This is a genomic window from Rhodococcus sp. WWJCD1 (assembly GCF_002258735.1).
GTDB lineage: Bacteria > Actinomycetota > Actinomycetes > Mycobacteriales > Mycobacteriaceae > Rhodococcoides.
In genome coordinates, this window is sequence record NZ_NOXY01000020.1 from 225,303 (window position 1) to 282,973 (window position 57,671).

56 protein-coding genes (2 of these 56 cut by a window edge) are annotated in these 57,671 nt (G+C 64.5%); 29 read left to right on the forward strand and 27 right to left on the reverse strand.

What is annotated here, in order from left to right; translation table 11 throughout:
- The 3 genes in view from sodC to CH286_RS13360 are tightly spaced (at most 38 nt apart) and all read left to right on the forward strand, a layout consistent with a single transcriptional unit that may run on beyond the window.
- Positions 1–712 carry the 3' portion of a superoxide dismutase[Cu-Zn] gene (gene sodC, locus CH286_RS13350; protein ID WP_037171999.1) on the forward strand. The gene continues 5 nt to the left of window position 1, outside the view, so 712 of the gene's 717 nt are visible here — the last part of the coding sequence; its start codon lies beyond the left edge, outside the window; its stop codon occupies positions 710–712.
- 1 nt (position 713) lies between these two features.
- A complete protein-coding gene (locus CH286_RS13355) occupies positions 714–1,844 on the forward strand; it encodes a glutamate--cysteine ligase (protein WP_230592342.1) in 1,131 nt (376 codons plus the stop codon).
- A gap of 38 nt (positions 1,845–1,882) precedes the next feature.
- Positions 1,883–3,172 (forward strand): phosphatase PAP2 family protein, encoded by a 1,290-nt coding sequence (locus tag CH286_RS13360; RefSeq protein ID WP_094609446.1) that lies wholly within the window; start codon positions 1,883–1,885, stop codon positions 3,170–3,172.
- On the opposite strand, the gene mnhG is transcribed toward CH286_RS13360, so the two are convergent.
- From mnhG to CH286_RS13390, 6 genes are read right to left on the reverse strand one after another with little or no spacing between them, the layout of a single operon-like run.
- A complete protein-coding gene (gene mnhG / locus CH286_RS13365; protein ID WP_032380261.1) occupies positions 3,138–3,479 on the reverse strand; it encodes a monovalent cation/H(+) antiporter subunit G in 342 nt (113 codons plus the stop codon). The two genes, CH286_RS13360 and mnhG, sit on opposite strands and share 35 nt — an antisense overlap.
- Complete coding sequence (locus CH286_RS13370; protein ID WP_032380262.1) at positions 3,476–3,733, reverse strand: monovalent cation/H+ antiporter complex subunit F; 258 nt, start codon at positions 3,731–3,733, stop codon at positions 3,476–3,478. Before CH286_RS13370 ends, mnhG begins: the two co-directional genes overlap by 4 nt.
- A complete protein-coding gene (locus CH286_RS13375) occupies positions 3,730–4,371 on the reverse strand; it encodes a Na+/H+ antiporter subunit E (RefSeq protein ID WP_329955168.1) in 642 nt (213 codons plus the stop codon). Before CH286_RS13375 ends, CH286_RS13370 begins: the two co-directional genes overlap by 4 nt.
- Positions 4,372–4,379: 8 nt before the next feature.
- Positions 4,380–6,023 carry a Na+/H+ antiporter subunit D gene (locus CH286_RS13380; RefSeq protein WP_032401770.1) on the reverse strand — a complete coding sequence of 548 codons (1,644 nt, stop codon included), beginning with the start codon at positions 6,021–6,023 and terminating at the stop codon, positions 4,380–4,382.
- Positions 6,020–6,676, reverse strand: a complete 657-nt coding sequence (locus CH286_RS13385; RefSeq protein WP_037148830.1) for a Na(+)/H(+) antiporter subunit C — start codon at positions 6,674–6,676, stop codon at positions 6,020–6,022. The genes CH286_RS13380 and CH286_RS13385 overlap by 4 nt, the downstream gene beginning before the upstream one ends.
- Complete coding sequence (locus tag CH286_RS13390) at positions 6,673–9,537, reverse strand: Na+/H+ antiporter subunit A (protein WP_032401772.1); 2,865 nt, start codon at positions 9,535–9,537, stop codon at positions 6,673–6,675. Before CH286_RS13390 ends, CH286_RS13385 begins: the two co-directional genes overlap by 4 nt.
- Before the next feature lie 290 nt (positions 9,538–9,827).
- Here CH286_RS13390 and CH286_RS13395 point away from each other — a divergent pair, with 290 nt between their 5' ends.
- Positions 9,828–10,181: an NUDIX hydrolase gene (locus CH286_RS13395; RefSeq protein ID WP_032380767.1), complete on the forward strand. Its 354-nt coding sequence runs from the start codon at positions 9,828–9,830 to the stop codon at positions 10,179–10,181.
- A gap of 62 nt (positions 10,182–10,243) precedes the next feature.
- Positions 10,244–10,996: an isocitrate lyase/PEP mutase family protein gene (locus tag CH286_RS13400; RefSeq protein WP_037148829.1), complete on the forward strand. Its 753-nt coding sequence runs from the start codon at positions 10,244–10,246 to the stop codon at positions 10,994–10,996.
- A gap of 53 nt (positions 10,997–11,049) precedes the next feature.
- Here CH286_RS13400 and CH286_RS13405 read toward each other — a convergent pair whose 3' ends face one another.
- The 6 genes from CH286_RS13405 to CH286_RS13430 form a co-directional block, all read right to left on the reverse strand.
- A complete protein-coding gene (locus CH286_RS13405) occupies positions 11,050–13,227 on the reverse strand; it encodes an AAA family ATPase (RefSeq protein WP_094609447.1) in 2,178 nt (725 codons plus the stop codon).
- Between the two features lie 24 nt (positions 13,228–13,251).
- Positions 13,252–14,106: a CDP-diacylglycerol--serine O-phosphatidyltransferase gene (gene pssA / locus CH286_RS13410; protein ID WP_032380268.1), complete on the reverse strand. Its 855-nt coding sequence runs from the start codon at positions 14,104–14,106 to the stop codon at positions 13,252–13,254.
- Positions 14,107–14,114: 8 nt separating this feature from the next.
- Positions 14,115–14,831, reverse strand: coding sequence for a phosphatidylserine decarboxylase (locus CH286_RS13415; RefSeq protein WP_032401775.1), 717 nt, complete (start codon positions 14,829–14,831; stop codon positions 14,115–14,117).
- 133 nt (positions 14,832–14,964) lie between these two features.
- Positions 14,965–15,234 carry a GlsB/YeaQ/YmgE family stress response membrane protein gene (locus CH286_RS13420; RefSeq protein WP_027498459.1) on the reverse strand — a complete coding sequence of 90 codons (270 nt, stop codon included), beginning with the start codon at positions 15,232–15,234 and terminating at the stop codon, positions 14,965–14,967.
- A gap of 88 nt (positions 15,235–15,322) precedes the next feature.
- Positions 15,323–15,787 (reverse strand): SRPBCC family protein, encoded by a 465-nt coding sequence (locus tag CH286_RS13425; protein WP_037148827.1) that lies wholly within the window; start codon positions 15,785–15,787, stop codon positions 15,323–15,325.
- A 128-nt stretch (positions 15,788–15,915) separates the two neighbouring features.
- Complete coding sequence (locus CH286_RS13430) at positions 15,916–16,713, reverse strand: DUF1206 domain-containing protein (RefSeq protein ID WP_032401777.1); 798 nt, start codon at positions 16,711–16,713, stop codon at positions 15,916–15,918.
- Between the two features lie 424 nt (positions 16,714–17,137).
- Here CH286_RS13430 and CH286_RS13435 point away from each other — a divergent pair, with 424 nt between their 5' ends.
- The 5 genes from CH286_RS13435 (at position 17,138) to CH286_RS13455 (ending at position 21,932) form a co-directional block, all read left to right on the forward strand.
- On the forward strand, positions 17,138–18,793 hold the full coding sequence (locus CH286_RS13435) for an FAD-dependent oxidoreductase (protein ID WP_037148826.1): 1,656 nt from the start codon (positions 17,138–17,140) through the stop codon (positions 18,791–18,793).
- Positions 18,790–20,223, forward strand: a complete 1,434-nt coding sequence (locus CH286_RS13440; RefSeq protein WP_094609448.1) for an ATP-binding protein — start codon at positions 18,790–18,792, stop codon at positions 20,221–20,223. Before CH286_RS13435 ends, CH286_RS13440 begins: the two co-directional genes overlap by 4 nt.
- Entirely contained in the window at positions 20,220–20,564 is a 345-nt protein-coding gene (locus CH286_RS13445; RefSeq protein ID WP_032380273.1) for a UBP-type zinc finger domain-containing protein, read from the forward strand. The genes CH286_RS13440 and CH286_RS13445 overlap by 4 nt, the downstream gene beginning before the upstream one ends.
- Before the next feature lie 81 nt (positions 20,565–20,645).
- The gene (locus CH286_RS13450; RefSeq protein ID WP_032401780.1) at positions 20,646–21,323 is read left to right on the forward strand and encodes a GOLPH3/VPS74 family protein; all 678 of its coding nucleotides are present in this window, start codon (positions 20,646–20,648) and stop codon (positions 21,321–21,323) included.
- A gap of 6 nt (positions 21,324–21,329) precedes the next feature.
- Positions 21,330–21,932, forward strand: a complete 603-nt coding sequence (locus tag CH286_RS13455; protein ID WP_032401781.1) for a DJ-1/PfpI family protein — start codon at positions 21,330–21,332, stop codon at positions 21,930–21,932.
- On the opposite strand, the gene CH286_RS13460 is transcribed toward CH286_RS13455, so the two are convergent.
- Positions 21,912–22,259, reverse strand: coding sequence for a DoxX family protein (locus tag CH286_RS13460; RefSeq protein ID WP_032402070.1), 348 nt, complete (start codon positions 22,257–22,259; stop codon positions 21,912–21,914). The genes CH286_RS13455 and CH286_RS13460 overlap by 21 nt on opposite strands.
- Before the next feature lie 79 nt (positions 22,260–22,338).
- Between CH286_RS13460 and CH286_RS13465 the strand changes: the two genes are divergently transcribed.
- Positions 22,339–22,668 carry a winged helix-turn-helix transcriptional regulator gene (locus CH286_RS13465; protein ID WP_032380276.1) on the forward strand — a complete coding sequence of 110 codons (330 nt, stop codon included), beginning with the start codon at positions 22,339–22,341 and terminating at the stop codon, positions 22,666–22,668.
- A 42-nt stretch (positions 22,669–22,710) separates the two neighbouring features.
- Here the strand turns inward: CH286_RS13465 and CH286_RS13470 are convergent, their stop codons facing one another.
- Positions 22,711–24,570, reverse strand: coding sequence for a BCCT family transporter (locus tag CH286_RS13470; RefSeq protein ID WP_176458233.1), 1,860 nt, complete (start codon positions 24,568–24,570; stop codon positions 22,711–22,713).
- 289 nt (positions 24,571–24,859) lie between these two features.
- Here CH286_RS13470 and CH286_RS13475 point away from each other — a divergent pair, with 289 nt between their 5' ends.
- Positions 24,860–25,777, forward strand: coding sequence for a serine/threonine-protein kinase (locus CH286_RS13475; protein WP_094609449.1), 918 nt, complete (start codon positions 24,860–24,862; stop codon positions 25,775–25,777).
- A 75-nt stretch (positions 25,778–25,852) separates the two neighbouring features.
- Here CH286_RS13475 and CH286_RS13480 read toward each other — a convergent pair whose 3' ends face one another.
- Positions 25,853–27,334, reverse strand: coding sequence for an amino acid permease (locus CH286_RS13480; RefSeq protein ID WP_032380279.1), 1,482 nt, complete (start codon positions 27,332–27,334; stop codon positions 25,853–25,855).
- A 406-nt stretch (positions 27,335–27,740) separates the two neighbouring features.
- Here CH286_RS13480 and groL point away from each other — a divergent pair, with 406 nt between their 5' ends.
- A complete protein-coding gene (gene groL / locus CH286_RS13485; RefSeq protein ID WP_032380280.1) occupies positions 27,741–29,366 on the forward strand; it encodes a chaperonin GroEL in 1,626 nt (541 codons plus the stop codon).
- Between the two features lie 66 nt (positions 29,367–29,432).
- Here the strand turns inward: groL and CH286_RS13490 are convergent, their stop codons facing one another.
- Positions 29,433–29,786, reverse strand: a complete 354-nt coding sequence (locus CH286_RS13490; protein WP_032401783.1) for a VOC family protein — start codon at positions 29,784–29,786, stop codon at positions 29,433–29,435.
- A gap of 121 nt (positions 29,787–29,907) precedes the next feature.
- Between CH286_RS13490 and CH286_RS13495 the strand changes: the two genes are divergently transcribed.
- Positions 29,908–30,696 carry an RsiV family protein gene (locus CH286_RS13495; protein WP_094609450.1) on the forward strand — a complete coding sequence of 263 codons (789 nt, stop codon included), beginning with the start codon at positions 29,908–29,910 and terminating at the stop codon, positions 30,694–30,696.
- Positions 30,697–30,730: 34 nt separating this feature from the next.
- Entirely contained in the window at positions 30,731–31,633 is a 903-nt protein-coding gene (locus CH286_RS13500) for an alpha/beta fold hydrolase (RefSeq protein WP_094609451.1), read from the forward strand.
- Here CH286_RS13500 and CH286_RS13505 read toward each other — a convergent pair.
- From CH286_RS13505 to CH286_RS13520, 4 genes are all read right to left on the reverse strand, one after another.
- Positions 31,630–31,953 (reverse strand): putative quinol monooxygenase, encoded by a 324-nt coding sequence (locus tag CH286_RS13505; protein WP_027498443.1) that lies wholly within the window; start codon positions 31,951–31,953, stop codon positions 31,630–31,632. The two genes, CH286_RS13500 and CH286_RS13505, sit on opposite strands and share 4 nt — an antisense overlap.
- A 61-nt stretch (positions 31,954–32,014) precedes the next feature.
- Positions 32,015–33,040 carry an NAD(P)-dependent alcohol dehydrogenase gene (locus tag CH286_RS13510; RefSeq protein ID WP_094609614.1) on the reverse strand — a complete coding sequence of 342 codons (1,026 nt, stop codon included), beginning with the start codon at positions 33,038–33,040 and terminating at the stop codon, positions 32,015–32,017.
- Between the two features lie 5 nt (positions 33,041–33,045).
- The gene (locus tag CH286_RS13515) at positions 33,046–33,825 is read right to left on the reverse strand and encodes an iron-sulfur cluster assembly protein (protein WP_094609452.1); all 780 of its coding nucleotides are present in this window, start codon (positions 33,823–33,825) and stop codon (positions 33,046–33,048) included.
- 1 nt (position 33,826) lies between these two features.
- Positions 33,827–34,870 (reverse strand): amidohydrolase family protein, encoded by a 1,044-nt coding sequence (locus CH286_RS13520; protein ID WP_032401787.1) that lies wholly within the window; start codon positions 34,868–34,870, stop codon positions 33,827–33,829.
- Positions 34,871–35,022: 152 nt separating this feature from the next.
- Here CH286_RS13520 and CH286_RS13525 point away from each other — a divergent pair, with 152 nt between their 5' ends.
- Both CH286_RS13525 and ligD read left to right on the forward strand, forming a co-directional pair.
- Positions 35,023–36,483, forward strand: a complete 1,461-nt coding sequence (locus tag CH286_RS13525; protein ID WP_032402072.1) for a helix-turn-helix domain-containing protein — start codon at positions 35,023–35,025, stop codon at positions 36,481–36,483.
- A gap of 18 nt (positions 36,484–36,501) precedes the next feature.
- A complete protein-coding gene (ligD, locus tag CH286_RS13530) occupies positions 36,502–37,455 on the forward strand; it encodes a non-homologous end-joining DNA ligase (RefSeq protein ID WP_094609453.1) in 954 nt (317 codons plus the stop codon).
- Between the two features lie 68 nt (positions 37,456–37,523).
- On the opposite strand, the gene argG is transcribed toward ligD, so the two are convergent.
- Positions 37,524–38,939, reverse strand: coding sequence for an argininosuccinate synthase (gene argG / locus CH286_RS13535; RefSeq protein WP_094609454.1), 1,416 nt, complete (start codon positions 38,937–38,939; stop codon positions 37,524–37,526).
- 35 nt (positions 38,940–38,974) lie between these two features.
- Entirely contained in the window at positions 38,975–39,676 is a 702-nt protein-coding gene (locus CH286_RS13540) for a FadR/GntR family transcriptional regulator (RefSeq protein ID WP_032401790.1), read from the reverse strand.
- Positions 39,677–39,775: 99 nt separating this feature from the next.
- On the opposite strand from CH286_RS13540, the gene aspA reads away from it, so the two are divergent.
- From aspA to CH286_RS13560, 4 genes are all read left to right on the forward strand, one after another.
- A complete protein-coding gene (gene aspA / locus CH286_RS13545; protein ID WP_094609455.1) occupies positions 39,776–41,215 on the forward strand; it encodes an aspartate ammonia-lyase in 1,440 nt (479 codons plus the stop codon).
- A gap of 4 nt (positions 41,216–41,219) precedes the next feature.
- Positions 41,220–42,653: an amino acid permease gene (locus tag CH286_RS13550; RefSeq protein ID WP_032401791.1), complete on the forward strand. Its 1,434-nt coding sequence runs from the start codon at positions 41,220–41,222 to the stop codon at positions 42,651–42,653.
- Positions 42,646–43,530 carry an asparaginase gene (locus CH286_RS13555; protein ID WP_032401792.1) on the forward strand — a complete coding sequence of 295 codons (885 nt, stop codon included), beginning with the start codon at positions 42,646–42,648 and terminating at the stop codon, positions 43,528–43,530. The genes CH286_RS13550 and CH286_RS13555 overlap by 8 nt, the downstream gene beginning before the upstream one ends.
- 77 nt (positions 43,531–43,607) lie before the next feature.
- The gene (locus CH286_RS13560; protein ID WP_052058201.1) at positions 43,608–43,931 is read left to right on the forward strand and encodes a hypothetical protein; all 324 of its coding nucleotides are present in this window, start codon (positions 43,608–43,610) and stop codon (positions 43,929–43,931) included.
- Here CH286_RS13560 and CH286_RS13565 read toward each other — a convergent pair.
- On the reverse strand, positions 43,896–44,702 hold the full coding sequence (locus tag CH286_RS13565; protein ID WP_094609456.1) for an MOSC domain-containing protein: 807 nt from the start codon (positions 44,700–44,702) through the stop codon (positions 43,896–43,898). The genes CH286_RS13560 and CH286_RS13565 overlap by 36 nt on opposite strands.
- 21 nt (positions 44,703–44,723) lie before the next feature.
- On the opposite strand from CH286_RS13565, the gene CH286_RS13570 reads away from it, so the two are divergent.
- The gene (locus CH286_RS13570) at positions 44,724–45,296 is read left to right on the forward strand and encodes an isochorismatase family protein (protein ID WP_032380294.1); all 573 of its coding nucleotides are present in this window, start codon (positions 44,724–44,726) and stop codon (positions 45,294–45,296) included.
- Here CH286_RS13570 and CH286_RS13575 read toward each other — a convergent pair.
- Entirely contained in the window at positions 45,293–45,895 is a 603-nt protein-coding gene (locus CH286_RS13575) for a hypothetical protein (RefSeq protein WP_037148802.1), read from the reverse strand. The genes CH286_RS13570 and CH286_RS13575 overlap by 4 nt on opposite strands.
- Before the next feature lie 61 nt (positions 45,896–45,956).
- Between CH286_RS13575 and CH286_RS13580 the strand changes: the two genes are divergently transcribed.
- Both CH286_RS13580 and CH286_RS27845 read left to right on the forward strand, forming a co-directional pair.
- Positions 45,957–47,360, forward strand: a complete 1,404-nt coding sequence (locus CH286_RS13580) for a glucose-6-phosphate dehydrogenase (protein ID WP_094609615.1) — start codon at positions 45,957–45,959, stop codon at positions 47,358–47,360.
- Positions 47,361–47,533: 173 nt separating this feature from the next.
- Positions 47,534–47,686 carry a hypothetical protein gene (locus CH286_RS27845; protein WP_155289203.1) on the forward strand — a complete coding sequence of 51 codons (153 nt, stop codon included), beginning with the start codon at positions 47,534–47,536 and terminating at the stop codon, positions 47,684–47,686.
- 60 nt (positions 47,687–47,746) lie between these two features.
- On the opposite strand, the gene CH286_RS13585 is transcribed toward CH286_RS27845, so the two are convergent.
- Positions 47,747–47,953 (reverse strand): PspC domain-containing protein, encoded by a 207-nt coding sequence (locus CH286_RS13585; RefSeq protein WP_032380296.1) that lies wholly within the window; start codon positions 47,951–47,953, stop codon positions 47,747–47,749.
- Positions 47,954–48,230: 277 nt separating this feature from the next.
- On the opposite strand from CH286_RS13585, the gene ppk2 reads away from it, so the two are divergent.
- The 3 genes from ppk2 (at position 48,231) to CH286_RS13600 (ending at position 52,243) form a co-directional block, all read left to right on the forward strand.
- Positions 48,231–49,175 carry a polyphosphate kinase 2 gene (ppk2, locus tag CH286_RS13590; RefSeq protein ID WP_052058199.1) on the forward strand — a complete coding sequence of 315 codons (945 nt, stop codon included), beginning with the start codon at positions 48,231–48,233 and terminating at the stop codon, positions 49,173–49,175.
- Positions 49,176–50,214: 1,039 nt separating this feature from the next.
- A complete protein-coding gene (locus tag CH286_RS13595; protein WP_032401795.1) occupies positions 50,215–51,048 on the forward strand; it encodes an alpha/beta hydrolase family protein in 834 nt (277 codons plus the stop codon).
- Positions 51,049–51,271: 223 nt separating this feature from the next.
- A complete protein-coding gene (locus CH286_RS13600) occupies positions 51,272–52,243 on the forward strand; it encodes an alpha/beta hydrolase (RefSeq protein WP_176458234.1) in 972 nt (323 codons plus the stop codon).
- On the opposite strand, the gene CH286_RS13605 is transcribed toward CH286_RS13600, so the two are convergent.
- A complete protein-coding gene (locus CH286_RS13605; RefSeq protein ID WP_094609457.1) occupies positions 52,244–54,280 on the reverse strand; it encodes a prolyl oligopeptidase family serine peptidase in 2,037 nt (678 codons plus the stop codon).
- Positions 54,281–54,395: 115 nt separating this feature from the next.
- On the opposite strand from CH286_RS13605, the gene lpdA reads away from it, so the two are divergent.
- On the forward strand, positions 54,396–55,811 hold the full coding sequence (lpdA, locus tag CH286_RS13610) for a dihydrolipoyl dehydrogenase (RefSeq protein ID WP_027498423.1): 1,416 nt from the start codon (positions 54,396–54,398) through the stop codon (positions 55,809–55,811).
- A 67-nt stretch (positions 55,812–55,878) separates the two neighbouring features.
- Here the strand turns inward: lpdA and CH286_RS13615 are convergent, their stop codons facing one another.
- The gene (locus tag CH286_RS13615) at positions 55,879–56,928 is read right to left on the reverse strand and encodes a M48 family metallopeptidase (protein WP_032401797.1); all 1,050 of its coding nucleotides are present in this window, start codon (positions 56,926–56,928) and stop codon (positions 55,879–55,881) included.
- A gap of 282 nt (positions 56,929–57,210) precedes the next feature.
- On the opposite strand from CH286_RS13615, the gene CH286_RS13620 reads away from it, so the two are divergent.
- A protein-coding gene (locus CH286_RS13620) for an ABC transporter permease (RefSeq protein WP_371828243.1) crosses the window boundary here: on the forward strand, positions 57,211–57,671 show its 5' portion. Its footprint extends 280 nt past the window's final position; the window shows 461 of its 741 coding nt (coding positions 1–461); its start codon is at positions 57,211–57,213; the stop codon falls past the right edge of the window.

The window sequence follows — 57,671 nt, forward strand, 5'->3', positions numbered from 1 at the left end:
CATGTTCAAGCGACGCACTGCTGCGACCCGATCGTTGCGTTACGCGGTGCCGGTCCTCGCGATCGCAGCGCTCGGTCTCTCTGCCTGCAGCAACGGCGAGGTTGCGTCCGATACCCCCGGCACAGTTCCGCCGGTCTGGACCGGCGAGTCCGATCCGTCGGCGGCCGCTACGGCAGGCGACGGCCGGGCCGAGTCCGGGTCGGGCTCCGAGGAGACCATCGAGGGCACCCTCCGCAACGCTTCCGGTGCCGAGGTGGGCACAGTGACGTTCGCGGCCGAGGGTGAGAAGCTCACCGTCACCGCCGAGGTCGAGAACATGACTCCCGGATTCCACGGCTTCCACGTTCACACCGTGGCCGCCTGCGAGCCGAACTCCGTGGCACCCACCGGCGGGGAACCGGGCGCGTTCCTGTCTGCGGGCGGTCACCTGCAGGTCGACGGCCGCACCGAGCATCCGGCCAGTGGTGATCTGACGTCCATCCAGGTCGGCGAGGACGGCACCGGACGTCTCGTCACCACCACCGACACGATCACGCTCGACGATCTGCGCGCCGGCGGTGCGGGAACCTCGGTGATCGTGCACGAGGGTGCCGACAACTTCGCGAACATTCCGCCGCGGTACACACTTCCCGACGGTGCCGCGGTGCCGGACATGACGACCCTGATGACCGGCGACGCCGGTGCTCGGGCTGCGTGCGCGGTACTGCAGTAGTTTGAGCGCTCCCCGGATCGACTTCGCGAGTTCACCTCGCCCGACGCTCGGCGTCGAGTGGGAGATCGCACTGGTCGACAAGAACACGCGAGATCTGGTCAACTCCGCCGAAGCGGTCATGGACGGCGTGCGCGATATCGCCGGGGACACCCCTCGGGTGACGAAGGAATTACTGCGCAACACCGTCGAGCTCGTCACCGGAGTGTGCGAGAACGTCGGGGAGGCCATGGAGGACCTCGGCGGCTCGTTGGACCTGGTGCGCCGCGCCGCGGATCCACTCGGAATAGACCTGTTCTCGGCGGGCACGCATCCGTTTGCCGAATGGTCCACTCAGCAGCTCACCAGCTCGCCGAGCTACGACGAGCTGATCGCGCGCACCCAGTGGTGGGGTCGGCAGATGCTGATCTGGGGAGTGCACGTGCACGTGGGAGTCTCGTCGCCCCACAAGGTCTTTCCCATTCTGAACTCACTGCTCTTGCAATACCCGCACCTGTTGGCGTTGTCCGCCTCCTCGCCGATCTGGGCCGGCAACGACACCGGATACGCCAGCAATCGTGCGCTGATGTTCCAGCAACTTCCGACAGCCGGTCTGCCGTTCCAGTTCGAGGACTGGTCGCAGTTCGAGGGATTCGTTCGCGATCAGCTCAAGACCGGCGTCATCGAGCAACTCGGCGGCATGCACTGGGACATCCGGCCGGCACCGAAGTGGGGAACCATCGAGGTTCGAGTGTGCGACGGGGCGTCGAGCAAGCGGGAGTTGGCGGCCCTCGTCGCGTTGACACACTGCCTCATCGTCCACCTCGACGAGCGACTCGAAGCGGGGGAGACACTGCCGTCCATCCCGCCGTGGCACGTGCAGGAGAACAAGTGGCGAGCGGCCCGATACGGCCTCGATGCCGAGATCATCCTGGACTCGAGCAGCAACGAACGCCTGGTCACCGACGATTTGCACGACCTGCTCGAGAAGTTGACGCCGACGGCCGTGCGGTTGAACTGCGTCGACGAGTTGGCCGCGGTGGCCGACATTCCCCGGCGCGGGGCGTCGTACCAACGCCAGCGTGCGGTGGCTGCGCAGTCCGGCGGAGATCTGCGAGCCGTCGTGGAGTCGTTGGTCACCGAGCTCCAATCGTGACCGTTTGTATTTAACTTTGTGTTCACTCACCGTTTACGATCAACGGCGTGCTGCAGGGGGACGTCGGGACCGTCGAGGTCGATTCGACACGTGAGAACTCTGTTCGTCCCCTGATCGTCGGCGCTGCCCTCGTTGCCGCGTTCCTGGTGCTGCTGCAGATCATCGCGACGGTCTGGAACTTTCCCGGCCCGCTGCCGAGCGTGTGGAACGACCTGTTCGGCACACCGAAGTCGATGTCGCTGCCGTCGGCGGCGCTGGTCCTGGCCACTGTAGGACTGAACACTGCTCTCCGTCTGCGCACCCTGGCCATCGCAGCGCTGATCGATGCTGCTGTGCTCGGTGTCCGATTCGGTTTCGACGCCACCCTGACGGTCGGCAACGGCCCGTCCCTCGTGTTGGTCGGGCTCGGGGTCTACGTCGCCCGTCGGGGGGACACTCGGGCGATGCGCGGTGTTGCTCTGGGAGCACTGCTGTTGCTCGCGACCAAGGCGGGCGACGCCTGGTTGCACATCACCACCGTCGCCCGGCCCTACGTTCTGGACGAATACGCATACGCCGCCGATCATGCGCTGGGGAATCCGTCCTGGGTGCTGGGCAACATCCTGGACCGCCTCGGCCCGGTCGCCGAAGGAACGCTGCACTGGATCTACATCCAGCTACCCGTCGCGGCGATCGTCGTTGCGCTGTACCAGCTACGCGGAGTGGCCGCGGGTGCAGCCTGGCCGAGGCACTTCCTGTTCCGCACGTTCCTGCTCATCGGACTCGTCGGACCGGTGTTCTATCTGCTGTTCCCGGTGGTGGGTCCGATGTTCGCGTTCGATTCGTGGCCGTCGCAGGTCATGCCGCTCTCGGGCGCGCTCGGCGAGATTCCGTTCGACTCGGAGACTCCGAGAAACTGCATGCCGAGCCTGCACACCGCATGGGCGCTGAGCATCTTCATCCATTCCCGACGCGGCCCCTGGTGGCTGCGCGCCGGCGGCACCCTGTGGTTGCTCGGTACGCTCGCGGCCACTCTCGGATTCGGATACCACTACGGCGTCGATCTGGTGGCCGGTGCAGTGCTGTGCCTGACCCTCGAATCCGTCCTCCGTGACCCCGAGCGCGGCTGGGATCGGGCCCGAATCACGTTGGTGGCCTACGGCTGCGCCGCGATGGCTGCGCTGTTGGTGAGCTACCGCTACCTGGCCGCCGCATTCGCGTCACACCCTCAGGTGTTCGGGCCGCTCGTTCTCGGCGTACTGGCAGCCATGGCGTTCGGCTTCCACGCGGTGTTCTTCGCCGATTCGCCCAGAGCTACCGATCGGACTCGTCCGGTTCCATCTCGTTGACGATCAGCAGGCCGTCGCGGCCCCGCTGCTCTCGGTAGGCCACGCGGCCGACCGTATGAGCGATCACCGGAGCGGTCACCAGGGTGAAAATACCCACCAGCACGAGCATCCAGATGTCGACGTTTCCGCGCAGGCTGATGATTGCCCCGATCAACACCATGATCAGACCGACCACCTGCGGCTTGGTGGCCGCGTGCATCCGCGAGAGAGTATCGGGGAAGCGCACGATGCCCACGGCGGCAGTGAACGCCAGTAGCGCCCCCAACAGAATGAAGATGGATGCAATGACCTGCGCAACGGTGCTCATTCGTCCCTCACCCTGAATCGTGCGATGCTGACCGATCCGACGAAGCTGACCAGCGACAGCGCGACGATGGCCGGTACCAGCGTGGTGTCGCGGCTGTAGACGGCCCATACCGCGAGGCCGCACATGGAGACGGCAAGAATTGTGTCCATCGCGACGAGTCGGTCGAGTGTGCTGGGGCCGTCGAGCAGTCGGAACGCGGTCAGGATCGCGGCGGCGATCAGGAGGACGCCGGCTACGGCGAGTACGACGGTCACGACCAGTCCCCCTTCCTCTTGTCGTCGGTCTTCTTGTCGTCCCGAGGAGCGTCAGAATCGGCCTCGACGGGGTCGTCGCCGAGCACCCCGTGGTACTGCTCGTACTCCTGGTAGTGCAGGGGGCTGGGCTTCCAGTCGGAATCACGCTCGAAGCCGGCGATGAACAGCTTCTCCAGATGTCGGACGTAGGCGTAGAAGCCGTCGACCGCCTTCTGGGTACCCATGTCCAGCACGTGCACGTACAGCAGGCGTCGAGTTCGGTCGATCTCGAGCACCATGGTGCCGGGCACGAGATTCATTGCGTCGACGAACAGGGTGAGCACCAGATCGGATTTGATCGCGATGCGGCAGCGCAGCACTCCGGTGACCGGCGGGGCCTTCGGCCGGATCGCCAACCAGGCGACGCTGACGCTGGATTCGATTGCGTAGTAGAGGAATACGACGGCAAGCTTGACGAGCGAGAACACGTGGATGCGGCCCTCGACCGGCACCCGCGGCAACGGCAGTAGCACCATGATCAGCAGACCCACCGCGATACCGCCGAGGATGTTCGCGGCAGAAACGTTGCCCCACAACAGAACCCAGATGGCCGTCAACCAGGCGAGGGTCCACAGGCGCAGCAGAATCGAGCGGTCCATCTTCATCTTCATCGGGTGCCCTCCTCGTCTGCACGAGCCTGCTCGTAGGCCTGATCGCCGACGAATTCCGCACCGCGCACCGCGTCGATGTACACCGAGCGATCGCGGAGGTCCGCTGCGGCGCGGTCGCTGATGTCGATGATGCGGCCGGCGAATACCGTCATCGCCAAGCCGACGACGACGAGGCCGATCGTCGGGATCAACATGAAGGCCGGCATCCGGCCGACGTCCTCGCGGTCACCGAACTGAATGTCGGACGAGTCGTCGAGCAGAGCGGACGGGCTGTTGTCCGCCAGATCGCCCTCGGGGGCGTCGGCGCGAGCCCGCCAGAACGCCTTGGTCCACACGCGCGCCACCACGTACAGCGTCAGCAGGCTGGTCACGGTGCCACCGGCGACGAGCAGCCAGGCCAACACGCTGCCCTGTTCACTACCGGCCTGCAGCAGTGCGACCTTGCCGATGAAGCCCGAGAACGGTGGAATGCCACCGAGATTGAGGGCCGGGACCAGGAACACGATCGCCAGCACGGGGCTGGCCGCAGCCAGTCCACCGAGTCGCCGTAGCGACGACGAACCTGCCTGGCGCTCGATCAGACCGACGACGAGGAACAGCGTCGTCTGCACCAGAATGTGGTGCGCGACGTAGTAGATCGAGCCGGACAATCCCGATTGGGTCGACAGCGCGACACCGAAGATCATGTAGCCGATGTGGCTGACGAGGGTGAACGAGAGCAGTCGTTTGATGTCGCTCTGTGCGATGGAGCCGAGGATGCCGACGAGCATCGTCAGCAGGGCGCAGACCATCAGCACGTTGTCGAGTGAGCCGTCCGGGAACAGCAGAGTGTGTGCGCGAATGATCGCGTACACACCGACTTTCGTCAGCAAGCCGGCGAACACTGCCGTGACCGGGGCCGGGGCGGTGGGATACGAGTCGGGAAGCCATGTCGACAGCGGGAACACCGCGGCCTTGATGCCGAACGCCACCAGCAGCACGGCGAAGATCGCGGTTCTCGTGCCCGACGGGATGTCGTCCATCCGCACCGCGATATGTGCCAGATTCAGCGTTCCGGTGGCTCCGTAGACCAAGGCGATACCGATCAGGAAGATCAGCGAGGACACCATCGAGACCATCACGTACGAGACGCCTGCTCGCACGCGGTCGGCGCTGGCTCCCAGAGTCAGGAGCACGAACGAGGCCGCCAGCAGTACCTCGAAGCCGACGAACAGATTGAACAGGTCGCCGGCCAGGAACGCGTTGCACACGCCCGCGGTCAGTGCGAGGTAGGTCGGCAGGAAGATCGAGACCGGCTGATTCTCACTGCCGTCGCGGATACCCTGACCGATCGAGTACACCATGACCGCGAGCAACACGATCGAGGAAACGACGAGCATCATCGCCGAAAGTCGGTCCACCACAAGGGAAATGCCGAGCGGTGAATCCCAACCGCCGACCTGAAGTGCGCTGGTGCCGTCGCGATCGGCGAGGTAGAGCATCATCGACGAGATCGCGACCACGGCAGTCAGGGCAACGATGGTGATGAAACGCTGTGCGCGGGGTTTGCGGCCGAGTACCAACGTCAGGGCCGCGGCGAGCATCGGAATGAGAACGGGTAGTGGAGTCAGGGCATCGATCACGCCCGGGGAGATCGTCACTTGTCGTCTCCCTTCGTGTCGTCGGTGCTGCGGTCCTCGGTGCTGCCGTTCTCTGGGCGGCTGTCGTCCTTCTCGGCCGTATCGAGACCGTCGAGCCCGCGGAGCTGTGGGTTGTCGTCGTCGTTGTCGAAGTCGCCGTCGTGCAGATCCTCGTAGCACTCGAGGTCTTCGAGGTTTCTGATCTCCTCGAGGGGAATCGGATTGCCCTTCGAGTCGAATGCATCGCCGCCGAAGCTCGGTTCGCCTGTCACCGGGTCGTCGGAGCGGTCGCGGTCGGGTGCCTCGGCCATCGACCGGCGCTTGGACACCTTGGTGTCCTCGGGGTCGTTCTCGACGTCGTCCTTGGTGTTGAGCGTGAACGATCGGTAGGCGAGTGCGAGGACGAAGGCCGCGATACCCATGGTGATGACGATTGCCGTCAGGATCATCGCCTGCGCCAACGGATCGGCCATGCTTTGGCCCAGGGAATTGTCCCGGCCCACGATGGGCGGCGTACCGGCCGGCCCACCGACGGTGAGCAACAGCAGATTGACGCCGTTGCCGAACAGCAACAGGCCGAGCAGCATCTTGGTGATGCTGCGTTCGAGCAGCAGGTAGACGCCGGCGGCGACGAGGACGCCGACGATTATGAGCATTCCGAGATCAGCGGTCATGGGGCGCTCACTCGGCCTTGGCTCTGCATTTCCACCTGTGCGTCGAGACGTGCGCCGAGGCTGCGCAGCACGTCGAGTACCAACCCGACCACGATGAGATACACACCGAGGTCGAAGAACAATGCGGTGACGAGCTTGATGTCACCGAGAATCGGCAGCGTCACTTCCAACGTCGCCGAGGACAGTGCAGGTGCGCCGAGGAACATCGACGCCACCGCCGTACCGGCCGCGAAGATCAACCCGAGACCCAGGATCTTTCCGGCATCGATCGGCACCGCCTCGCCGAGCTCGTAGCGGCCGCCCGCGAGATACCGCAGCACCAACGCCAACCCGGCCGTGAGGCCACCGGCGAAACCGCCGCCGGGGGCGTTGTGGCCGGAGAAGAAGAAGTAGATCGAGAGCACCATGATCGTCGGGAAGATCAGCCGCGTCGTCACTTCGAGAATCAGCGACCGATGACGCGGATCGATCAGGTCGCCACCCAACAGCCACGTCGTCTCCGCCGCGTAGTTGGAGTCCGAGTTCGACGAGGAGGCGTTCGATGCGGGGGCGTCGGACACCCGCGGAGCGCTGCCGAACCGCCGGTTGCGGAAGACCAGGCTGGCCACGCCAGTTGCGGCCACGAGCAGAACGCAGATCTCGCCGAGGGTGTCCCAGGCTCGGATGTCGACGAGGATCACATTCACGATGTTCTTGCCGTCGCCCAGCTCGTACGCGGCCTCGGGGAACTGCAGCGACACCGGAGCTGCGCTGCGGGCGTTCATCGCGAATGCGCCCAGCACGCTGACCGTTGCGCCGACGGCGACGGCGAGCGCGGCGCGGGGTCCGCGAGATCCGGCCGAGCCTCGATCGTCGACCTCGGCCGGTAGCTTGCGCAGCACCAGCACGAAGACCACGAGGGTCAGGGTCTCGACGAGGAACTGGGTCAGGGCGAGGTCGGGTGCACCGTGGATGGCGAAGATGACGCCGCAGCCGTAGCCGGTGAGTCCGACGAGGATGACGCTGGCCAGTCGGTTTCGCATGACGGTTGCGCCGAGGCCACCCGCGATCATGATCACGCCGATGACCAACTGGAGCGGGGTGTTCCACAGGGTGTACTCCAGGCCTGGCTTCTGCCCGACGAGCAACACGATGATCGGCAGCAGCACCAGGGTCAGCAGGATGGTGCCCTGGGTGAGGGGGAGCGAACCGCGCTGCGTGGTGCCGGTGAGGCGGATGGACAGGGTGTCCATGGACTTGAGTACGTTGTCGTAGATGCGGTCGGCGTTGCCGAGCGGTGGGTGCTCGAACTTGAGTCGGTTGACCACACGATGAGCGATGAACAGCCCGACGCCGCCGGTGACGACGACGACGGTCAACGCCAGCGGCAGGTTGAACCCGTGCCAGAGCGCCAGGTGATACGGCTCCTGCCCGTACGACGGCAGGGTGCGTGCGTAGGGGCTCACGATGCGGTCGACGATCGAGGACGCGAATCCCGCGACCACACCGAGGACGGCCAGGAATGCAGGCGCGGCCAGGAACAGTGCGGACGGCGCGTGCATGTTCTTCACCGACGGACTCGGACGCTTGAGCTGCTTGCGGCCGAACGCGCCCCAGACGAATCGGATGCTGTAGGTGACGGTGAGAATCGACCCGATCACCAAGCCTGCGACGACGAGGGCGGCGACGGTCGGATCGAGCGTCGGAGTGCTGATCACCGCCGAGAGGGCTGTTTCCTTACCGACGAAACCGATCATCGGGGGCAAGCCGGCCATGCTGGCGGCAGCGAGCGCTGCGATGGCGGCGAGCCACGGGGCCTTCTTGCCCAGGTGGGCGAGCTTGCGGATGTCGCGCGTGCCGGTGGTGTGATCGACGATGCCCACGACCATGAACAGTGTTGCCTTGAACATCGCGTGCGCGATCACCATCGTCAGGCCGGCCAGCATGGCTTTTTCGGAGCCGATGCCCACCAGCACCATCAGGAAGCCGAGTTGGCTGACGGTGCCGAACGCCAGGATGAGCTTGAGGTCGAACGCACGAAGCGCGCGCCACCCGGCCAGGATCATCGACAGCAGCCCCAAGCTGATGATGGTCGCGCGCCACGGACCCGAGTCGGCGAAACCCGGTGCGAGGCGCGCCACCAGGTAGATGCCGGCCTTCACCATGGCCGCGGCGTGCAGGTAGCCGCTGACCGGTGTGGGGGCGGCCATGGCTCCGGGGAGCCAGAAGTGCATCGGCACGATGGCCGACTTGCTCAGCGCGCCGATGAGGATCAACACGATCGCCACGCCGGGCAGCCAGCCGCCCGGGGCGTTCGTGACGACCTCGGACAGGTTGTACGTGCCCGCGGCCTGGCCGAGGACGATGATGCCCACCAACATCGCCAGCCCGCCTGCGGTGGTGACGAGCAGAGCCTGCGTGGCCGCGCGCCTACTCGAGGCACGCTCGGCGTAGTGGCCGACGAGCAGGAACGACAGGACCGTCGTGATTTCCCAGAAGATGTAGAGCACCAGCATGTTGTCGCTGGTGATGAGGCCGAACATGGCACCGGAGAACGCGACCATTTCGGCGGCGAACAGGCCGAGCCGTGGCTCGTCGTCCTCGAAGTAGCGGGCGCAGTAGAGCAGAATCAACGCGCCGATGCCCAGCACCAGCAACGACATGATGGCGGCGAGGGAGTCGAACCGCATATCGATGTCCATCGACAGGCCGGGAACCCACTCGATACTCAGCTTCTGCTCTGTGTTCCAGTTGACGAACACCCAGATCAGACTCAGCAGGGGAACGAGTGCGAGCGGGAAGAAGGCAGTGCGACCCCACCACCGGACGAGGAGCGGGGCGAGCAGCGCGGCGGCGGTGTGCGCAAGAAGAATGGCGAGCAAAAATCACTCCGTCGTCTCGGGTCGCATCGGCTGCGGGGCCGAGGCGGTGGTCGTAGGGCGGCGATGAGTAGGGTTTTGGAAATCTGTGTGAAATTCGACCTATGGCTTTGAGAAATAACGAACCGGCCACCGAACGGTGGCACCTCGGTTGTCGGATTCCATCCTACTTTGCGTGGTCGACGGCGGACCCAGCGGTACAAATCGGACGTATCTCGGAAAGAGGAACTGTGCCCGCGAACGGTGAGAGGCTCATTCGGACGGCCGGGTTGGCCTACGTTCGGGACCGTCGAATGATCCAGGCGCGATCGGTTGGCAAATCCGCGTTCTACATGGCGGGCGGCAAGATCGACCCCGGTGAGACGGCAGAGCAGGCATTGCACCGGGAGATCAGGGAAGAACTGGACGTCGCAGTGATCGACGCTCGGCTCCTCGGAGTGTTCGAGTGCGAGGCCTGGGGACATCCGACGGGAACACCGCTCGAGATCACCTGCTTTCTGGCCGATCTGGTGGGCGAACCGTCGCCGACCAGCGAAATTGCCGAGATCAGGTACTTCACCCGGGACGAGTACGCCGCGATGCCCGACGTCGCGCCGGGATCGCTGATGGTGTTCGACCGGATGAAAGCCCTCGATTTGATCGACTGAAGCGCGTATGTTGGTTGTCGAGAGAACGTACGTTCTCCACAGCCACCGCGAAGGAGTCTTTTATGACGAACCTGTCCCAGAAAGCCACCACCCTGCTCGAGCTGCACAAGCCGGGCAACCCGGTCGTGTTGCCGACGGTGTGGGACGCCTGGTCCGCCAACCTTGCCGTCTCCGCCGGATTCACTGCGCTGACCGTCGGCAGTCACCCGGTCTCGGACTCCATCGGCAAGCCGGACAACGAGGGCATCACCTTCGACGAACTCCTCGCCCGCATCACGCAGATCTCCGGAGCCGTCGACGCACCGCTCTCGGTCGACATCGAATCCGGCTACGGCGAGGACCCCAAGCGCCTGATCGACGGACTGATCTCGGCCGGAGCCGTCGGCCTCAACATCGAGGACACCGTCCACAGCGAGGGCGGACGCCTCCGTGAGGCGCAGGAGCACGCCGACTTCGTCGGAGCACTGCGCGCGGCGTCCGACGCCACCGACGTGCACGTGGTCATCAACGCCCGCACCGACCTGTTCGTCAAGGAGATCGGCGACGAGAACGATCGCGTCGACCGCGCCATCGCGCGTCTGAAGCTGGCCGCCGCTGCCGGAGCCGACTCGCTCTACCCTGTCGGTTTCCACAACGACGCCGACTACAAGCGTCTGGCCGAGGAACTCCCGCTGCCGATCAACGCCATCGCCAACCCCGCCGAGGGCGATCTCTCGCACTTCGCATCCCTCGGTGTCGGTCGCATCAGCTTCGGACCGATCTTCCAGATGGTGCTCGCCAAGCGCGCCGAAGAGGTCCTCGCCCGCTGGAAGTGAGTGCGGCTCCGCCGCAGGTGAGCGGAAACTCGTAGCCTGCTACCAGTTTCCGCTCACGACCCGTAGGCCCGCAGATGTGCCACCTGCTCGGGATCGAGTGACGGCTTGACCGTCGCCCGAGCGGTGGCGACATCGGCAGCAGTGACGGCGGCGGCATCCATCGACCGACGCATCGCCGTCAATGCCGCCTCGCGCAGCAGCGCCGCGCAATCGGCGGCGGAGTAACCGTCGAGATCGCGGGCGAGAGATTCCAGATCCACGTCCTCGGCGAGCGGAATGGACTTGCCCGACGCCTTGAGAATGTCCACCCGGGCATCGGAATCCGGCGGCGGCACGAACACCAGACGCTCGAGCCGGCCGGGCCGCAGCAGAGCCGGGTCGATCAGATCGGGCCGGTTGGTTGCTCCCAGGACCACCACGTCACGCAACGGTTCGACGCCGTCGAGCTCGGTCAGCAGCGCTGCCACGACCCGATCACCGACGCCCGAATCCGAGCTCTGCCCGCGCCGGGGTACGAGCGCATCGACCTCGTCGAGGAAGATGAGCGAGGGGGCAGAATCGCGGGCCCGCTGAAAGAGCTCTCGCACAGCCTTTTCCGAGGAGCCGACCCACTTGTCCATCAGCTCTGCGCCTTTGACCGAGTGCACGCTGAGCTGGCCGGAGCTGGCGAGAGCGCGCACGAGGAATGTCTTGCCGCACCCGGGTGGACCGTAGAGCAGCACACCGCGCGGCGGTTCGATTCCCAAGCGCGCGAACGAATCCGGATGACGAAGCGGCCACAGCACCGCCTCGGTGAGTGCCTGCTTGGTCTCGACCATGTCGCCGACGTCCTCGAGGGACAGGCTGCCGATCGCGAGCTCCTCACTACCCGAACGTGACAGCGGGCGGATCACCTGCAGAGCGCCCACCAGATCGTCCTGAGTCAATGACGCTGCGGCCGAGGTATCCGACGCGCGGGCCGCGGCACGCAACGCCGCCTCACGTGTCAGTGCAGCGAGATCTGCGACTACGAAACCCGGTGTTCGTGAAGCGATCTCGACAAGATCGACGTCGTTCTGCGGCACCTTCTTCAGCAAGTGTTCGAGCAATCCCTTGCGGCCGGCGGCGTCGGGCAGGGTGAGCGTGAGCTCGCGATCGCACAGGTCCTGGCCCCGGAGTCGGGCGTCGGTGGCCTCGGGATGCGCGGTCGTCGCGATCAGCGCCAGCCCCGGAGTGTCGACGGCCCGGCGCAGCACGTCGAGCACGAAGGTCGACGCCGGTTCGGGATCGGACGGCAACAGTGCGTCGACGTCGGTGATCATCAGAACCCCGGAGCCGGCGAGTTCGTCCACCGCCGCAGTGACTCGCTCGACGCGAGCGGACGCCTCGAGTGCGCCGATCGACGGACCGTCCAGTACGACGCAGGCCCGCTCACCGATCACCGCGCGGGCCAACGTGGCCTTGCCCACCCCACCCGGCCCGGTGATCAGCACTCCCAGATGCGGCGACGCGCCGAGTGTGGCCAGCAGTTCCGATTCGTCCAAGGCCAACCGCAGCCACTCGGTCAGCTTGGCGGACTGAGCGTTCACGCCCACCAGATCGGCAGCGCTCACTCGTGGGGGAGCAGCCCTGGGCGCATGCGACGCGGATTGTGTTGTACCGGAAGCAGCCACGGTGCCGGTTCCCCAACTCACCGCCGAGTTGGGCTGAACACTCACCGGCCCACCCGACGGGTCGACGGCCGAGACCGTCAACAGTTCGGTGGTCCACGCCACCCCGAACGTCCTCGACAGTGCCTGCGTCGCCGAACTCGTCGACGTACCGGGGCCAAGGTCGCGGGGGAGCAGAGATACCGTGTCGCCCACCGTCAACACCTTGCCGAGCAACGCTTGGCGCAGGGTGGCGTCGGAGATGGAACCGGTGGCGAGCGCGGAGCCGGTCACCGTGACGGTCTTGGCGCCGTAGACGGTGACGGGCGCGACTGCGACAGTGGCATTTTCGCGCAAGCCGGCATTGGAGAGAGTGACGTCGTCCAGCAGTGCGGTGCCCTGTGGCGAACCCTCGGGAGCCGCAGCGACGACGGCCGCAGTACGCCGAGAACCGATGAGCGACAACGCATCCCACTCCCGCAGGCCGAGGGCGGCGAGTACCTCCGGATGCAGTCGCACGACGCCTCGTCTGGCGTCGGCCGCCGAGGTGTTCAGTCGGGCGGTGAGAACGAGCTCGGGTGCCTTCGATCCAGAATCGGTCACACGGTCAACAGTAGCGGCGAGGCGCTAACTACGAGGCCGACGCAGTCCCAGGCGTGCCTGCGACCGCCGATTGTTACCCGGCGCGCGTCGGATGGCCCGTCGCTCGGCGCGGCGCTCGGCCGGCTTGGCGTCCCACGTGTACGGGCGCGCGGCAGTCCAGCGCTGTGATCGCACCGCGAACGGGATGTGGACCAGGTAGGCCAGCACCAATCCCATCAGGAGAACCAGCGGGAAGGTGATGAGCGCGGCGGCGAGCAGAGCCACCAGAACCAGCAGGATGGCCGCCAGCCGAGGCGGGACCGACACCGTCTTGAGCGCGAGGGTGGGGATGCGGCTGACGATCAGAGCCGCGGTGACGATCGACCATCCGGCGACGACGTAGAACGACGCCCACCAGCCGTCGCCGAATTCCTCGAATGCGGCGATCGGGGCCAGCGCGATGAGTGCCCCGGCGGGTGCGGGAACGCCGGTGAAGTATTCGCGGGCGTACGCGGGGGTGTCGTCCTCGTCGAGCAAGGTGTTGAAGCGGGCGAGCCGGAGCACGATGCTCACCGCATAGACCAGTGCGACGATCCAGCCGCCGCTGCTGCCCTCGAGCAACGTCACGTACAAGACCAGTGCCGGGGCGACGCCGAACGAGATGGCGTCGGACAGCGAGTCCAGTTCGGCACCGATCTTGCTGGTGGCGTCGAGCAGACGCGCGATTCGCCCGTCCAACGCGTCGAGAATGGCGGCGGCACCGATCATGGCGAGTGCGGTGCCGAGCTGACCGTCGAGGGCGAACTTGACCGCGGACAGGCCGGAGCACAGCGCGAGAATCGTGACGACGGACGGGAGCAGACGGATGGCAGCAGGCGGCTTGGCGCGTCTGGTGATCATGTCGGTGTCTACTGCGACAGCTCGGCGAGGACCGTCTCGGCACCGACTGCGCGTTGGCCGCGCTCGACCAGCAGCGTCGTGCCCGCAGGGAAGTAGGTGTCGACGCGTGAGCCGAATCGGATCAGGCCGTACGTGTCGCCGATCGAGAGGGTATCGCCCACCTTGGCATTGTTGATGATGCGTCGCGCGATCAGGCCGGCGATCTGCACGACGGCGACATCCTGACCGGAGTCGGTCCTGATGTGCATGCTGTTGCGTTCGTTGACTTCGCTTGCTTCGGCGAGATCGGCGGATTTGAACTGGCCGCGGCGATGAACGACCTCCATCACTCGGCCGCCGACGGGAACACGCTGTACGTGCACGTCCAGGACCGAGAGGAAAATGCTCACGCGCGGGACCGGCTCGGAGCCGAGATCGAGCTCGGCCGGCGGGACCGCAGTATCGACGAGTGTGACGAGACCGTCGGCGGGAGCGACGACGACTCCGGGGCGGTTCGGCGGCACCCGTGATGGGTGGCGGAAGAAGGTGGCGCAGGCTCCGGCGGCGACGAGTCCGGCATTGCGAACCCACTTCGAGCGGCGGCCGAGCACAGCAACTGCGAGCGGACCACCGACGAACGGAAGCCCTGCGGGGTGTAGCGGTGGAACCGTTTCACGGACCAAGTCGACGATGTGAGCCACTCCGGTGCGGGGCGGTTGACCAATCGGGGCGGGACGGCGTGCCACGGTCTCCTCTAACTTTTCGTCGGACAGGGGTTGGCATGTCGTGGTGCTGAAAGCGGTCGAGGCATAGACGCACGACTGCCGAGGCCCTCACAGCGTACGTGAGGTGCCCCGGCAGTCGGGAGCTGCGAGTCGATCAGACGCGGCTGCGACCTGTCACGAGCTTGACCAGGAACAGCAAGATGCATGCGCCCAGGATGCAGGTGATGAAGCTGAAGATCAGTCCGCCACCTTCGACGTCGACGCCGAAGACCTTGAGCAGGTATCCGCCGATGAGGCCGCCGATGATGCCGACGACGATGTTCAGGATGATGCCCATCTGAGCATCGGTCTTCATGATCTTGCTGCCGATCCAACCTGCGAGTCCGCCGATGATGATCCAGCCGATGATTCCGAGACCCAACATATGTTGCCCCCACTTTCCGTTCGTGTCGTTTGCTTGTCGAAACGCCGGATGCCCGAGGGAAACAAACCTGAAACCTTCCTGAGAAGAATTATTTTTTTCCCAGCTTCTCGCTCTCGACCTTGATGCGGCGCAGGGTGCTGTTCATACCCTCTACGAGTTCGACGTCGAACTGGTCGATGCCGCCGAGGATGCGCTTGACCAGCAACGACGACACCGCCGATGTGCCGCTGGGTGCCTCCCGCTTCTCGACGACGGTGGTTCCGGTGGCGGTGGGGGTCAGGGTGTAGGACCAAATCGTCTTGTTCTCGACGACGCGAAACGCGAGTTCACGGTTGGGCTCGAAGGTGACGACCTTGGACGTCGTCGGCCAGACGAGCAGGCCCTTGCGGTTGACGTTGAGCGTCTTGGTGCCCTTGCCGACCGGTCCGCCGAGGACCTTCATCTTCTTGCACTGCGGGCTCCATTCGCCCATGCGCTGGAGGTCGGAGACGATCGACCAGACCGTCTCGGGGCTCGCGGCGATATCGATCGTGGCTTCGAGAGTCTTGCTCAACGTGGGCCTCCAATTGGTCGTGGTAAGTGCAACTGACTGTCACACACAATCGTGCGCATCCTATGTGTCAGCGGACACAGTTGGCCAGCTAGGTGAGCGGAACTTCGTCGCCCGCTACGAACTTTCGCTCACATGCGAGCGAAGCGAGCCAACACGAACGCGTACAGCCCGTAGAGCGCAATTCCCACTCCGGCGAGGACCAGCAGAACCTGCCCGTACGGCTGGGCACCCAGTGTCTTGACGGCACCGTCGATTCCGGTGGCCTTGGAGGGATCGGACTGCAGTACCGCCACGACGACGAGGATGCCTGCCCCGACCAGCGCCGTGCCCTTGGCTGCGTATCCGGCGATACCGAGTTTGACGACGGCTCCGCTCTGGTGGCCTTCGAGATCATCGAGGAAGTTCTTCGAGACGCCTTTGTAGACGTGGTAGCCGCCCACACCGATGACGACGAGGGCGACGACGATCAGCACCAGCTTGCCGCCGCCGGATTCCATCAACCGGGCCGAGTAGCCGGCGTTCTGCTGGCCACTGGACTTTCCGGAACCGGTCGCGAAACCGTAGGTGGAGAACGCGAACGCGATGTAGACGACGGCCAGTGCCGCAGCCTTGAGACGATCGAGCGCACTTCCCTCGTCGGCGTCGGATTTCTTGCCGACGATCGCTTCGACGATTCGCCACAGGGCCAATGCGACAAAGGCGACCACGGCCACCCACAGGGCGATCTTTCCGCCGGGCTTGTCGGCCAGTTCGGCGAGCGCACCGGACTGGTCGGCGTTGCCCGCCTGACCGAACGCCAGCCGGATCGCGATGTATCCGATGAGGATGTGCAGCACTCCGCTGACGAAGTGGCCGGCGCGCGCCGCTTTCTCGAATGCACCGTTGTCTTGAACGGTGTTGGCCACAGACTTTCCCGACGTGTTCACGAACGTTCCCCGATCAGTTGATTTGAAGGAATGTTTACCCCGAGGAGGGGCCCGAGAAACCGTGTTTCCCCACGAAACGCCGCACGAGATCCCACTGCTGCGTTAACACCGAGCGGACACTGACCGATGTAGCAAGCGGAGTGTCGGGACCAACGAAGAAATTGTTCGGAGTGATCCACCGTGAAATTACAGTCGATAATGCGTCGTACCAGCAGTGATCTACCCCTGTTGAAGACCGCCAGGATGAGCGGGAGTCCGCGCACCTGGCCGGCCGAGAAGCTCGAACGACTCCTCACCCCACACGAACTCGATCTGATCAGACGCGGCCGAATCTGACCCTGCTGTTTCCAGGCCCGCTTGCCTCCCATTCGGGGCGAGCCGGTGGCATGCTCATGAGGTTGGTGAGCATCAGTCCTGGAGGGTCATGAAACCGGTCATTCTCAGTGTCGACGACGATCCCGGAGTATCGAGGTCGGTCGCCCGCGACCTGCGCCGCCGCTACGGCGAGCAGTACCGCATCGTGCGCGCCGAATCCGGTGCCGGGGCACTGGACGCACTCAAAGAACTCACGCTGCGCGGCACCCCGGTCGCGATTCTGTTGGCCGACTACCGCATGCCCCAGATGAGCGGCATGGAATTTCTCGAACAGGCGATGGACCTTTTCCCTACGGCCCGCCGCATTCTGCTCACCGCCTACGCGGATACGGACGCGGCGATCGACGCCATCAACGTCATCGACCTGGATTACTACTTGCTCAAGCCGTGGGATCCGCCCGAGGAAAAGCTCTACCCCGTGCTCGACGCCCAACTCGAGGCCTGGTGCGCGTACGACCACCGCGCCGTCGAGGACACCAAGATCGTCGGCCACCGCTGGTCTGCGCGGTCGTCGGAAATTCGCGAGTTCCTCGCCCGCAATCAACTGCCCTACCGCTGGTACATGTCCGACGAGTCCGAGGGCGCGCGACTGCTGGCCGCGGCAGGTGTGGCAGACGACCGACTACCGGTGGTCATCACCACCGAGGGTGATGCGTTGATCGAACCGTCCGACGCCGAACTCGGTAACCGGCTCGGTCTGACCGTGTCGCCGTCGGAGGAGTTCTACGATCTCGTCGTGATCGGCGGTGGTCCGGCAGGACTCGGAGCGGCTCTGTACGGCGCGTCGGAGGGTCTGCGGACGACTCTGATCGAGCGGACCGCGACGGGCGGTCAAGCCGGTCAGAGCTCTCGCATCGAGAATTACCTGGGATTTCCCGACGGGGTCTCGGGTGCGCAGCTGGCCGAGCGAGCCCGGCGGCAGGCGTTGAAGTTCGGTGCCGAGGTCGTCACCACGCAGGACGTGGTGGGTCTGGACGTCAACGGATCCGCGCGTACCGTGCGGTTCGCCGACGGCCGCAGTATCAGTGCGCAGACGATCATCCTGTCCACCGGCGTCGCCTATCGACGATTGGACGCACCCGGAATCGACGACTTCACCGGCCGGGGTGTGTTCTACGGGTCTGCGATGACCGAGGCTGCACGCTGTGCCGAGCAGGACGTCTACATCGTGGGCGGCGCGAACTCGGCCGGTCAGGCAGCGGTGTACCTCTCGCGCGGAGCCAGGTCGGTCACCATTCTGATCCGTGCCACCTCGCTGGAAGCGTCGATGTCGTACTACCTGATCAAGCAGATCGAAGAGAATCCGAAGATCAGCGTTCGGCCGTGTACCGAGGTCGCGGGCGTGGCAGGCGACGGTCACCTGGAGTCGATCACGCTGCGCAACCGGGCCACCGACGAGACCTCGACGGTCGACGCGCAGTACCTGTTCCTGTTCATCGGGGCTGCCCCGCGTACCGAGTGGCTCGACGGAGTGCTCGTTCGGGACGATCATGGATTTGTGGTCACCGGACCGGATCTCGTCACCGACGGACGCGGACCCGCCGGGTGGACGCCCACCCGACTTCCGCATCACCTCGAGACGAGTGTGCCCGGGGTATTCGCAGCCGGGGACGTTCGATCCGACTCGGCCAAACGTGTCGCGTCGGCAGTGGGAGAAGGAGCAATGGCCGTGATGTTGGTGCACAGATATCTGGCGAACCCGTGAGCACGCTCGCGTGTGATCCGGAGGAGTTGCGGACGCTGTTCCTGTTCGAGCATCTCACCGACTCTCAGCTGGCGGAGCTGTGTCGGGACGGGCGCATCGAGACGATCGAACCCGGACCGGTGTACGCCGAGGGCGACCCGGCGACGTGCTTCTACGTGCTGATGGACGGTGCGGTTGTCCTCTCGAAGCTCTCGGGCGGCGAGGATCTGGTGATCAACCGAACGTCGCAACGCGGGGTGTATGCCGGTGCGTGGCAGGCATATCTGGGTGATCGGGTGCCGCAGACGTACCAGGGTTCGATGCGGGTGAGTGAGCCCTCGCGCTTCTTCGTGCTCGACGCGGACTGTTTCGCATCGATCGTGCGCGAGTGGTTTCCGATGGCCCTGCATCTGCTCGAAGGATTGTTCTTCGGAAATCAGAACACCAAGCAAGTGGTGGAACAGCGAGAGCGATTGCTGGCGTTGGGTTCTCTGTCGGCAGGGTTGACGCACGAGCTCAACAATCCGGCCGCGGCCGCGGTGCGGGCGACGTCCGCGTTGCGCAATCGGGTGGCGCACATGCGGCAGAAGTTGGCGATGATCGCCGGCGGAACTCTCGACCGTGCCAGCCTGGCGCGTCTGGTCGAACTGCAGAACGAGGCCGTGGAGTTGGTGGCCAAGGCACCCAAGTTGACGGCCATGGAGGCGTCGGACCGCGAGGACGAACTCGGAGAATGGTTCGAGGACAAAGATATTCGAGACGGCTGGGATCTTGCCCCCACGTTCGTCTCGGCGGGGCTCGATGTGCCGTGGCTCGATCGTGTATCGGCGACCGTCGACGATCCGACCATGCTCGAGGGCGCGATTCGGTGGCTCAACTACACGGTCGAAACCGAGTTGCTGATGAACGAGATCGCGGATTCGACCACGCGAATCTCCACCCTGGTCGGTGCCGCGAAGCAGTATTCGCAGATGGACCGCGCGCCGTACCAGACCGTGGATGTGCGGGAGTTGCTCGACAGCACACTGATCATGTTGGGCCGCAAGATCGGTGACGACATCGCGGTGGTCAAGGAATACGATCCGGCGGTGTCGCCCATCCCCGCCTATGCCGCCGAACTCAACCAGGTGTGGACGAACCTGATCGACAACGCCGTGCAGGCGATGGATGGGTCGGGGGTTCTGACGGTGCGCACGTCTTTGGACGAGGATCAGGTGCAGATCGAGATCTGCGACACCGGACCCGGTGTGCCGCAGGAGATTCGGTCACGCATCTTCGAGCCGTTCTTCACCACCAAGGCCGTCGGCGAGGGTACGGGTCTCGGCCTCGACATCTCGTGGCGCATCGTGGTGAAGAAGCACCAGGGTGACCTGCAGGTGGTGTCCGAACCTGGGAACACGCGCTTCATCGTGAGACTGCCAGTCCAACCCGCTGTCGAGGAGGCATCATGACCATCGAAGGCATCGACCCGCAGGTTCCGCCGTCGGGACCCGGCTGTGTCGAGTGCACGCAGACGCAGGGCTGGTGGGTGCACCTGCGTCGGTGTGCGCAGTGCGGTCATATCGGGTGCTGCGATTCCTCGCCGTCGCAGCACGCCAGCAAGCACGCCGAATCCACTCGACATCAGTTCGTGCGGAGCTACGAGCCCGGCGAGGAATGGTTCTACAACTACGCCGACGAGCAGATGTACGACGGCCCCGAACTTGCTCCACCGCAGCATCATCCACTCGACCAGACGGTTCCCGGGCCGCGTGAACGGGTGCCGTCGAACTGGCAGAGTTTGATCAACTGACTCGTTCGGCACCGGTGAAACACTCGGTATCGAGAAGGTGAACACCGCAAATCGGGCGCGCGTTGTGGGTAATCTCGCTCCATGACGTTGATTGCGGAGGATCTGCTGCTGTTGTTGCTCGACGACGAGTCGGGCAAACCGTCGGCAGACAGCACCAAATTGCCGCGCGTGCTGGCCGGCGCGTTGGTCGTCGAGCTCGCAATGAGTGGATCGCTGCGCATCACCGGCCCCGATGAGCAGATCAAGAAGGATCACGTGGTCGTGGCGGGGGAGCCGCCCGAAGACGCACTGCTGCGCCGTGTGTTCGATCTCGTGGCAACGACGTCACGGCCGATGAAGCCGCAGAAGGTGATCGAGAAGTCGCAGAAGAATCTGGCCAAGGAACTGGCCGCGCGTCTGGCGGCGCAGGGTTTCGTCACCGAGAAGCAGGACAAGGTGTTGGGGTTGTTCCCGACGACGACGTGGCCCGCGCGCGATACCTCGCGGGAGAAGGTGCTGCGAGATGCGCTACGAAGCGCGCTCGTCGACGGCACGACTCCCGAGCCACATTCCGCGGCCCTGATCTCGCTCGTCTCGGCCGTGGATCTCACGCACAAGGTCATCACAGACGCGGACAAGAAGCTGTTGAAGAAGCGGGCCAAGGAGATTGCCGAGGGTGAGTGGGCAGGAGAGGCAGTGCGCAAGGCCGTCTCCGATGTGAACACTGCGGTGATGGCTGCGGTCATGGTGCCCGTCATCGTCTCGACCACGAGTAGCTGAGGCGACATGAGAAGCATTGCGATTCTGTTGTTCGACGACGTCGAGGTGCTCGACGCCTGCGGGCCGTTCGAGGTGTTCTCGGTGGCCAACCGGGTAGCCGAACGTGCCGGTAGCGCAGCGCCTTTCGAGGTTGCGCTCGTCGGGCTCGATGACGGATCGGTACGCGCGCGAGGTGGCATGAGGATCGGCGTCGACACCACGATCGACGATCCGCGGACCTACGACCTCGTCTTGGTTCCCGGCGGCGTCGTCGACGCGGTCGAAGCGGACGGCCGAGTCCTGGAGTGGCTGCAGCGAACTCGACCCACCGCAGAAGTGGTCGCGTCGGTGTGCACCGGTGCGTTCGTGCTCGCGGCAGCGGGACTGCTCGACGCGCGTCCGGTCACCACACACTGGGAAGATCTGGAATTGCTGCGGACAAGGTGGCCCGCGCTCGTGGTGCACGAGGGCGTTCGGTACATCGATCACGGCGATCTGGCGACATCGGCCGGTATCAGTGCCGGCCTCGATCTCGCGCTGCATCTGGTCGCGCGGTGGGCGGGCGCGGATCACGCCCTCGCCACCGCGGGCCAGATGGACTACGACTGGTCAGGCGCTGAGCACCCGTAGAACCAGCGCCACGACGGCGAACACGGCGAGTCCGGCGGCTGGGGCGAAGTCCTTGTCCTTGGCGCGAAGGTGCGCGGCAACCGCACCGACGAAGTAGAGGATGACGCCGACAGCAGCTGCCACGCCGATGGGCCAGACCAACAGGCCGACCAGGAGGCCGATGGCACCGAGTATCTCCGCGTAGGCCAACCACGGAATCTTGTCGGCGGGGACGCCGACCTGCTCGAGCATCGGGATGACGGAGGGATTTTTCGTCAGTTTGCCGATTGCCGAGAACGTGAGCGCCACGGCGAGCAGTACCGAGACGACGAGGGTTGCGATGAACATGATCCCTGCTTTCATTTCTGGGGCCACTAGTAAATCAGAAGTAGCAAGGCGGACTGTAGCACCTCGGTAGGGTGGAGTCATGGTCACGAACGAACAGCCACATGACTCCCGTGCCTGTGACGGAGCGTTGACCAAAGCCTTCGGCTTTCTCGGCAAGAGATGGAACGGAATTCTTCTTGCGACGCTGATGAACGGGCCGATGGGATTCTCGGACCTGCGCCGCGCCGTCGGCGGCATCAGTGACTCGGTGCTGTCGGAGCGACTCGGAGAACTCGGCAAAGCGGGACTGGTGGCGCGCGCCGTCACGGACGGGCCCCCCATCTCGGTGGAGTACAGCCTGACGACCTCGGGTGAGGCCCTGCTGCCGTCGCTCGAGGCGCTCACCGACTGGGCTTCGAAAAACCTCTGACCCCCGCAACACCGTCGCGAGGGCCAGAGATGGATCGATCGGTCAGCCGGGGTGGTTGCTGTCTTTCTGTCCCTCGGCCGAGTCGGCGAACTCCTGAGTGTCGAACACTTCGCCGCCCAGCGGATCGACGGGAGCGTTGTCACTCGAGTATTCGACGGCTCCGGTCTCGGGATGAACCTCGAGCTGTTCGGTGGACACCTCGTGCACCGCGAGCACGACGGTCCCGGTGCGACCGGGCGAAGTGAGTCCCTCCCGTGACGCTGTCAGGCCTGAGAACGTGCTCGAGATGCCTGCCGACGCCCTCTTGCGCGGAGTCGACCGAGCTGGGTCCTGTTCGCTGTCCGCGACCTCCGGCGTAGTGGTCACGCGCACGTACCGCGGGGTGGTGGCGACGTCGTAGCGGAAGGCCTTGAGCATCGACACGCACGCGAGCACCAGAATGATCGAGAACGGCACGGCCGTGGCTATCGACATCGTTTGCAAGGCCGTCAACGATCCTGTTCCGCCGATGAGGAGCAGAACCGTCGCTGCCACGCCTTCGAGAATCGACCAGTACACGCGGGTGATCTTCGGGGGCTCTAGATCGCCGCCAGTGGAGAGGATGTCGATGACCAGCGAGCCGGAGTCGGAGGACGTCACGAAGAAGAACACGATGACGAAGATCGCCAGCACGCTGCTGATCGTGGCCAACGGCAACGTGTCGAGCAGCTGAAACAGGCTCGTGTTGGTGTCGACGGCACCGTCGACCAACAGGTCGCCGTTCTCGCGCTGACGCAGGATGCCGGCATCACCGAAGATCGTGAACCACAACGATCCGATGATCGTCGGTGCCAGCAGTACTCCGAACACGAATTCACGGATGGTGCGGCCGCGTGAGATGCGTGCGATGAACATGCCGACGAACGGTGCCCAGCTCATCCACCAGCCCCAGTAGAAGATGGTCCAGTCGCCGGTCCAGCCGTCGTCGGAGAACGGTGATGTGCGCAGCATCAACTCGGGCAACGCCTGGATGTAGCCGCCGAGGTTCTGCACCCACGACTGCATGAGAAACAGGCTCGGTCCGGCAATCAGAACGAAGACTGCCAGAGCCGCGGCCATTGCCATGTTGATGTTGGAGAGCCATTTGAGACCGCGTGAGACGCCGGACACGACGGAGAACGTCGCGAGACCGGTGACTCCGGCGATGATGATGACCGTCACCCAGTTGTTGGTATCGACCCAACCCAGGTACTCGAGGCCGGCCGAGATCTGTTGCACACCGAATCCGAGCGAGGTGGCAACGCCGAACAACGTGCCGATGATGGCGACGGCGTCGATCGCATGGCCGATTCCGCCCTCGATGCGCTTGCGCCCCAGAAGCGGCTCGAGCAGCCAACGCACGGACAGCGGGCGTCCCTTGCGGTAGGTCATGTAGGCCAGCCCGAGGCCGACCACCACGTAGATGGCCCAGGCGTGCAGACCCCAGTGGAACAGGGTCAGCTCCATGGCCTGACGGGCGGCCGGGTCGGTGCTGCCGGTAACGCCGCCGGCTTCGGGTGGTGTGACGTAGTGCGAAAGAGGTTCGGCGACGCCGTAGAACACCAGGCCGATGCCCATGCCGGCGCTGAACAACATCGCGAACCAGGACAGGACGCCGAATTCGGGCTTCTCGTCGTCACGTCCGAGGCGGATGTTGCCGACTTTGCTCAGACCGCAGTACAGCGCGAACAGCACGAAGCCGGTGGTGGCCAGGATGTACCACCAGCCGACTCCGCTGGTGATGGCGTTGTTGAGATTGTCGAATGCGTCGGCAGCAGTGCCGGCGTAGATCACCGAGAAGGCGATCATGACAAAAATGACGATAGATGCGGGGACGAAGACCGGCTTGAGCAGGCCGCCCCACGCTTCTTTTACTGCTTTCACTTACTTGACTTCCTTACAACTCGAGTCGAGGTGATCGGCTGACCACTATCGGTTTGCCGTTCTTTTTCCCTTGTTTTGGTCAAGTACCGGTAATCACCATAAACGACGTCGGCGCGGGCGGCGAAACGTGACGGAGCCGGTGAGCAGGGGAGACAAGCCCGCGTCGACAGTCTGCCGAGTCGCCGCGAACACCCGAACGGACTACAGTTCTGTCGATGTTGCGGTCTCGCCCGGTCGTCCTTCGTGGGAGTCGATGTGCCGCGAGTAGTGCTGTTGCGCAGGTGATTCCGTGACTGCCGGTCGGTTGCAGCCGGGCACCGAGTTCGCGGGCTTTCGAGTGCAGCGTCGCCTGGGGGTCGGCGGCATGAGTGAGGTGTACCTGGTCCTCGGTCGCGGACACGATCGGCTCGAAGCGCTGAAGGTTCTCGATCGTGACGCATCGCGGTCACCGCGACTACGCACCAAGTTTCGGACCGAGGCCACCGTTGCCGCGCTGTTGGTGCATCCGAACATCGTGTCGGTGCACGAACACGGTGAGTTCGAGCACCAGCTGTGGATGTCGATGCACTACGTCGACGGGTACAGCGCGGCGCGGCTGGTCGCTCGCGGTCAGATCGCGCTCGACGTCTCCCGGGTGGCGCGCATCGTCGCCGAGGTGGCCAAGGGGCTCGACTACGCCCACTCGAACGGCGTCCTGCACCGGGACGTCAAGCCGTCGAACATCCTCATCTCCACCGAGCGGGTGGACGGCTACGAGCAGGTGTTGTTGTCCGACTGGGGAATTGCGCGTCTGGTCGACGACTCGACGCCGTTGGTCGTCGGCGGAACGGTGCTGGCGTCCATCCACTACGCGGCACCGGAACTGCTCCGCGGGGAAGTGCTGAGCGCGCAGACCGACGTCTACGCATTGGGGGCGACTCTGGTCGAATTACTCACCGGGCGAACGCCGTACCCCTTGGCCACGCCACTCGCGATCACCGCAGCCCATCTGTCGGCCGAGCCGCCCGCGGTGACGCGGCGTCGGAGATCACTACCGCGGGGTCTCGACGCGGTGGTCGCACGCGCGTTGGCCAAGGACCCCGCCGATCGTTTCGAGACCTGTGTGGAACTCAGCGACGCTGTAGCGGCAGCAGTGAAGGCCGGGGTTCCGGAGCCGCCCGTGCGGCGTTCGCCCTTCACTCGATCGAGATGGCTCAGGTTCTCCTGACGACACAGGCCCGTGCGTGAAGCAGGGCCCCGCGTCGAGTCGATGCGGGGCCCTGTTCCTCGGGGTGTGTAAGGGTCACTCCTCCGGTTCGGTCGGACGATTCGCCACCACCGGGTACTGACCGGTGTAGCCCAAGCGTTCCTCGGCGACCGTGAGCACCTTGGTGCGTACCAAGTACCAGCCACCGATCAGGGCGGGAATGATGACCACCAGGGTGGCGATGGTCCACGACCCGATAGGCGCGTCGAAGGCCATCAGTACCAGCACGCCGAACAGGAACACCAGCGTGGCGTAGCTGGTGTACGGCGCGCCGAAGAGGCGGAACTTGGGCCGCTCCACGATGCCCTTCTTGGACCAGCGGTACAGCTGGATCTGGCACAGGACGATGGTTGCCCAGCTGGCGATGATGCCCAGTGCAGACATGTTGAGCACGATCTCGAACGCTTCGCCGGGGGCGATCGCGTTGAGGGCGACTCCGAACAAGGTGATGAAGCAGGTGAGCAGAATGCCGCCGAACGGCACTCCGCCCTTGGTCATCTTCTTGGTGAACTCCGGCGCGCTGCCGTTCATCGCCATCGACCGCAGGATGCGGCCGGTCGAGTACAGGCCGGCGTTCAGGGAAGACAGTGCCGCCGTGAGCACCACGATGTTCATGATGGTGCCCGCGCCGCCGAGGCCGATGCTCGAGAAGAACGTCACGAACGGTGAGGTACCGGACTGGTATGCGGTGTACGGCATCAGCAGTGCGAGCAGTACGAGCGAGCCGACGTAGAACAGTGCGATACGTGCGATGACCGAGTTGATCGCCCGCGGCATGATCTTCTCCGGGTTCTCGGTCTCACCCGCGGCAGTGCCCACCAATTCGACTGCGGCGTAAGCGAACACGACGCCGGAGATGACGATGACCAGAGGCCACGCGCCCGACGGGAACAACCCGCCGTTGTCGGTGATGAGACTGATGCCCGGCATCTGGGTACCGACGGGAATCCGGCCCGCGAGGAACACGACGCCCACGATCAGGAAGGTCACCAAGGCGATGACCTTGATGATGGCCGCCCAGAATTCCATCTCGCCGAACCACTTGACCGACACGAGATTCAAGCTCATGACGATGACCAGAGCGATCAATGCGATGACCCACTGCGGGATCACCTCGAAACTGCCCCAGTAGTGCATGTACGTCGCGATGGCCGTGACGTCGACTATGGCCGTCATCGCCCAGTTCAGGAAGTACATCCACCCGGCGACGAAAGCGGCTTTCTCGCCGAAGAACTCACGCGCGTAGGAGACGAAACTGCCCGACGAAGGACGGTGCAGCACCAGCTCGCCGAGGGCACGCAGAATGAAGAAGACGAAGATTCCACAGAGTGCGTAGGCGAGGAAGAGGCCGGGCCCGGCGCTGGCCAGGCGTCCGCCCGCGCCGAGGAACAGGCCGGTGCCGATTGCGCCACCGATCGCGATCATCTGCAACTGCCGAGGTTTGAGGCCCTTGTGGTAGCCCTCTTCCTCGTGGTCCATCGCCGAGTTGTCGTACGAGGTGTCGACCGTATCGGACATGTTTCGATCCTTACTGTCGGATTTGTAGGGTTTTGTCCGAATTTTGTGGCGTCGAAGCTGTTGTCGCTCAACGGTATTAGCGCCGAGGGTTCGATGCACAGTATTCGGATGTTAACAACGCGTACGGGTGTGAACAGTGTGTGACGAATGGCAGCTCGGCTGAGCATCTGCTCGAGACCTGCGTCGCGCGGTGGCGTCGGGCACGGGGGCGGTGGTGGTTCGCTCGAGGCGGACGACCTTGCACTCGCCATGGTCGAGTGCTAGAAATGCAGTTGGCACTCTCGACACGTGAGTGCCAGGTCGGGACACGGTGAGGCCGGGGAATCAACGACACCCCTGGTCGTCCGTCGCGGGCACCGAGCTCGGCCAGCAATGTGTCACCCCCAATCCGGAGGATCACTTCGCAATGGCCAAGATCATCGCGTTCGACGAAGAGGCACGCCGTGGCCTCGAGCGAGGCCTCAATGCCCTCGCCGACGCAGTAAAGGTGACGTTGGGCCCCAAGGGTCGCAACGTCGTACTCGAGAAGAAGTGGGGAGCTCCCACGATCACCAACGATGGTGTTTCCATCGCCAAGGAGATCGAGCTCGAAGATCCCTACGAGAAGATCGGTGCCGAGCTCGTCAAGGAGGTCGCCAAGAAGACCGACGACGTCGCAGGCGACGGCACCACCACCGCTACCGTTCTCGCCCAGGCACTCGTCCGTGAAGGCCTGCGCAACGTCGCAGCCGGCGCGAACCCGCTCGGCCTCAAGCGCGGCATCGAGAAGGCTGTTGCAGCCGTCACCGAGGCTCTGCTCGCGTCCGCCAAGGAGATCGACACCAAGGAGCAGATCGCTGCTACCGCTGGCATCTCCGCAGGCGACCCGTCCATCGGCGAGCTCATCGCCGAGGCAATGGACAAGGTCGGCAAGGAAGGCGTCATCACGGTCGAGGAGTCCAACACCTTCGGCCTGCAGCTCGAGCTCACCGAGGGCATGCGCTTCGACAAGGGCTACATCTCGGCGTACTTCGCCACCGATGCAGAGCGTCAGGAAGCCGTCCTCGAAGACGCGTACATCCTGCTCGTCAGCTCCAAGATCAGCACCGTCAAGGACCTGCTGCCCCTGCTGGAGAAGGTCATCCAGTCCGGCAAGCCGCTCGTCATCATCGCCGAGGACGTCGAGGGCGAAGCTCTCTCCACCCTCGTGGTGAACAAGATCCGTGGCACCTTCAAGTCCGTCGCCGTCAAGGCTCCCGGATTCGGTGACCGTCGCAAGGCGCAGCTCGCCGACATCGCCATCCTCACGGGCGGCGAGGTCATCAGCGAAGAGGTCGGCCTCTCCCTGGAGACCGCCGGACTCGAGCTGCTCGGTCAGGCACGCAAGGTCGTCATCACCAAGGACGAGACCACCATCGTCGAGGGCTCGGGAGATTCCGACGCCATCGCCGGTCGCGTCAACCAGATCCGCGCCGAGATCGAGAACTCCGATTCCGACTACGACCGCGAGAAGCTGCAGGAGCGCCTGGCCAAGCTGGCCGGCGGCGTTGCAGTCATCAAGGCCGGAGCCGCAACCGAGGTCGAGCTCAAGGAGCGCAAGCACCGCATCGAAGATGCCGTGCGCAACGCCAAGGCAGCCGTCGAAGAAGGCATCGTCGCCGGTGGCGGCGTGGCACTGCTCCAGGCAGCGCCCGCACTCGACAACCTCAAGCTCGACGGTGACGAGGCAACCGGCGTGAACATCGTTCGCGTCGCGCTGTCCGCTCCGCTCAAGCAGATCGCATTCAACGCAGGCCTCGAGCCCGGCGTCGTTGCGGACAAGGTTGCCAACCTGCCCGCCGGTCACGGCCTCAACGCCGCGACCAACGAGTACGAGGACCTGCTCGCTGCAGGCATCAACGACCCGGTCAAGGTCACCCGCTCGGCACTGCAGAACGCAGCGTCCATCGCGGCTCTGTTCCTCACCACCGAGGCCGTCGTCGCCGACAAGCCCGAAAAGGCCGGAGCGCCCGCCGGCGATCCGACCGGTGGCATGGGCGGCATGGACTTCTGAGTCCAGCCCCTCGCTGAAGAAGCCCGACTCCCTTTCGAGGGGGTCGGGCTTTTTCGTGCGTACTCGTCAGTCCCGGTGATACGCGATATTGATGACGTTGCCGTCGGGAGCGCGCACGAAGAAGCGGCGCACACCCCACGGCTCGGTTGTCAGTGGATGCACGATCTCGTAGCCGAGCTTCTGCGCTTCGGCGTACGCGCCGTCGACATCGTCGGTGTGCACCGACATCACCGAATCCTCCGGTGCGCTTTCGTCACGGGTGACCAGCTGAACGCTGACCGGACGATCGGGCGACGTCAGCCGCGCGACCCACCCCATGTCGAACTCCTCGGACGCCAGACCGAGGAACTCGGCGTAGAACGATTTTGCCGCGTCGACGTTCGGAACCCGCAGATTGGTGATGATGCTCGTCGTTCTCATCGAACTCCCTCCGAAACGTGGCCGGTCGACACGAACCGGACGGTTCGACGCTAGCTGCGGAGTCGGTGCTCCGCAGTTGTTTCCCATTGAGTGCGACACCGCGCAGTGGTTAGGGTCGGTCATGACTCGTATTCGCTCGATGGTCGCCGCAGTGGCTGTGACCGCGGCCGTGGCGGGCTGCTCCACCTCGGGAACCGCCACGCCGGCGTCGGCACCGACGACTACGGAAGTCACGGTCACCACCGAGCGAGCCGAGCCGACGTCCACGACGCCGACCACTACCTCGAGTGCCGCCGAGCCGTACGTCGTCGGCAGCACTCGAGTCACCGGATCAACCGTGCGTGCGACCTACGACGTCGCGATTCCGCAGCTCAGTGGCGGGAATCCCGCCGTGACGGCGGAGTTCAACGAGTCGATGCGCGCCGCGCTCCAGGATCAGATCGATGGTGACTACGGGAACGACTTCGTCCTCAGCGACGGCTACTCGACGGGTACGACCTACGTCGGGCGGCGCGTGATCAGTGCCGAACAGATCACCGGTTGGATCGCCGTGCCGCCAGGAGCGCACGGTAATTCACTGATTGCGACCGTGACGATCGACGCCGACACCGCACAGCCGATCTCCCTCGGTGATGCTTTCACCGATCTCGACGCAGGCCTGGCCCGGCTGTCGGACCGAGCAGCGGCAATTCTTCCGACCACCCGCGCAGGCGAGAGTTTCGAGCGCTCGGGTATCGAGCCGACGGTGGCCAACTTCGCGAACTGGACCGCATCGCCGGAGGGAATGAAGATTCACTTCGGGGACTACCAGGTGGGTTCCTACAGCATCGGCCTCGTCACGATCACCGTGCCGTGGACCGACCTGTCCGATGTCCTCGCTCCCGGTATGCAGGCTGTTTTGAGTAGCTGAATCTCGGCGCACCCCGCAATGCGAGCATGGACCCATGATGATTCGTGCAGGGGTGCTGGATGTGGCCTACGACCGCGTCGGTGACCCGTCCGGTCGTTCGGTGGTGCTGATGCACGGGTTTCCGTACGACCCGCGCGGTTACGACGACGTCGGCAGGCTGCTCGCCGAATCCGGTTACGACGTGGTGGTGCCGTACCTACGCGGCTTCGGACCCACCCGGTTCGTCGACGCGGACACGATGCGCTCCGGTGAGCAGGCCGCGATCGGCCACGACCTGCGCGAGTTGATCCTCGCGCTGGAGCTGGACCAACCCATCGTCGCCGGCTACGACTGGGGCGGGCGAGCGGCGTGCGTCGTCGCCGCGCTGTGGCCCGAGTTGGTGTCGGGCCTGGTGAGCGTGTCCGGATATCTGGTGCAGAACATCGCCGCGGCCGTATCCACGCCCGTGCTGCCGCACCTCGAGAAGCGGTACTGGTATCAGTACTACCTGCACTCCGAGCGGGGCCGCGCCGGGCTCGCGGCCTACCGCACCGAGATCGCGCAGACACTGTGGACGGATTGGTCGCCGACCTGGAGGTTCGGCGATTCCGAATTCGCGGCCACCGCACCGTCGTTCGACAACCCCGACTTCGTGGACGTGTCCGTGCATTCCTACCGTCACCGATACGGCATCGAGGCCGGGGATGCGGCCTATGCAGAAACGCAGGAGTTGCTGACGCGGCAACCGAGGATCACGGTGCCCACGGTCGTGATCGATCCGACCGAGGACACCGTTGCCTCGCTGTACGGCAGCCCGGACCACGCGGCGCACTTCACCGATCTGATCGATGTTCGTCAGGTCGATTGCGGCCACAACCCGCCTCAGGAGTTGCCCGGGCAGTTCGCCGACGCCATCGTGACGCTGGGCCAGGTGGTCCGGGATCGCGAAAGGGACTAGTCGACCGCGAGCTCGCCCAGTTCGTTCCAGTCGGTGCCGTCCACCTCTTGGCTGATGATCTTCGGCGTCTCCTGCAGGTACGGCGGGAGGTCCTTCTGCGCCTGCTTGAAGTGATCCGAGTTCACGTGCGTCGCACCGGCATCGGGATCCTTGAAGGCCTCCACCAGGACGTACTCGGTGGGGTCGTCGAGGGTGCGCGACCAGAAGTACCAGAGGCATCCTTCTTCGGCTTGGCACGCTTCGGTGAAATCGCGTGAGATCTCGGGCCAGTTGTCGGCGTGCTCGGGCTTGACCTTGAACTTGGCGGTGATGAAGATCAACGTTGCTCCCTGTGTTCGATGTGACGGTAGTTGTGGTGACGGCTTTTGGTACTACCCGGTTTCACGGTACGAGAATCGCGCGGCCGCGAACCCGTCCGTTGTCGAGGTCGTCGATGGCGCTCTGGAAGTCGTCCAACGAGTAGGTCTGCGTGTGCAGATTCACGGCACCGCGTGCGGCGAGGGACATCAGATCGCACAGGTCGTTGTAGGACCCGACGAGATTGCCGACGATGTTCTTCTCCGCCGAGACCAGGTCGATGGTCGGCACGTCGACGTTCTCGCCGTAGCCGATCACGTGATAGTCACCGGCCCGTCTGGTCATCGCCAATCCCTCTGCGGTGGAGCCATTTTCGCCGACGAAGTCGAGTACCACCTCGGCACCGAATCCGCCGGTGAGTTCCATGACCTGATCGACCTGGGTACCGTCGGCGACCACCGCGTGATCTGCGCCCAGGGTGAGCGCCAGCTTCACGGCATCGGCATTGCGGTCGATGACGATCAACTCGGCCGGGGACAGCGCCTCGAGTACCTGAATGCCGATGTGGCCCAAACCGCCTGCTCCGATGACGACGCACTTGTCTCTCGGCGTCAGACGCCTGGCCGCCTTCGCCGCCGCGTGGTACGCCGTCAGACCGGCATCGGCCAGCGCGGCGACGGCAGACGGTTCGAGTGAATCGTCGATCTTCACGACTGTCCTGGCGTTGGTCCGCAGATAATCCGCGTACCCGCCGTTGGTGTCGATGCCGGGGAAATCACTCGTCTCGCAATGGACGTCGTCTCCGGACCGGCAGGCGCGGCACAACCCGCATGTCACCAGCGGATGCAGGATCACCTTGTCGCCCTCGCGCACGTTGGTGACCGCCGAGCCGACGGCATGGACCCACCCGGCGTTCTCGTGCCCGATCGTGTACGGCAGTGTGACGCCGGACTTTTCGGCCCATTGGCCTTCGAGGATGTGCAGATCGGTGCGGCACACGCCGGCCCCGCCGATCTTGACGATGACGTCGAGTGGGCCCTGTACTTCCGGAATCGGAACCTCGGTCATCTCCAGATTCCTGTGGTACCCGACCACCTGGACTGCGCGCATCGTGCTCATCGTGACTGCTCCTGTGTAGTGCTGTGCTGGACGGTGAGGGTGGTGAGGGGGATGAACGCGCCTTCCATCCGAGGTATTTGCTGCTCCTCCGACCCCGGGTAGCGGGTCTGCAGCAGTCCGCGACAGAAGTGCGCGTTGCCGTCGATCGAGACGCGGGTGGCGCGGGCGCGCCGCATCACCATCGTCAGATCTCCGGTGTGTGGACGGCCCGCGTGATCGACCAGAGCTGGAGCGGCCGGATCGACCCTGAGGCCGAGTGCCTCGCGTCGGCGAAGCAGCGCGGTCGAGGTGCGATCATCCGGAAGATCTCCGAGAACCACTGCGGCCAAGTCGTTTTCGGTCGAGTCTGGATTGGCGCGCAACCATGCCATGAGCGAGCGTTCCATCGCCGCCACATAGGCCTTGCGGCGGAACGTCGCTCGTAATTCCTCGAGGTCCTCCTCGGCCTCGTGCCCGAACGTGCCTCGGTAACCTGCGTCGGCGGCGAGGCCGGCGTTGATCTTGTCCGAGTCGTGGTGATCGTCCAGTTCGACGAGAACGCGCTCGGTCCACGGCAACGCCGTCAGCACGTCCTTGGAGTCTCCCGCCATCAGATACGCGAAGTTCGGCGAACAGAACGACGTCGGCAGTCGAAGATGAACGTGCACCGTGCCGTCGTCGACCTCGAGGGATCGCACGAAGCCGAGATCGGTGATGGGCTCGTCCAATTCAGGATCCAGGACGACACCGAGGGCGGCGTAGGCCTCGTCCTTCCTGGTAGTCGTAGCGGTCGTCATGTCACACCGCCGCGAGGTCGGCGCGTTCGGGCTGACGAGGACCGGTCTCGGTCTCGTCGGCGTCGGGCAGCTGCAGCTCGGCGGGCACCGGGATGTCGTAGAGCTTGGCGGCGTTGAGTCCGAGCACCTTCTTCTTCTGCTCGAGCGTGATGGGTGCGTATTCGTCGAGGGACTCGTGGATCTGGAAGTCGACGAATCCTTCGACCAGCCACTTGGGTGTCCACAGCGCGTAGTCGGAAGAGAAGAAGATGCGGTCCTCGCCGAGCCAGTACAGCAGTTCACCCATGATCTGACCGAAGTACTTCGGGCGCGTGTGCATGAACGGAATGGCCACGGCGAGGCCGGCGTACACGTTGGGCTCCTGGGTGGCGATCCAGCAGAAATCCTCGAGCCGGGGCAGTCCGCAGTGTTCGACGACGAAGTTCAGATCGGTGAAGTCGGTGGCCACGTGATCGACATCGGCGACGTCGAATGCATCGCGATCGAGCGGGCGGATGGTCGGCCCCTTGTGCACGTGGATGTTCTTGATGCCGACCTCGCGGCACACTTCGAGGTAGCGCCGCGTCCAGTCGTCGTCGAGCTTGTAGCCGCGGGAGTCGCCGTGCCACTCGGCTGTGTAGAGCTTGACGCCCTTCAGTCCGAAGCGTTCCGCGTCGGCACGCAGTTGGTCGAGGCCACGCTCACCGTTGCGGGGGTCGAAGTGATGGTTGTAGGTCAGTTTGTCCGGGTGTGCGGCGGCAAGTGCCGACGCTTCCTCCGTCTGCCCGAACCCGGTCTTGTAGAACTCCCCGAGGTGCGCCGGCTGGAAGATCGCGTGGTCGACGTATCCGATGTCGAACAGGTCGTGCATCAGCCGCTCGCCACCCTGGTAGAGGTACTCGTCGTACGTCCACAGCTCGCTCTCGGGCGAGAGGTTGCGGTGATAGTCGTAGAAACAGTCGATGAACTGCTTGCCATGGATGTTGCGTTGGTTCTCCTGCCGCGCGTCCCACAAGGCGATGTGGGCGTCGACGATGAAGAAGTTTTCGCCGTTTTTCGTGTACATGCGTGAGCCTCCCGAAGTGCGGTTCGTGACGTGGGTCACGTTTGTCTGTGCACGACGGTAAGGCGGTGAGGCCGCCTCCAGGACCTCTCGTTGTCTCAATTCGAGACGATCGACAGATCGGTATTGCGACTTGCGAATGTAACGTGGGTCACATGGCTGAATCGGAGGGTCTCGCGCGAGCCCGACTCCACTCGGAGCCCCTCGCTGCCGTCTCACACCGTCTTCTCGCGTCCTGGCACCGCAGTCAGCGGTACGGCGTCTCGCTGGACGAGGTTGCTCCCGTCTTCTCGGGAACCTACGACGGTGAATCCCTGTTCTACCGGTGCGGCCGGGAAGTGCTCGACGGCCTGCGTGACACGTTGGCGAACGAGCCGGTATCGATGATGCTGACCGATGCCGATGGCCTCGTGCTGGATCGGGTGAGTGCCGACCGTGAGTTGCTCGCCGCCCTCGATCGCGTCCATCTGGCACCCGGGTTCTCGTATGCCGAGGATCAGACGGGGACCAACGGACTCGCGCTGGCGCTCGCGGATCGGGTGCCCGCGGTGGTCAGAGCCGACGAACACTATTCACTGTCGCTGGCCGGGTACACGTGTGCGGCCGCTCCGGTGCTCGATCCACTGACCGGCCGGGTCGAGGGGTGCGTCAACCTCACGACGTGGTCGCAGTCGTCGTCGGATCTGCTTCTGGCCCTTGCTCAATCGGCGGCCGGGAACACCTCGGCCATGATGCTCGCACGGTCGCAGGGCCAGCAGCCTCGGCCGGCTCCGCGCGGTGAGGTGTTCCGGGTCGAGACCGCGCACAGCGGAGCGGGATCCGGCATCGTCGACGACCTCTCGCCGGCGTGGCGCAGCGCGTTCGGCGCCGCGAGATCGGCTCTGGCCGATCATGGTTCGGTATTGATGGTCGGCGAGGCAGGATCGGGTCGAGCCACCGTCCTGGCCCGAGCGCTACGGGCATCGCGGCCCCGTGGCCGGATCCTCAGTGCCGGTGCACCCGCTGCCCGTGACGCCGAAGCTTGGCTCGACCTGTGGACTCCCGAATTGCCGAAACCCGATACTGCCGTGGTCATCCGTGACGTCGACAGGCTGCCCGCCCGCGCGGCGGATACGTTGGCCGAGCTACTGCGCCGCGCGGGAGCAGGCGTACCGGTGACCGTGACGGCATCGAACTACGACGACGTGCCGCATGCACTGGCCGGATTGCTGCGCACGGTCGTCGAATTGCCTGCACTTCGGCATCGGCCCGACGATATCGCGCCGCTCGCACTGCACCTGGCGGGCCGGGTGCGCGGCCGGGCAGTCACGCTGACCGGCGCGGCCCAGCGGGCATTACGTGAATATGCCTGGCCGGGCAACGTGGCGGAAGTGGCGACGGTGATGCACCACGCCGCGATTCGAGCCGATGTCATCGGCGTCGAACACCTTCCGCCGGAGGTGCTCTCACACACCACCCATCGGCTCACCCGCATAGAGACGTTCGAGCGCGACGAGATGATCCGCGTGCTCACGCGCCCCGGCATCACGATGAGCGAGGCGGCGGAGGAGCTGGGCATGAGCCGCGCGACCATCTACCGCAAAAGAGACCGTTACGGCATCACGCTGCGTTCTTGATCGCATACCCTCGATCTCATGGCCAGTAGCTCACCGTCGATCGAGTTACCGGTCGGTGACCGCATCGTTCGCATCTCCAATCCCGATCGGGTGTATTTCCCCAAGAGCGGTGCCACGAAGTTGGACCTGGTGAACTACTACCTGAGCGTCGGCGACGGCATCGTGCGCGCGCTACGGGAACGCCCGTGCATGATGCACCGCTTTCCCAAGGGCCTGGCCGGCGACAAGGTGCACCAGAAGCGCGTGCCCAACGGCGCGCCGCCGTGGCTCGAGACGGTACAGGTGACGTTTCCCCGCTACAACCGCACCGCGGACGAGCTGTGTGTGACGGAACTGGCGCACGTGGCCTGGGCCGTGCAGATGTCGACCGTCGAATTTCATCCGTGGAACAGTCGCCGCGCCGACGTGGAAATGCCCGACGAGTGGCGCATCGACCTCGATCCGATGCCCGACTGTTCCTTCGACCGAGTCCGACGCGTGGCCGGGGTCGTTCAGGAGGTACTGAGCGATCTCGGTGCCGTCGGCTGGCCCAAGACCTCGGGAGGTCACGGCCTGCACATCTACGTTCGGATCGACCCGGCCTACGGATTCAAGGACTTGCGAAGGGCTGCACTGGCTTTCGCGCGTGAGGTGGAGCGTCGCGCACCGGAGGACGTGACCACCACGTGGTGGCGCAAGGATCGGGACCCGGCGAAACTGTTCGTGGACTACAACCAGAATGCCCGTGATCACACCATCGCCAGCGCGTATTCGGTTCGCGGAAATCAGCAGGCGACGGTGTCGACGCCGATCTTGTGGGACGAAGTAGCGAGCGTGGATCCGCGCGAATTCACGATCTACACAGTGCCCGCCAGATTCGCCGATCTGGGTGACCTGCACGCCGGCATCGACGATGCGGTGTTCGCCATCGACGAGCTTCTCGAGTGGGCTGAGCGCGACGAGCATCAGGGTTTGACGGAGCCCGAGGAGTAGCCGAACTCGAAGTTATGGACGGAAATCAGCGGAAATCCGTCCATAACTTCGAGTTCGGCTCAAAACGATCAGTCGGTGCCGGACTCGATGGCGGCGTGGTCGAGTGCAGAGGAGTCCACGGAGCTCCCGGGGCTGCTCGCGGCGATGGCGTCGGCTCCGCCTGCGGGCAGTTCGCCGATCAGGTCGCCCCAGGCCGTGAGCTGATTCTGCGCGGCGTACTGCTCGAGTTTGCTGCGGGAATCGGCGATATCGAGGTTGCGCATCGTCAGCTGGCCGATGCGGTCGCCGGGGAAGAACGCCTGGCCCTGGCTGCGTTCCATCGACAGCTTCTCGGGGTGGTAGCTGAAGTTGGTGCCCTGGGTGTCGACGATGGTGAAGTCCTGGCCGCGGCGCAGACGCACCGTCACACTGCCGCTGACGACGTTGCCGACCCAGCGCTGCAGACCCTCGCGCAGCATCAGCGCCTGCGGGTCGAACCAGCGTCCCTCGTACAGCAAGCGCCCGAGTCGACGGCCCTCGTTGTGGTACGAGGCGACGGTGTCCTCGTTGTGGATGGCGTTGACGAGGCGCTCGTAGGTGATGTGCAGCAACGCCATTCCGGGGGCCTCGTAGATGCCGCGGCTCTTGGCTTCGATGATGCGGTTCTCGATCTGGTCGCTCATGCCGAGGCCGTGGCGTCCGCCGATGGCGTTGGCTTCCATGACGAGGTCGACGGGGCTGTCGAAGCTCTTGCCGTTGATCCGCACCGGGCGGCCGCGCTCGAACTCGACGGTGACCTCTTCGGGAGCGATCTCCACCTCGGGGTCCCAGAACCTGACGCCCATGATGGGGCTGACGATCTCGAGGGACGTGTCGAGGTACTCGAGCTTCTTCGCTTCGTGGGTGGCACCCCAGATGTTGGCGTCGGTGGAGTACGCCCTCTCGGCGGAATCTCGGTAGGGGAGGGTGCGCTGGGTGAGCCACTGCGACATCTCGTGGCGGCCGCCGAGCTCGGCGACGAACGCCTCGTCGAGCCAGGGCTTGTAGATGCGCAGCTGCGGATTGGCGAGCAGACCGTAGCGGTAGAACCGCTCGATGTCGTTGCCCTTGTACGTCGAACCGTCGCCCCAGATCGAGACGCCGTCTTCGGCCATCGCGCGAACCAGCATCGTGCCGGTCACCGCACGGCCGAGCGGGGTGGTGTTGAAGTACGTCTGCAGCGACGAGCGAATGTGGAATGCGCCGCAGGTCAGCGCAGCCAGGCCCTCCTCGACGAGCGGCTCACGGCAGTCGATGAGCCGCGCCTGCTCGGCCCCGTAGGCCAGGCCGCGCTCGGGCACATCGGACAGATCCGGCTCGTCGTACTGGCCGATGTCTGCGGTGTAGGCGTACGGAATCGCGCCGTGCTCGCGCATCCATGCCACGGCCACCGAGGTGTCGAGACCGCCGGAGAATGCAATGCCGATTCGTTCGCCGACCGGGAGGGAGTTCAATACCTTCGTCACGGCAAGCAGCCTAGTCGGACGGGCTACTCGGGCTGTTATGGGTGATCGGCGAGCGACTCCACTGCACCCCGAACCGCATCGAGATGCGCGGTCATGGCGCGTGCTGCCGCGTCGTACTCGCCTGATCGGATGCCGTCGACGATCGCATCGTGCTCCACATTGGACTGCTGCTGGCGGTGGGCGACGAGATTGAGCGTCTCCGATTGCCGCGTCAACGCATCCCGGATGTCGACGATGATCGCCTCGAACACTCGGTTCTTGCTCGCCCGCGCGATCGCGGTATGGAACTGCGCGTCCAGCAGCACCCAGGCCTCGTGGTCGTCCTCGGAGCGCATCTCGTCGGCCAGGCCGGCGAGCACCGTCAGCTCCTCCTCGGTGCGACGCTCCGCGGCCCAGCCGGCGGCGGGAATCTCGACGTGCGGGCGGGCCTCCATCAATTCACGGGCGGCGTAGTTGCCTATGTCGAGGTCGCTGCCGACCCGATCCCGGACGACAAAAGTGCCGAGGCCCGTCTTGGTTTCGGTCAGACCGAGGGCATGGCACGAGCGCAGAGCCTCGCGGATGACGGAACGGCTGACGCTGTGCCTGGCGGCAAGGGCCGCCTCGGACGGCAACTTCTGGCCGACGGGGAGATCTCCCGACGAGATAGCTGCGCGTAGATCTGCGAACACCGCCTCGGCTGCGCTCATGCGCGCAGTGGTGGGCTGCCTGACCGCCCAGCTGTCCGACAGGTTCATAACGTGATCCTAGCGTGGGGTTGACCGATGAGGTGTTCTGCGCCACACTATACCTGTCAGACAGCCGGACAGCTGGACACCCCCATCTAGGAGCGCACTGTGGCCGATACCCGTATCGAGAAGGATCTTCTCGGGGAACGTGACATCCCGACGAGCGTGTATTGGGGAATCCACACTCTGCGAGCCCTGGAGAACTTCCCCATCACCGGGCGCCCGATCTCCACCAACGCGCACCTCGTTCGCGGACTCGCGGCGGTGAAGTGGGCGGCCGCCTCGGCCAATCAAGATCTCGGAATTCTCGACGCCACCCGCGGGGAAGCGATCCGCACGGCGTGCCAGGAGATCCTCGACGGTCAGTGGCACGAGGAGTTCGTCGTCGACGTCATTCAGGGCGGCGCGGGCACCTCGACCAACATGAACGCCAACGAGGTCATCGCCAATCGCGCCCTGGAGATCCTCGGGCATTCGCACGGCGATTACAGCATGCTGCACCCCAACGAGCACGTGAACGCCTCGCAGTCCACCAACGACGTGTACCCGACGTCGGTCAACATCGCGACCATCTTCGCCGTGCACGAGCTCATCGCCTCGATGAAGGTGTTGCGAGACTCGTTCTCCCGCAAAGCAAGCGAGTTCGCCACCGTTGTCAAGATGGGCCGCACCCAGCTGCAGGATGCGGTGCCGATGACCCTCGGCCAGGAGTTTGGCACCTACGCGATCATGATCGACGAGGACTGCTCACGGCTGGAAGAAGCCGCACTGCTGGTCCACGAGATCAACCTCGGGGCCACCGCAATCGGCACCGGCCTCAATGCACCCGCCGGCTACACCGAATCGGCCGTAGCGCATCTGCGCACCATCACCGGCCTGCCGCTCGTCACCGCGACGGACCTCATCGAGGCCACCCAGGACGTCGGGCAGTTCGTGCACCTGTCCGGTGTGCTCAAGCGAGTCGCAGTGAAGCTGTCGAAGATCTGCAACGATCTGCGGCTGCTGTCCTCCGGACCGCGCGCCGGCTTCAACGAGATCAATCTGCCTCCGATGCAGGCGGGTTCGTCGATCATGCCCGGCAAGGTGAACCCCGTCATCCCCGAGGTACTCAATCAGGTTGCCTACGAGGTGATCGGCCACGACGTCACCATCACGATGGCCGCCGAGGCAGGACAGCTGCAGCTCAACGCATTCGAGCCGATCATCGTCAAATCCCTGTCCGACGGAATGGCGCATCTGAGTGCCGCGTGCCGCACCGTCGCGCATCGATGTGTCGACGGCATCACCGCCAACGTCGACCTGCTGCGTGAGCGCGTGGAGAACTCCATCGGTCTGGTCACCGCGCTCAGCCCCTACCTCGGATACGTGGAATCGACTGCCATTGCGCAGGAAGCACTGGTCAGTGGCCGCAACGTCGTGGATCTCGTACTCGAAAAGGGCCTGCTGGCGCGCGAGGAGCTGGATCGACTGCTGAGCCCCGAGCATCTCGCGAACCTGCGGGTGGCTCCCACCGAGCATGCCGTTGCTCCCGAGACGTCGACGAGGTGACACGATGAGCACCGAGAACCCGACACAGAAGCAGGCCTTCAGCGAAGAGGACCTGGGGTATCGAAAAGAGCTGGCCCCGCGCCAAATTCAGATGATCGCCATCGGCGGCGCTATCGGCACGGGCCTCTTCATGGGTGCCGGCGGCAGACTGCACGACGCTGGGCCGGCCCTGGTGCTCGTGTACGCGCTGTGCGGCTTCTTCGCGTTCTTGATCCTGCGCGCACTGGGCGAGCTGGTGATGCACCGGCCGTCGTCGGGATCGTTCGTCTCGTACTCCCGCGAGTTCTTCGGGGAGAAGGTCGCGTTCGCCGCCGGCTGGCTCTACTGGATGAACTGGGCGATGACGGCCGTCGTGGACGTCACGGCCGTCGCGCTGTACATGAACTTCTTCAAGAAGTACTGGGCCCCACTGGGCAACGTCGACCAATGGGTGTTCGCGCTCGCAGGCTTGGTGCTCGTGCTCGGCTTGAACCTGGTGTCGGTCAAGGTGTTCGGCGAGCTGGAGTTCTGGTTCGCGCTCATCAAAGTCGTTGCGCTGGTGACTTTCTTGGCGATCGGTACCTATTACGTCATCTTCGGCACGCCCATCGACGGGCAGGAACCGGGTCTGAGCGTCCTCACCGACAACGGCGGTCTCATCCCCAACGGACTGTTGCCGGCGATCGTCGTGATCCAGGGCGTCGTGTTCGCCTACGCCTCGATCGAGCTGGTCGGCACAGCCGCCGGGGAGACGCAGAACCCGGAGAAGGTCATCCCCAAGGCCATCAACACGGTCATCGTTCGCATCGTCGTGTTCTACGTCGGCTCGGTTCTGCTGCTGTCACTGCTGTTGCCGTACACCGCCTATCAGGCCGGTGAGAGTCCGTTCGTGACGTTCTTCGGAGCCATCGACGTCGACGGTGCCGACGCGATCATGAATCTGGTGGTCCTCACTGCGGCGCTGTCCTCACTCAACGCCGGGCTGTACTCCACCGGGCGTATCCTGCATTCGATGGCCGTCGCCGGCTCGGCGCCGAAATTCGCTGCACGGATGAACAAGTCGGGTGTACCGTACGGCGGCATCGCGCTGACGTCGGTGGTGACATTGCTCGGCGTCGTCCTCAACGCCGTTGTGCCGGCGCAGGCATTCGAGATCGTGCTCAACCTCGCTGCACTCGGCATCATCAGCGCCTGGGCCGTCATCGTGGCGTGTCAGCTGAAGTTCTGGTCGCTGTCCAAGACCGGCGCGGTCACCCGACCTGCATTCCGACTGTTCGGTGCTCCGTACACCGGATACGCAACGCTAGGCTTTCTGGCGTGTGTACTCGTGCTGATGGCCTTCGACAAACCGGTGGGAACCTGGACGGTGGCGTCGATCCTGCTCATCGCGCCGATGCTGATCGGCGGTTGGTACCTGTGCCGCAACAGAATTCGAGAGGTGGCGGCGCGCAGTGAGTGAGCATGTCGCCTTGTTGACCACCGGCGGGACGATTGCCAGCAGTCGAGACGAGCACGGGGTCTCTCGTCCGGTTGCCGGCGCGGGGATCGAACTCGACGGTGTGCGAGTGCGCGAGGTGATGTCGAAGGACAGCTCCGCCCTGGACTTCACGGATCTCGACACCATTCGCACGGCAACGGCCGACGCTCTGGCCGAGGACGGCTGCGTCGGAGTGGTGGTGCTGCACGGCACCGACACGATGGAGGAGTCGGCGTTGTACGTCGATCTGTTCCACGACGACGAGCGTCCGGTGGTGTTCACCGGTGCGCAGCGCACCTCGGATCATCCCGATCCGGACGGTCCGAACAATATCGCTGCAGCGGTGGCGGCAGCGCAGTCCGAGCAGGGTGTCCTGATCGCCTTCGGCGGACGGGTGCTGCCTGCCCGCGGTGCCATCAAGACGCACACCACCGAGCTCGATGCGTTTCGGTCTGCGGCGCTTCCTCGGCCGAAACCCCTGCAGTGGAAGCCCGTTGCCGGGATTCGGGTCGACATCGTCGCCCTGTACCCCGGTGCCGACGGTATGCAGATCGACGCCGCCCGTGAAGCCGGGGCGTCGGGGATCGTGCTCGAGGCGCTGGGCTCGGGCAACACCAATGCCGGAGTCGTGCACGCAGTGAAGGAGGCGGTGGCGGCCGGGGTGCACGTGGTCGTCACGACGCGGGTGCCGTTCGGTGAGACCTCACCGACGTACGGCGGCGGCGGAGGTGGACACGATCTGCTCGATGCAGGTGCAGTGTTCTCGCGGGAACTGCGCGCGGGGCAGGCACGTATTCAGTTGGCGGCGCTGATTGTCACCGGAGCAAGTGACGTGATTGTCCACAATTCCTTCGCGTAAGCGGAAACCCGCCTGCGAAACCGAATAGTGGACACTCAGCGCACCACACCTGAGCCATACCGTTACTCTGGGTAACTATGGTCGCCCTGATCGAGATCGAATTCGCTCCGCATTGGGTGAACGCGGCGCTGGTGCGCACGCTGGCACGGCCGTTCGTCACGATCGACGGCGTCGAGCATCGGCAGTCGTGGACCGAGCCGTCGACCTATGCGCTCGAGCCGGGTAGGCACGAACTCACCGCCTTCATCCGGTACCGCGGCACGAACGCTGCGCTGGGCACCGGCCGGAGAACGGTGAGTGTGCAAGCAGGGCAACAGGTTTCGCTGCGCGCGCGCAACGGCTGGGCCAATCACATGCCGTTCGAGCTAGAGCTCCGACGCGCCCCAGGTCTCGACGTGTAGTTCGTCACCGATCGACACGGTGCCGTTCTGCAGCACCGAGAACTTCGCTCCGAAGGCCACGCCCTTCTGCCGCGCGCGGCGATAGGTGGCCAGGGTGCGCAGGGGTTCGGGGCCGCCCCGCTCACCGGTGGTCTGCTCGACCGTCGTCACCGCACACCGGATGGCCAGTTTGGTGTACGCGAGGCGAGCGGACCCGATCCCGACCTCGCGAACCTCGTCTTCCCGATGCGGTTCTTCCCAGCCGTCGACGACGATGTTGGGGCGAAATCGATCCATCGGCAGTGCGATGTCGAGTCGGGAGTTGAGACCGGCCAGCGTGGCGGTCGAGAGGATGTGCACGGCGGCGCTGTCGGCGAATTGTGCTGACCCGGGTGAGATTCCATCGGTGACTCGGCCGTGGCCGCGTGGGGCGGCGACCAGCCTCGACGGTTCTCCGATCACCTCGGTGAGCCAGGCGGCGACCTCGTCGCCCTGATCGATTCCTCGCATGGGTGCGCGGAACATCGTGATGTCGCGCGGCGCGGAGTCCCGATCGACAGACACGGTCATCGAACCTGCCGATGCGTGTTCGAGAGTCAATGCCCCGTCCGTCATCGAGCACCGAACGACCGCGAGAACGGGATCGCTGCGCTGACTGCGAAAAGCGCCGTCGTCGTCGACGACCATGAACGCCCGATCGTGTTCGAGCCCGGTGGCACTCACCGAGGCCGAATTCAGTGCGACACCTGCGCATCCCTTGACGGGGTAGGTGACCAGAGACGAAATGCGCACGCGTCGAGGATACTGGGCTCCATGACACGTGCTCTGTTGGTAGTGGATGTGCAGAACGATTTCACCGAGGGCGGCGCGCTCGCGGTGACCGGCGGCGCGGAGGTCGCTCGCAAGGTCAGCGCGTACCTGGCGCGTCACGGCGACGAGTACGACCTCGTGGTGTCCTCGCGCGATTGGCACGATGCGGAGGGCGACAACGGCGGACACTTCGCTACCGATGCCGCCCCGGATTTCGTCACCACCTGGCCGGTGCACTGTGTGGCGGGCACGGTCGGAGCCGAGTATCACCCGGACTACGCGACCGGTTCGGTCGACGTGCACGTCTACAAGGGGCAGGGGAAGCCGTCGTACTCCGCGTTCGAGGGCGTCACCGAGGACGGGACACCTCTGGCCGAGGTACTCGCCGCCAACGAGGTCACGGCCATCGACGTCGTCGGACTTGCGACCGACTACTGCGTTCTGGCGTCGGCGAAAGACGCTGTGACCGAGAAGCTCGACGTCCGCGTTCTCACCGACCTCGTTGCGGGCGTTGCGCCCGAGACCTCGGCCGCGGCCCTCGACGATCTGCGGGCGTCCGGCGCGGCGGTGGTCTAACCGTCGATCGTCGTGGTGATGAGGGTGACCGACGGTGCGGCGGGCGTGCTGCCGAAGCCGAAGGTCACCGGGGGAGTGACCGGGGTGAGTGTCCCGAGGTCCTCGCCCTGCCACGATGCCGAGACGTCGGTGACGCGGTGTTGCCCTCGCGCACCGTAGTACTCGCGTCGGCCGCCTCCGGCGCTGCCGCGGGTGCGTACTCCCCGCAGTATCACTCGGGCGATGGGGTCGCTGATCGCGCAGAACCACGGCGCCGTGGACACCGCGTCGGGAACGAGGCTCAGCGCGCGCCCGAGCAGGGTGGGTCCGGCAACGCGGATTCTCACGGACAGATCACCCGCTGTCACCGACCGCCAGTTGTCGGGCTGAGCGGCGAATGTCACCGGCACGATCTCGGTGGCGTCGAAGGTGTATGTGGCGGTGACGAACTCCCGAACGTCCTCGTTGGGCGCGACGAGCAGGCGTCTACCGTCGGCGAATTGGATCATGACGTCGGTGAACTCGCCGAGTGGCGATCGAGTCCAATGCCCGACGACGATTCGCACACCCGACGCTGTGCCTACCCCGTAGATCTCACCGTGAAACCGTGATCTTGTCATCGTGCACCCTTCCCTCGTCAGCACTGTGCGCTCCCGAACTGTGCGGTGCATAGTGGAGGTCATGGCGTCCTCTCAACCCACTGTATTCGTCCTGTTCGGCGCAACCGGAGACCTCGCGAAGCGAATGGTCCTGCCGTCGTTCTACCAACTTCACATCGAAGGCCTGCTGCCCGAGAAGTGGGTCCTGATCGGCAACGGGCGTAAGGACTCGTCCGACGACGAGTTCCGCGATCATGTCCGCAGCGTTCTCGACGAGTTCGTCGAGAACGTGGCCGAGGACGATTGGTCGGCATTCTCCGAGCGAATCCGCTTCGCGGGCAACGGCTTCACCGTCGACGATCCCGGCAAGCTGCCCGAGGTCGTGGCCGAGGTGAAGAAGGACATCGGCGACGACGCCCAGTTGGTGCACTACATCGCGTTGCCGCCGAGCACCTTCGTCGATTACACGAAGGCCCTCGGTGCACACGATCTCGCCGACGGTGCCCGGGTGGTCTACGAAAAGCCCTTCGGCACGTCGCAGAGCAACTTCGAGGAACTCGACAAGGCCGTCCACGAGGTGGTCGACGAAAAGCAGGTCTATCGAATCGACCACTTCCTCGGTAAGGAAGCGACACAGAACCTGCACGTGGCACGGTTCGCCAACGGAATGATCAGTGGCATCTGGAACGCCGAGCACGTGGCGCAGGTACAGATCGACGTCCCCGAGACGCTCGACATCGACGACCGTGCCGAGTTCTACGACGCCACCGGTGCCGTGCTGGACATGCTCGTCACGCACCTGTTCCAGGTCGCGGCCGAGGTGGCGATGGAACCGCCGGCATCGCTGAAGGCCGATGATCTGCAATCGGCTCGCGAGACGGTGATCGGCCAGTTCCGGCCGCTGGACACAGCCGAAGTGGTCCTCGGTCAATACGACGGTTACCGCGACGTCGAGGGCGTCGACGAGGACTCGAAAGTCGACACGTTCGTCGCAGCCAAGTTGTGGGTCGACACCGACCGCTGGCGTGGGGTTCCGTTTCTGCTCCGCACCGGAAAGATGCTGGGTGTCAGCGAACAGCGCGTCTCGTTGGTGTTCCGCAAGCCGGCCGACAGTCCGCTGAGTGAGCTGCCGGAGGACGGCGCGGTGCTCTCGTTCGACCTCTCCGGCGACGGCAGCATCGACATCGCCATGACGGTCAAGGAGCCGGGTCCGGATTTCGACCTGTCCGTCGGACACCTTGCGCTGCCGCTCGAGTCGGTGCCCGATGCCGAGCCGCTCAGCCCGTACGCGCGCCTGATTCTCGACGTGCTGGCCGGCGACCGATCGCTGTTCACTCGGCCCGACGGTTTGGCGCACGTATGGGACGTGGCTGCGCCGTTGCTGAACGACCCGCCCGCAGTGCAGAGTTACGCACCCGGTTCGATGGGTCCTGCCGCGGCCGACGAACTCGCGGCACCGTGCGGGTGGTTGATCACAGGAAAGTGACGACGGCCGATGAGATTCGGCTCCGACGAGTAGGTTTCGTGTCGTCAAACAGTCCGTAGGTCCTTTTTGTCCGAAACCGTGGACCAGGTTGTGTGCGGAACGTTATGTTTCACCCCGCCTGGTCACACGTCCGGACCGGGCCTCAGTCCTGCCTTCGAAAGGTAACCATTCTCATGCTTCTCGATCTCATCACCGGTCTGCTCGGCGGCGGCACCGAAGGCGGCGGCCTCGGCGGAATCATCACCGACGGCATCGCCGCAGGCATCTCCGACGCGATCACCGGTCTGTTCACCGGTAGCGCCGAGGGAATCTCCAGCGCCAGCTAGCCGCGAAGCCCCGGCCCGGTTCGTTCGGGTCCGGGGCTTCCTCGTGTTCGGGCTGCGCTGTCATGCGCGACGCGGCACCAGCATCAGGGCGGCAAGGTAGATCAGCACGACGGTACCGCCGGTCAGGACCGCTCCGGCGACGGTGGCGAGTCGGACGACATTGACGTCCCAGCCGAAATATTCGGCGATGCCGCCGCACACACCTCCGATCATCTTCTGCGAACTGGACAGGGTGAATTCTCTGGGTGAACCGCTCTCGAATGTCATGATGAAAAGTCTGCGTCATCAACGGCTTTCGGCACATCGGGGGTTTCACCCATATCGACCCCGATAAACGGATGGTCCGAAAGCGCAGCGCGAACAAGATTCTCGACTTTTCCGGTCGAGCCCTGGACCGGAGGCTTCGGCGAGGATTACGGTCGGACGTGTCGGATGCTTCCGGTCCGTCCCCCTTGCGGACCGGAAGCGCTCTCGATGTGATGATGCGTCGGCTGTTCACCGAATCGCCATGGATTGGTCACCGAGGAGCACTAACTTTCGGCACATGACCGCCAACGATCTTCGCAACGGTGAGGCTTCGCGCACCAACCTGAGCGACTTGCTCGACGTCACCACGGCCGTGGATCTTGCCGATACGTCGGGTTTCACCGTCGACGACTCCGATGACGACGACCCCGTCCTGCTGACGGTTCCCGACGGGCACGTCGTCGATACCTGGCGGGAGAACTACCCGTACGACGAGCGCATGACCCGGGCGGAATACGACCTGGAGAAGCGCCTGCTGCAGATCGAACTGCTCAAACTGCAGATGTGGACCAAAGAGACCGGTCGACGTCACGTCATCATCTTCGAGGGCCGTGATGCTGCCGGTAAGGGTGGCACGATCAAGCGTTTCATGGAGCACCTGAACCCCCGCGGTGCCAGTGTCGTCGCCCTGGAGAAGCCGTCCGCCCGTGAGTCGACGGAATGGTACTTCCAGCGGTACATCGCGCATCTGCCTGCTGCAGGCGAGATCGTCATGTTCGACAGGTCCTGGTACAACCGGGCAGGTGTGGAGCGCGTCATGGGTTTCTGCACCGACGAGCAGCACGCTCAGTTCGTTCGGCAGGCTCCACTGTTCGAGCAGATGCTCGTGGACGAGGGCATCAGCTTGACCAAGTTCTGGTTCTCGGTGTCGCAGCACGAGCAGCGCACCCGCTTCGCCATTCGGCAGGTGGACCCGGTGCGGCAGTGGAAACTCTCGCCCATGGACCTTGCATCGCTGGACAAGTGGGACGCGTACACCGCTGCGAAGGAAGAGAACTTTCGCGCTACCGACACCGACGTCGCACCGTGGACGGTCGTCAAGAGCAACGACAAGAAGCGCGCCCGCATCAACGCGATGCGGTTTGTGCTCAACAAATTCGACTACGCCAACAAGGACCCCGAAATAGTCGGGGAAACAGACCCATTGCTCGTAGGTCGCGCGAAAGACGTGATCGGCGAATAGTTTTCGACCGGAACGCGGTGCGCTTTCCGGCAAAACGTTGCGGTACCGACTCTTCGGGGTCTCGAGTTGGTACCGGGTACTGCACCGGAGGTGAGTGTGCGGTAGGAACGAGGTAGGTCGTATCACCTACGGCTGTACGTACACACGAGCATCAGGAGATCCCATGGGTTCAGCAGCGCAGTTCATTTCCGACATTGCCACCGGCGTCTACGACGGCATCGTCGATGCGATCGTCGACCAGATCGTCGGCGTGCTGACGTCGGGTAGCGCCGCTTAAACAGTGCGTGACGTGCCGCGGTCGCCGTCGGGGGGCGGCCGCGGCATCGGCGGCACCGTGACCGTTTTGTGATGGCTCACTAAGATTTTCGACTTTTAGTTCCAAATGCGTATACAGAACGTTATCTGTTCGGGTAGAAATCTTCTTGCAGAGGTAATCGAGTGACGACCGTCACGTTCGATCTGCACATCCCCCTCTATCAAGGAGTCTGTCGCATGTCCGCTGAACTCGGTGACCTCTTCACAATCCTCCTCCAGCTCTTCTCGGGTATCAGTTCTTCCTCGGACTAGCCGACCGCCGCGCCGTGGGCCTGAAGGCCCGAACGGCTGACCGCAGTCTCTCGTCCGACGAACCTGCAACGATTCACGATGCTGTGCGGCATCGAATCCCCCTCTCTCGAAGGAGTTTTCATGGAATTGCTCACAATCCTGCTGCAGCTGCTCGCTCTCGGTAGCTCGGAAGGTACCGGCTCGTCCCTCGACGTCCCCGGCCTCCCCACCTGATTCATGGCTTCCTGACCCACGGCTTCGAGCCGGGCCCGACGTACCGTCGGACCCGGCTCTCGTCGTTCGAGGTGTCATCCGTTCGATCGAAATATCCTGAGACAGTGCACTGTTCGGCGGCGGTTCGGTCGATCTGAGTCGACGTCGTCGATGCGGCCGGTAACTCCCATCCGATCATCAGGTGAGGTAGCCCCTCGGGGGATGGGCAGTCGAAAGCCCGCTCCGTCATAGAAGGCCCGCTCCGTCATAGGGTGGGCCGATGCAGACGGTTCCGATTCAGATGCCCGACGGTTCGACGGTGCCGGTGTCACTGTTTCCCGGCGAAGGACGTGACGATGCGCCTGTGATCGTCGTTCTTCCCGGCCTCGGCATTCCCGGGGGTTACTACCGCTTGTTTGCCGAGGCGCTCGTCGCGCGTGGGTTTCATGCCGCGATAGGCGACCTACGCGGTCAGGGCGACAGTGTCCCGAAACCGAGTTCGGCGAGTCGGTACGGCTACCAAGAATTGGTGTCGGTCGATTTTCCGGCGATCTTCGAGGTGGTTCGGGAGCAGTTCCCGGAGGCGACGCCCTACCTTCTCGGTCACAGCATGGGTGGGCAGCTCGGGTCGATGTACGCCGCCCGTATCCGTGGCAGGCTCGGCGGATTGATTCTGGTGGCGTCCGGGTCGCCGTATCACCGTGGCTTCGGCACGACCCGCGGCGTTCCGCTGTACGTGGGCGCGGCCGCCATGGCGATCACCAGCAGCATCGCTGGATTCTGGCCGGGGGACCGAATCGGTATCGGCGGCTTCGGTCGTCAATCCCGTGTCCTGATCGACGATTGGTCCCGATTCGCGCGCACCGGATCGATCGAGCCGGCGGGGGCGGACATGGACTACGAGGAACGCATGGGCCGGCTGACGCTTCCGGTGCTCGCGGTGACCATCGAAGGTGACGACCTCGCACCGCGCGGCTCCATGGACAACCTCGTCCGCAAGCTCGTTCGTGCCGACGTCACCTCGAAGCACGTGGACGAGCCGCTCGGTCACAACGGCTGGATCCGTAACCCCACCGCGGTGGCCGACCTCGTCGCCGAGTGGATGCGCAAGTAGTTCACTCGAATTAACTTTCGGTATTTCGCTCGCTACTCGTCATTTCTACATACTTTCGGTTCGTTTTGGTGTAGAAAGCTTTTGAACCAACAATTGTTCGACGACGTTAGTGAGCACGACTATGAACGGCGTGGGGGATTCGATTCGTCGACGCAGGGGTGGGACGAGGGTCGTCCGGTCGTCCACAGGGCGCAGACTGGCCGTTCTGTGTGTAGCCGCCTGCATGACGGCAGTGGTGCACCCTCTCGCGAACGCGACGCCGATCGACCCGCTGTCGATTCCGTCCACATCGTCCTACGTGGTGCGCACCGAGGCGACCGACGACGTGGCCATGACCGCGTTCGTCCACTCGGCGGCGATGGATCGAACGATTCCCCTCGAGATTCTGCGCTCACCCGACCGGACGGCGCCGAGTCCCACGCTGTACCTGCTCAACGGTGCGGGCGGTGGAACCGACGGAATGGACTGGTACACCCAAACCGACGTCGTATCCTTCTTCGCCGACAAGAACGTCAACGTGGTGACGCCGGTGGGTGGGGCCTACTCCTACTACACGGACTGGCAGCACGACGATCCCGTCCTCGGCCGCAACAAGTGGGCGACGTTCCTGGCGGACGAACTGCCCCCGCTCATCGACGACCTGCTGGACACCGATGGGCGCAATGCTATTGCCGGTATCTCGATGGCGGCGACCTCGGTACTGAATCTGGCGATTCGGAATCCGGGGCTCTACAAGGCCGTCGGCTCGTACAGCGGCTGTGCTTCGACGACCGATGCGTTGGGCAAGGCGTACGTCAAGACGGTTGTGTCCATGGCGCTCGGTGCGAACGTGGCGAACATGTGGGGACCGGACAACGACCCGGATTGGATTCGCAACGACGCTGTGGTCAATGCCGAAAGACTGCGTGGCACAGCGCTGTACGTCTCCAACGGCAGTGGTCTGGCCGGGGCGTCGGACACTCTGGACGGCACCAATCCCAACGGACCGGGCTTCGTGCTGCTCAACCAGATGGTCGTGGGCGGTGCGATCGAGGTGGCCACCGGCGACTGCACTCGGCGTTTGAAGACCGCCCTCGAACGGCTCGACATTCCGGCTCATTTCGAGCTCCGTGACCGGGGTACCCACTCGTGGGGTTACTGGCAGACCGACCTGCACAACTCGTGGCCGATGTTCGAGGCCGCTCTCGCCGGGTGATCAGCGGTCTCCCCCTAGGTGTCGCCACAGAAACTCGTAGGTCAGCGCCGTCTTGAAGGCCAACTGCGCATTGTCCGACGCCCCGCCGTGTCCACCTTCGATGTTCTCGTAGTAGCTCACGTCGTGGCCGAGTTCGGCCAGTGATGCGGCCATCTTGCGAGCGTGTCCGGGGTGGACGCGGTCGTCCCTCGTCGACGTCGCGATCAAGATCGGTGGGTACCGGCGCTCCGACGCGGGCACCACGTTCTGGTAAGGGGAGTACTGCGAGATGAACTCCCACTCGTCCGGGTCGTCCGGGTCGCCGTACTCGGCCACCCAGGACGCGCCCGCGAGCAGCAGGTGGTATCGCTTCATGTCCAGGAGTGGGACCTGACATACCAACGCTCCGAACAGTTCCGGGTACTTCGTCACCATGATGCCCATCAGCAGGCCGCCGTTGCTACCGCCCTGCGCGGCCAACCGATCGGTGGTGGTGATGCCTCGGGTGACGAGATCGCGTGCGACAGCCGCGAAGTCCTCGTGCACCAGATGGCGTCCGGCGCGCAGTACCTGGGTGTGCCAGGACGGCCCGTACTCGCCGCCGCCGCGGATGTTGGCCACGACGTAGGTGCCACCACGTTCGAGCCACGCCCGTCCGGTTGCGCCGCTGTAGCCGGGGGTCATCGAGATCTCGAAGCCGCCGTAGCCGTACAGGAGCGTGGGACCGGGCCCGGAATCGGCGCGGCGGACGACGAAGTAAGGGATCTGCGTTCCGTCGTCCGAGCGGGCGAAGAACTGCTCCACCGTCATACCGTCGGCGTCGAAGAACGCCGGGGCCTGCTTGAGGATCTCGAGTTCTGCTCCCACCGTGCCGAGCAAAAGCGTCGCCGGAGTGAGATAGCCGGAGGAAGAGAGGAAGAACTCGTCACCGTTCTCCTCGGCGTCGGTGCCGACGATCTCGGTGGACGTCAGGTCCGACAACCCGTCGATCGTGCCGGCGTCCCACTCCTTTTCACGTGGGTTCAGGACGTGCAACTGCGTTCGTACGTCCTGCAGCGTCACCAACAGCAGGTAGTTCTCGGTCCAGGCGTACTGATGTAGAGAAGTATGCTCGTCCGGGGCGAACAGAACCGTCAAAGATGCTGTGCCGGACATGAACTCGTCGAAATCTGCAGCGAGCAGTGCGCCGGCAGGATAAGTTTCGTCGCCGACGGTCCACGGTGTCATGGTCCGAACCAGCAACCACCTCGCGTGCACCGAGGTCGACGCGTCGGTGGGCGTCGGGATCCGGGTCAACGTGGACCCGTCGAGTACGTAGGTCTCGGAGTTGTAGAAGTCGGTGGCCCGCTGGACGAAGTCGCGCTCGAAGCCGGGGGTGCGATCGTGCCAGGCGGAGATCGAGATGTCCTGTGCTTCACCCTCGAAGACGGTCTCGGCCTCGACGAGGGGAGTGCCGCGCCGCCACCGCTTGGTGATCCGCGGATAACCCGATCCGGTCAACGAACCGGGTCCGAAATCGGTTCCGACGAAGACGGTGTCGGCATCGATCCAGCCGATGTCGGTCTTGGCCTCGGGTAGCGCGAATCCGCCGTCCTCCGGGGCGCGGAACGTGCGGGAGTCGAGATCGAACTCACGGACCACCGTCGCGTCGGCTCCGCCGCGCGAGAGGGTGACCAACGCCAGCTTCTGATCGGGCCGCAGCACCTGGGCACCGCCCCAGACCCAGTTCTCGCCCTCGCTCTCGGCCAGCACGTCCAGGTCGAGCAGAACGTCCCACACCGGATTCTCGGTTCGGTATTCGTCCATCGTGGTTCGACGCCAGAGGCCGCGGATGTGCTCGCCGTCGCGCCAGAAGTTGTACAGGAACTGCCCGCGGCGTCGTGCGTACGGAATGCGGGCGTCGGTGTCGAGAATCTCGCGGATGCTCGCCTCGGTGGTTTCGAAGCCCGGGCCGCTCAGCGCCTCGACGGTGAGCTCGTTCTTCTCGCGCACCCACGCGAGCGCAGCGTCGCCGGTGACGTCTTCGAGCCAGAGGTACGGGTCGTCCGAAATTGCCATTCCACAGTTCTAGCAGCAGACGCGTCCTCGGGTCGGCCGGTGATCGAGAGGCTACCGACGGGTAACGAAGACCAGGTCGAGACAGTGCGGCAGAGCACGACTACGCTGGGGCCTCGTGACCTCACACTATGACGTCGTTGTCCTCGGAGCCGGTCCCGGTGGGTACGTCGCTGCTATCCGCGCGGCACAACTCGGACTCAGCACTGCCATCATCGAGAAGAAGTATTGGGGCGGTGTGTGCCTGAACGTCGGCTGCATCCCCTCGAAGGCCCTTCTCCGTAACGCCGAGTTGGCGCATCTCTTCACCAAAGAGGCCAAGCTGTTCGGTATTTCGGGTGAAGCGTCCTTCGACTTCGGCGCGGCATTCGACCGCAGCCGCAAGGTTGCCGACGGCCGCGTCAAGGGCATCCACTTCTTGATGAAGAAGAACAAGATCCCCGAGTACGACGGCCAGGGCACGTTCACCGATGCCAACACCATCGAGGTCGAGCTGACCAAGGGCGGTACCGAGACGATCACGTTCGACAACGCGATCATCGCGACAGGCAGCACCACCAAGCTGCTCCCCGGAACCGAGCTGAGCAAGAACGTCGTCACGTACGAAGAGCAGATCATGACCAAGGATCTGCCGGGTTCGATCCTCATCGTCGGTGCCGGTGCCATCGGCATGGAGTTCGGCTACGTGCTCAAGAACTACGGCGTCGACGTCACCATCGTCGAGTTCCTCGATCGGGCGCTGCCCAACGAGGACAAAGACGTCTCGAAGGAAATCGAGAAGCAGTACAAGAAGCTCGGCGTCAAGGTCATCACCGGCGCAGGCGTGCAGAGCATCGACGACGACGGCTCCAAGGTCACCGTCGAGATCAAGCACAACAAGTCCGGTGAGAGCGAGACGTTCACCGTCGACAAGGTGATGCAGTCCGTCGGTTTCGCCCCTCGCGTCGAAGGATTCGGTCTCGAGAAGACCGGCGTGGAGCTCACCGATCGCGGTGCCATCGGCATCACGAACACGATGCAGACCAACGTCCCCCACATCTACGCCATCGGCGACGTCACGGCCAAGCTTCAGCTCGCCCACGTGGCCGAGGCACAGGCCGTCGTGGCTGCCGAAACCATCGGCGGCGCAGAGACATTGCCGATCGATGACTACCGCATGATGCCGCGTGCGACGTTCTGCCAGCCGCAGGTCGCCAGCTTCGGTCTCACCGAGGATCAGGCCCGCGAAGAAGCGCAGGCTCGTGGATCCGACATCAAGGTGGCGAACTTCCCGTTCGCCGCCAACGGCAAGGCACACGGCCTGGGCGATGCCACCGGCTTCGTCAAGCTCATTGCCGACACCGAGCACGGCGAGCTTCTCGGCGGCCACCTCATCGGACCTGACGTCTCGGAGCTGCTGCCCGAGCTGACCCTGGCCCAGAAGTGGGACCTTACGGTCAACGAGCTGGCCCGCAACGTCCACACCCACCCGACTCTGTCGGAGGCACTGCAGGAAGCGATCCACGGCCTCGCAGGCCACATGATCAACTTCTGATCCTCTCCCCGAACACAACGGCGGCGACCACTTCGGTGGTCGCCGCCGTTCGTTCTGTGTGCTCTGCCTACGACTTTCGCCAGTGATCGAACCTGCCCTTGATGTCCGACGCCACGTCGCCGATTCCGTTGCCGACGGCGTCGACGGCACCGGTGAAGCCACTTCCGATGTCGCGAACCGTTTTGATCAGCGGGTCCTCCGAGGTGTCGAAGTTGTTCTTGTAGGTGCGCGCCGCGTTACGGAACTCCTCCGACACCTTGGCCTCGTGGTCGGTGGACCTGCGCGGGTACTCGCCTCGCAGTACGGTCGCGTACTCGCCGCTGTCGACCCACTTCTCGAGCTCGGCGGCGCGGAGCACGGAGAAGGGGTGCGAGAGTAGTTCGAGATTGAGCAGTTTGAGTACGCCGTCACGCAGATCCCCACTGGCCTCGTACTCGGCAGCTTGCTCGAGGAATGCGTCGACGTCGATCTCGCTGATGCGTGCGCCGCCCGCCAACTTGAGCTGCACGCGGATCGCGGTGTGCACATCCTGTCCGCACAGCAATCCTGCTCTGTCACCCGATAATTCGGACTTGCGCTGCCATTCCATCAGGCCGGCGATGACCGCGCGCAGGGCCCAGCCGCCCACCGGAACCCAGCCGACGGTGCCGGCGAGGCGCATCAGATGCATCAGCACGGTTCGATACACCGCATGACCGGACAGCGCGTGGCCCAGTTCGTGGCCGACGACGAATCGCTGCTCCTCGTAGGTCATGATGTCGAGCATGCCGGTGGTCAGGACGATGAACGGGCGGTCCATGCCGATGGTGAACGCGTTGACCATCGGCGACTGAACCACGAACAGTTCGGGTGTCTCCTCGGCCCCGAGAATCTGCACGCAGTCGGTACGCAGGTCGTTCAGGTCCTTGAATTGGCGTTCGTCGACGCGCACTGCGGTGGCGAGGTACATCAGGCGATGCTGTCGTTCGCGCAACAGCCCGGACAGCGTGCGCAGAACGGTGTCGAACCCTTTGAGGGTGCGCAGGGTGACCAGGGCAGCTCGGTCCGACGGGTGCTCCCACGTGCGAGAGGAGATATCGGGGAATTCGATGCGAGTGCGATCCGGAGGGGTGGTCAATCTGTTTCTCCCAGTAGTCGGTGGAAAATTAAAGTATCAGTAAAGCGGGGCGAGTGGTCCGAACTCGAATCATGAAGCAGTGCTATCGATTCTGTGAACAGTCATAGCCCAGCTGTTGATGAAAACGTCACTTGGTCGAGTGCAGGCTGGTAGCTTTCGATTCTGCGCGGGGGAGTCGCGCTTCTCGTAAGGCCTGGGGGTGGGGAATTGTCGTCGCGAACCTCGACGCTCGCGCGCGTCAGCGACGGGGTGTCCGGTGGATTCAGAACATTCGGTCAGACCCTGGAACTGGGCGTACTTGCCTTCGTTCACCTCTTTCGCGATGTCGTCATGCTGCGTCATCCGTGGCGCGACACCATCGACCAAGCCTGGTTCGTCGTCACCGTCACCGTGATTCCAGCAGTATTGGTGTCCATTCCGTTCGGCGTCATCGTGTCCGTCCAGGTCGGCAGTCTCACCGATCAGATCGGTGCGACGTCCATCGCGGGAGCCGCAGGTGGCCTCGGGGTGATTCGTCAAGGTGCCCCGATCGTTGCGGCGCTGTTGTTGGGCGGCGCCGCAGGCGCGGCGGTCGCTGCCGACCTGGGAGCGCGCACCATCCGTGACGAGATCGATGCCCTGTCGACGATGGGAATCGACCCGGTGCGCAGACTCGTTGCGCCGCGGCTCGCAGCCATCCTGCTGGTGGCGCCGTTCCTGTGCATCCTCATCATCTTCATGGGGTTGGCCGCAGGCTATGCGAT

Coding starts and splice junctions, on each gene's coding strand:
- CH286_RS13560 (WP_052058201.1), top strand. CDS start 43,608: ATGGTCGCCCTGATCGAGATCGAATTCGCTCCGCATTGGGTGAACGCG.
- CH286_RS27845 (WP_155289203.1), top strand. CDS start 47,534: ATGCTTCTCGATCTCATCACCGGTCTGCTCGGCGGCGGCACCGAAGGC.
- CH286_RS13510 (WP_094609614.1), bottom strand. CDS start 33,040: ATGCGCGCAGTCCAGGTGGTCGGGTACCACAGGAATCTGGAGATGACC.
- groL (WP_032380280.1), top strand. CDS start 27,741: ATGGCCAAGATCATCGCGTTCGACGAAGAGGCACGCCGTGGCCTCGAG.
- CH286_RS13515 (WP_094609452.1), bottom strand. CDS start 33,825: ATGACGACCGCTACGACTACCAGGAAGGACGAGGCCTACGCCGCCCTC.
- CH286_RS13450 (WP_032401780.1), top strand. CDS start 20,646: ATGACGTTGATTGCGGAGGATCTGCTGCTGTTGTTGCTCGACGACGAG.
- pssA (WP_032380268.1), bottom strand. CDS start 14,106: ATGATCACCAGACGCGCCAAGCCGCCTGCTGCCATCCGTCTGCTCCCG.
- CH286_RS13490 (WP_032401783.1), bottom strand. CDS start 29,786: ATGAGAACGACGAGCATCATCACCAATCTGCGGGTTCCGAACGTCGAC.
- CH286_RS13445 (WP_032380273.1), top strand. CDS start 20,220: ATGACCATCGAAGGCATCGACCCGCAGGTTCCGCCGTCGGGACCCGGC.
- CH286_RS13480 (WP_032380279.1), bottom strand. CDS start 27,334: ATGTCCGATACGGTCGACACCTCGTACGACAACTCGGCGATGGACCAC.
- CH286_RS13575 (WP_037148802.1), bottom strand. CDS start 45,895: ATGACAAGATCACGGTTTCACGGTGAGATCTACGGGGTAGGCACAGCG.
- CH286_RS13385 (WP_037148830.1), bottom strand. CDS start 6,676: ATGACCGCTGATCTCGGAATGCTCATAATCGTCGGCGTCCTCGTCGCC.
- CH286_RS13595 (WP_032401795.1), top strand. CDS start 50,215: ATGCAGACGGTTCCGATTCAGATGCCCGACGGTTCGACGGTGCCGGTG.
- CH286_RS13460 (WP_032402070.1), bottom strand. CDS start 22,259: ATGTTCATCGCAACCCTCGTCGTCTCGGTACTGCTCGCCGTGGCGCTC.
- CH286_RS13550 (WP_032401791.1), top strand. CDS start 41,220: ATGAGCACCGAGAACCCGACACAGAAGCAGGCCTTCAGCGAAGAGGAC.
- CH286_RS13570 (WP_032380294.1), top strand. CDS start 44,724: ATGACACGTGCTCTGTTGGTAGTGGATGTGCAGAACGATTTCACCGAG.
- CH286_RS13420 (WP_027498459.1), bottom strand. CDS start 15,234: ATGTTGGGTCTCGGAATCATCGGCTGGATCATCATCGGCGGACTCGCA.
- CH286_RS13520 (WP_032401787.1), bottom strand. CDS start 34,870: ATGTACACGAAAAACGGCGAAAACTTCTTCATCGTCGACGCCCACATC.
- CH286_RS13400 (WP_037148829.1), top strand. CDS start 10,244: ATGACGAACCTGTCCCAGAAAGCCACCACCCTGCTCGAGCTGCACAAG.
- ppk2 (WP_052058199.1), top strand. CDS start 48,231: ATGACCGCCAACGATCTTCGCAACGGTGAGGCTTCGCGCACCAACCTG.
- CH286_RS13540 (WP_032401790.1), bottom strand. CDS start 39,676: ATGAACCTGTCGGACAGCTGGGCGGTCAGGCAGCCCACCACTGCGCGC.
- CH286_RS13585 (WP_032380296.1), bottom strand. CDS start 47,953: ATGACATTCGAGAGCGGTTCACCCAGAGAATTCACCCTGTCCAGTTCG.
- CH286_RS13395 (WP_032380767.1), top strand. CDS start 9,828: ATGATCCAGGCGCGATCGGTTGGCAAATCCGCGTTCTACATGGCGGGC.
- ligD (WP_094609453.1), top strand. CDS start 36,502: ATGGCCAGTAGCTCACCGTCGATCGAGTTACCGGTCGGTGACCGCATC.
- CH286_RS13600 (WP_176458234.1), top strand. CDS start 51,272: ATGACGGCAGTGGTGCACCCTCTCGCGAACGCGACGCCGATCGACCCG.
- mnhG (WP_032380261.1), bottom strand. CDS start 3,479: ATGAGCACCGTTGCGCAGGTCATTGCATCCATCTTCATTCTGTTGGGG.
- CH286_RS13435 (WP_037148826.1), top strand. CDS start 17,138: ATGAAACCGGTCATTCTCAGTGTCGACGACGATCCCGGAGTATCGAGG.
- CH286_RS13375 (WP_329955168.1), bottom strand. CDS start 4,371: ATGGACCGCTCGATTCTGCTGCGCCTGTGGACCCTCGCCTGGTTGACG.
- CH286_RS13525 (WP_032402072.1), top strand. CDS start 35,023: ATGGCTGAATCGGAGGGTCTCGCGCGAGCCCGACTCCACTCGGAGCCC.
- CH286_RS13465 (WP_032380276.1), top strand. CDS start 22,339: ATGGTCACGAACGAACAGCCACATGACTCCCGTGCCTGTGACGGAGCG.
- CH286_RS13580 (WP_094609615.1), top strand. CDS start 45,957: ATGGCGTCCTCTCAACCCACTGTATTCGTCCTGTTCGGCGCAACCGGA.
- CH286_RS13500 (WP_094609451.1), top strand. CDS start 30,731: ATGATGATTCGTGCAGGGGTGCTGGATGTGGCCTACGACCGCGTCGGT.
- CH286_RS13495 (WP_094609450.1), top strand. CDS start 29,908: ATGACTCGTATTCGCTCGATGGTCGCCGCAGTGGCTGTGACCGCGGCC.
- CH286_RS13605 (WP_094609457.1), bottom strand. CDS start 54,280: ATGGCAATTTCGGACGACCCGTACCTCTGGCTCGAAGACGTCACCGGC.
- CH286_RS13455 (WP_032401781.1), top strand. CDS start 21,330: ATGAGAAGCATTGCGATTCTGTTGTTCGACGACGTCGAGGTGCTCGAC.